This window comes from Serratia sp. H1w, from assembly GCF_000633355.1.
Classification (GTDB): Bacteria; Pseudomonadota; Gammaproteobacteria; order Enterobacterales; family Enterobacteriaceae; genus Chania.
This window is the reverse complement of sequence record NZ_AYMQ01000077.1, coordinates 1-57671: the sequence shown is the minus strand read 5'-3', so window position 1 is coordinate 57671 and position 57671 is coordinate 1. Positions and strand designations below refer to the sequence as shown.

Genomic DNA, 57671 nt, shown 5'->3' with positions numbered 1-57671 from the left:
CGCTGTTTGCCTGGTACGGCTTCGGCACCACCGGTGCCATCGTGTTGACCCTGCTGCTGTGTACGTTAGTCGGCCTGTTCAATGCCTTTTTGATCGTGGTGCTGAAGATCCCCGATATGTTGGCCACGCTCGCCAGCCTGTTCGTGATCCAGGGCGTAGCCATGACCTATAGCTACGGCGGCTCCATCACCCAGAATATGGTGTTACCGAATGGGGATATGGCCGAGGGTATGATCCCTGAAGTGTTCTCCACGTTGGGCCAGGTGCCGGTGATCGTGCTGATTATGCTGGCGGTAACGGTGATCATGCAGCTTTTCCTGTCGCTGACCAAGCATGGCCGCCGGATGTATGCCATCGGCGGTAACCCGGAGGCCGCCCGCCTTTCCGGTATCCGCACGGTACGTTACAGGGTTACTGCTTACGTACTTTCTTCGCTGCTGGCGGGCCTTGGCGGTATTCTGCTGGCGTCACGTATTGGCTCCTCGCAGGTCAATGCGGGCGGCGGTTACCTGATGGATGCGGTGGCGGCGGCCTATATCGGCTTCTCTTTAGCTGGCTCCGGCAAACCTAACGCACTGGGCACCTTGGTTGGCGCAATCATCCTGGGCGTGTTGCAAAACGGACTGGTGATGCTCTCAGTACCCTATTACGCAATGGATATCATTAAAGGACTGGTGCTGGCATTGGCACTGGCGATCACCTACATCCAGAAACGCTGATCACCCCGGCGCACCTCTAGGCTGTGCCGGGCAATACCCTTTCTTTTCCTCTGGTTTCAAGCCATTAGATAAATAAATATACAAATGATATGAGTTATCATTTGCATTTACATTCCTGTCAATTTCCTTACAATGGCCTGACGCTTTCTTCACGAAACGACCATTTCTCGTGGCGGCGTAACATATATTCATTTTAAATCAAATAATTAACAGGAAAACCTGTTGACCTCGGGACGGGAATATTTCTCTCATGGAAAAGCCAAGCTATAACACCTTGACTGCGTTAATCCTCGCATCACTCGCCAGCGGCAGCGTTCTGGCACAACCAGCGGATACCATGGTGGTCACCGCTTCCGGTTTCCAGCAAAGAATCCAAGACTCGCCAGCGACCATTTCGGTGATCCCTCGCCAACAACTGGAAACCAGAGCCTACCGCGACGTTACCGATGCGTTGAAAGACGTGCCGGGCGTAGTTGTCACCGGCGGTGGCAGCAGCAGCGATATCAGCATCCGGGGCATGTCCTCCAAATACACGCTGATCCTGATCGACGGTAAGCGCGTCGATACCCGTGGCACCCGCCCTAACAGCGATAATGCCGGTATCGAACAGGGTTGGTTGCCCCCATTGCAGGCGATTGAACGTATTGAAGTGGTGCGCGGGCCAATGTCTTCACTTTATGGTTCCGACGCCATGGGTGGGGTGATCAACATCATCACGCGCAAAACCTCCACCACTAAAGCCTGGACCGGCTCTCTGCAAGGCGATGCCACCATCCAGGAAGACCGGAACTCCGGCGATATCTACCAGACCAACGCCTACGCCGCTGGCCCGCTAATCGATGGACTGCTTGGCCTACGCGTGAATGGCCTGTTTTCCCACCGTGGGGAAGATCACTTCGTCAACGGCTTTAACGAACAGCGGATGCGCAGTGGCACGGCAGTCTTCAGCCTGACGCCGGACGAGCGGAACGATTTTGATTTTGAAATCGGCCGCTCCCTACAGGATCGCAACAGCACGCCGGGCAAGTCCGTGGCATCAGAAAACTGCCGCAAAGGCGTCTGTAAACCCAACTCCTCCAGCGACAACCTGTATACCCGTAATAACTACTCGATCACGCATAACGGTACTTACGACTTTGGTAACAGCACCAGCTACATTCAGCGCGAAGAAACCAATAATCCAGGGCGCGACATGAAGATGTACAACACCATCTTCAACACCCAGACCCAGTTTGATCTTGGCGACCACATGCTGAACCTCGGCGGGCAATACCGTTACGAGAAACTGAGTGACGGCGGCAACCAACTCGAAGCAGCAGATGGCCTGGATCAGTTGACCCGCTGGAGCTGGGCGCTGTTCGCCGAAGATGAATGGGCGCTGACCAACGACTTCAGCCTGACCACCGGCATCCGTATGGATCGCGATCAGAACTACGGTAGCCACTGGACACCACGCATGTACGGCGTATGGCACCTGACGGAGATGTGGACCGTGAAAGGCGGCGTGTCAGCGGGCTACCGCTCACCGGACCTGCGTCAATCCTCTGCCAACTGGGGCCAAATCACCGGCGGCGGTGTGAGCAATGGCATCATCGTGGGTAACCCAAATCTGAAGCCAGAGAAAAGCATCAGTGAAGAAGTTGGCATTCTGTGGGACAACCAGGAGGGGCTGAACGCAGGTATCACCCTGTATAACACCGATTTCAAAGACAAGATCACCGAAGTTCGTCGCTGCAACAGTTCAAGCGATCCGGCTTGCACCATCGGTGACACGACATATGATTTCGTCAGCGACCGCGTCAACGTGGATAAAGCCAATATGCGTGGTATCGAAGTGACCACCGGCTGGCAGATCACCGACGACTGGAAGCTGAGCACCAACTACACCTTTACCGAGTCAGAACAAAAGAGCGGCGAGTTCCAGGGCAAGGCGCTGAACCAGATGCCGAAGCACATGATCAATGGCGTGCTGGATTGGCAAGCTACTGAGGATCTGGGCCTGTGGTCACGCGTTAACTTCCGCAGCGAAACCTCGGAATACCTGAGCCGTACCTCTATGGCGGTCAGCACGCCATCCTATACCTTTGTTGATGCCGGGGTGAGTTATCAGGCACTTAAAAACCTGCAACTCAGCGGTGGGGTTTACAACATTCTGGATAAAACCGTGGATTACGAACACTACAACACCACGTTGGATGGCCGTCGTTACACCGTGGGTATGACTTACAACTTCTGATTACCGCCCCTCACCCTACCCCTCTCCCACAGGGAGAGGGGACCTACCGTGCCACAATTCGACTCCCACATCTGACCTTTGCATGGGCGCAGCATGCGGCGCCCCTACGCAACACCGCTCTGCTCTCTCGCACTGTGGGTGAGGGAAAAAATTGATAGCCCAATGACCGACCGGCATTATTGCCATCGTATTTTGAAGTTAGAGTTTAGCTGGGATTGTTTTTTGGAGGGGAGAAATAACGCGGCGGTTGCCCGCCGCGTTTAGTGCTAATGACTTACTTATTTGGGTTCCACTTCGGGAATTCCATTTCGCTGTACTTCACGACTTTAGTGCCGCGCGTCAGCTTGTAACCGAACCAGATAATCAGGAACAGTGGAATACCGATGTAAGTTGCCGTCACGCCGTACCAGTCAATGCGGTCCGCCAGGAAGGCCTGATAGTTCTGCCCCAGCGTGATGATCAAGCACAGCACGAAGGCAAACATTGGCCCCAACGGGAAGAAACCGGATTGATACGGCAGATCGTTCAGGTTATGCCCTTGCATCACATAGCCGCGACGGAAGCGGTAGTGGCTGATAGCGATCCCCAACCAGGCGATAAAGCCGGTCATACCCGAGGTATTCAGCAGCCACAGGTACACGGACTGGTTGCCGAACATCGAACTCAGGAAGCACAACGCCGCCACCACGGTGGTCGCATACAGCGCATTACGCGGTACACCGCCTTTCGACAGTTTGGCGAAAATACGTGGTGCCTTACCTTCCGAAGCCAACGTAAACAGCATACGGGTGGAGGCATACATCCCGGAGTTACCCGCAGACAGTACCGCCGTCAGGATCACCGCGTTCATCACCGCCGCCGCAGAGAGCAGGCCAGCATGTTCGAATACCAGCGTGAACGGGCTGACGCTGATGTCTTTCACGTCATTACGCAGCAGGCTTGGATCGGTATAAGGAATGATCAGGCTGATGATCAGGATCGCGAAGATATAGAACAACAGAATACGCCAGAACACCTGACGTACCGCACGTGGAATGTTCTTGCCTGGATCTTCCGACTCACCCGCAGCGATACCGATCAACTCAGTACCCTGGAACGAGAAGCCGACGATCATCGCCACGCCTATCATGGCCGAGAAGCCACCGGCAAACGGCGCATCGCCGATCGTCCAGTTATGCCAACCGGCGTTTTCACCGCCCTTCAGGATACCGAAAATCATCAGTACGCCGAGGCCGATAAAGATAATCACCGTGCTCACCTTGATCAGTGAGAACCAGTATTCCGCTTCACCGAAGCCTTTGACCGAGATGTAGTTAAGCAAGAACATCAGGCCCAGGAACAAGGCGCTCCAGATCCAGCCCGGCGTGTCCGGGAACCAGTAGTTCATCACCAGTTGCGATGCTACCAGATCGACCGCAATGGTCACCGCCCAGTTGTACCAGTAGTTCCAGCCCAGCGCGAAGCCAAAGCCTTCTTCAACATACTTGGCACCATAGGTCGAAAACGATCCTGAAACCGGCATAAACGCCGCCAGCTCACCCAGGCTGGTCATCAGGAAATACACCATCAGACCGATCAATGCGTAGGAGAGTAGTGCGCCACCTGGCCCTGCCTGGGAAACCGTTGCACCAGAGGCCACAAACAGGCCGGTACCAATGGAACCGCCAATGGCAATCATGGTTAAATGCCGCGCTTTCAGCTCGCGGCGTAATCCGGGTGCTTGCTGCCCCGCTGTTTTTATATCCTGCTGAGCCATTCTTACCCTATCTGCTCGTCAAAAATGAGGGCCGGATTGTAACAAATACCCGCCCGCGCACTAGTAACATTGCCCTGATATAAGATAGCTTCATAATCCGGGGACAATTATTAGCAACGGCCCTAATGGTTACTTTGTGTGATCTTGAGCGGACTTTGGCCCAACGCAGTAGCTCAGGAAACGCTGTAACGCATTGGAAATATGCTTTTGCCGATGGTGGATCAGGTATAGCGTACGCATCAACGGCGGCAGAGGGATACTTAGCTCCACCAACACCCCGCTGGCCAATTGCTCCTCCACTACGCGACGTGACAGGCAACTGATGCCGATGCCGTGACGTACCGCGTGCTTGATCGCTTCCGAGTTGCCTAACTCCATCACCAGTTGGAAGTTCGGCATATGTGCCAACAGCAGATGATCCAGCACCTCTCGCGTACCAGACCCCCGTTCCCGCAGGATCCAAGGGGCGCTGGCCAGTGTTGCCAGCGTCACCGGTTGCTGCGTCAACGGGTTATCCGGCGCAGCAAACACCACCAGCTCATCCTCCAGCCATGGCTGAGTGACCAGTTCCGGCATGTGGCATGGTCCTTCGATCAACCCCAGATCGACACGGAAATCGGCTACCGCAACAATCACCTCCTGGCTGTTTCCCACATTCAACTCCAGCGGAGTCGCAGGAAAATCCTGCCGATAGTGGGCAATCATCTCCGGCAGCATATAGTTGCCGATGGTGCTGCTGGCGGCGATACGCAGCGCCCCGCTGTCATGCAAAAACAGCTGTTCAATTTCCCCCGCCTGCTCCAACAGAGCCAGCGCTTTGGGGTACAACAAACGACCATGCTCGTTGATCACCAGGCGTTTGCCCACGCGATCGAACAGCAAGACTTTCAGTTGCCCTTCCAGATCGGCCAGCGCCGCGCTGACCGCCGATTGTGATAAAGCCAATACCACTGAGGCCTGAGTGGTTGATCCGCTTTTCAGTACCTCAGTAAAGACTTCCAGTTGGCGCAAAGTGATATGCATAGCAGCCTCGACATAAAGAGAATTGTTAGCCAAAAATCAGACCAAACCATTTAAATAAAAACACCAAAACATCAGCCACGGGGGCATCGGTAAGTTAACGTCCCTGCCTTATAAGATTATCACGTTTACGACACCTAGCCTGGTGCTCAAGATAATCGACAGACGCTAAACCACTTATATCGATAAGTTATAAATATATAATCAATTTCTCTTTTAGGTCGTCTGCTTTTATCATTGCGTTCAGGAATTTAGCAGAGGACAAAATCATCATGGCGAGTGACAGCACTCATACCTATCCCGAACAGCGCTTTCCCCTGTTTGGACTACCACGGCTGATACCAGGCTTACTGCTGACCGGCGCGCTGACCGCGTTTTCGGTCTGGGCGGGGGATGTTCCCTGGATTGCCGGGCTAGGATTAGGCGCCCTGACGTTGGCGATCCTGCTAGGCATTCTGGTCGGCAACACGCTGTATCCGTGGCTGCAACCTAGCTGCCATAGCGGCGTACAGTTGGCCAAACAACGACTGCTGCGCCTGGGGATCATCCTTTATGGCTTTCGTTTGACCTTCCAGCAAATTGCTGACGTGGGAGCCAGCGGTATCATTATCGATGCCCTCACTCTGAGCAGCACCTTTTTCCTGGCCTGCTGGTTGGGGAAAAAAGTGTTTGGCCTGGACAGCCAAACCACCATGTTGATCGGTGCTGGTAGCAGCATCTGTGGGGCCGCTGCCGTGATGGCCACCGAGCCGGTGCTGAAGGCCGACTCCAGCAAGGTGGCCGTAGCCGTCTCGACCGTGGTGGTATTTGGTACGCTGGCGATCTTTGCCTATCCATGGCTATACCAGTTGAATGAGCATTTCCAGTGGCTGCCATTCACACAGGAAACCTTCGGCATCTACGCGGGTTCAACAATCCATGAGGTAGCTCAGGTAGTGGCTGCTGGCCACGCTATCGGCCCGGATGCGGAAAACGCGGCAGTGATCGCCAAGATGATCCGCGTCATGATGTTGGCGCCGTTCCTGTTGTTGCTGTCTGGTTTCATCAGCCGTAAGGCAGGGAGCGGTAGCAAGAGCGAAAAATCGGCCATCACCATTCCATGGTTTGCCGTGTTGTTTATTGCCGTGGCCGGGCTGAACTCGTTCAACCTGATCCCGACTACGCTGGTGCAGCATCTGATCACCATCGATACCTGGATGCTGGCAATGGCGATGGCAGCGCTCGGCCTGACTACCCACATCAGCGCAGTGCGTCAGGCTGGCGTGAAGCCCATCCTACTGGCGACATTGTTGTTTGCCTGGCTGGTGATCGGCGGTGGCGCTATCAACCTGCTGGTGCAACACCTGCTGTAATCTAACCTTTCTTCTACTGCGGGCCTGGGTTTCCAGGCTCGCTTCATTTCACCGCCATTCAATCCTTCGCTTATCAATGCCATAATGGTGCCGATATCAGAGGAGAATGAAAATGAAGTTTGTCGGTGCACATGTCAGCGCTTCAGGTGGTGTGGATCAAGCCGTGATCCGCGCACACGAATTAGAGGCGACCGCATTCGCCCTGTTCACTAAAAACCAGCGTCAATGGAAAGCAGCCCCACTGCCAGCCGACGTGATAGATAAATTTAAAAGTGCCTGCGCACAGTACGGCTACGGCCCAGGGCAAATCCTGCCGCACGACAGCTATCTGATTAACCTTGGCCATCCGGTAACAGAGGCATTGGAGAAATCCCGCGAGGCGTTTCTTGATGAGATGCAACGCTGCGAACAACTGGGGCTGACGCTGCTGAACTTCCACCCAGGCAGCCACTTGATGCAGATCGATGAAGACAAGTGCCTGGCACGGATTGCCGAGTCGATTAACATCGTGCTGGATAAAACCCAGGGCGTTACCGCCGTGATCGAAAACACCGCCGGGCAAGGCAGCAATCTGGGGTTCAAGTTTGAACACCTGGCAGCCATCATCGACGGTGTGGAAGACAAGAGTCGCGTCGGCGTCTGCATTGATACCTGCCACGCTTTCGCCGCCGGTTACGATCTGCGTACCGAAGAAGATTGCCAAAAGACGTTTAAGGAACTGGGCGACGTAGTGGGCTTTAACTACCTGCGCGGTATGCATCTTAACGATGCCAAGAGCGAGTTTGGCAGCCGGGTTGACCGCCACCACAGTCTGGGCGAAGGCAATATCGGTAAGACCGTATTCAGCTATATCATGCGCGACGAGCGTTTTGATGGGATCCCGCTGATCCTGGAGACGGTGAATCCGGATATCTGGGCCGAGGAGATTGCCTGGCTGAAAGCGCAGCAATAGCTTGCTGTGGGGATAAAAAAAACCGGCATGGTTCAGATGCCGGTTTTTTTGTTTTGCGTAACCGTTAGGCCAGCGTGGCTACCGGCACTTCAGAGCGTTTGATGACCGCATAGGCCACACCCGCCAACAGCGTACCCGCAACAATCGCCAGCAGATACAGCAGTACCGGTGAGATTGCTCCAGGGATCAGCAGTACGAACAGACCACCGTGTGGTGCCATCAGTTTTGCACCGAAGGCCATCGACAGTGCGCCGGTCAAGGCACCACCGGCGATACAGCACGGCAGAACGCGCATTGGATCACGAGCCGCAAACGGGATTGCCCCTTCGGTGATAAAGCACAGCCCCAACACCAGTGCAGCCTTGCCCCCTTCCTGTTCGGATTTCTCGAACTTGCGGCGTGCCAGAATGGTCGCCAGCCCCATCGCCAGCGGTGGCACCATACCTGCCGCCATAATCGCCGCCATAGGTGCGTAGACCGAAGAACTCAACAGCGCCACGCCAAAGGCATAGGCCGCCTTATTCACCGGGCCGCCCATGTCGGTACACATCATCGCACCCAGAATAGCGCCCAGCAGTACCGCGTTAGCGGTGCCCAGCGATTGCAGCCAGTTGGTCAGGCCTTCCATGATTTTCGCGACGGGAGTACCCACCACGTAAATTATGATCAAACCGGTGATCAGGCTGGCAACCAGTGGAATAATCAGGATTGGCTTAAGCGCTTCCATACTCTGTGGCAGATGCAGCTTACTGCTGATGGCCTTGGCCACATAACCCGCCAGGAAACCGGCAATAATACCGCCGAGGAAACCGGCACCGGTGCTAACCGCCAACATCCCGCCGATCAGACCGGGCGTTAGGCCAGGACGATCCGCAATGGAGAACGCGATATAACCCGCCAGAACCGGCACCATCAGCGCGAAGGCCGAACCGCCACCGATCTGCATCAGCGCCGCAGCCAACGTCCCCTTCACTTCAAACGCCTTGATACCAAACACGAACGACAGCGCGATACACAGACCGCCCGCCACGACCATCGGCAGCATGTAAGACACGCCGGTCAGCAGGTGGCGATAAGGCCCGGCGCTCTCTTTCTTCTTGCCTGAGTTCGCGGTGCCACCGCTTTTTTGCGGCTGGAAGATCTCGGCTTCAACCTGCGCCTTATCCAGTTCCTGCACGGTTTTCTTCAGTGCCAAACCGGTCGAGGTACGGTACATCGGCTTACCGGCAAACTTGTCCAGATCCACTTCAATATCCGCCGCGACGATCACCAGATCGGCCGCCGCCACTTCTTCTGGCGTGATGGCATTCCCGGCACCTACGGAACCACGAGTTTCCACCTTCACCCACCAGCCACGCTTCTTGGCTTCGCTCTCGATGGCTTCGGCTGCCATAAAGGTATGCGCAACACCGGTCGGACAGGCAGTGACGGCAACAATACGTTTCGGACCGGCGGTTTTTACCAGGGTCACAGACTGCGCCGGAGCCTGATACGGTTTGGCTTGTGCCTGGGCCGCGGTCAGGAAGGCTTCGGGTTCACGCACCGCGTGTTCCACATCACCAATATAAACCTGTTTGCCGTTCAGCTCGGCGTCAGCAGGAGCGGAAGCACCCGCCACCACGACCAGTTCAGCCTCGCTGACCGAGTTAACCAGCGTCAGGCCGGTTTTGGCCGCAGCGGCCTCAAGTATGCGTTTCGCCAGGTGGCTACGAGCCTGTCCGAGCGAACTGTCTATCATCAGCAGCGTTTTCATTCTGCCTCCTGCGATTAATTAAAGGGTTTCAGATCGACACGCGCCATCATCGCGGCCAACTGCGGGCGATCGGTGATGCCAACGTTGCTCTGGCTAACGGCCAGAGCAGCCACGGCAGTCGCCAAGCGCAAGGTATGTTCACTGGATTCACGCATCAGCAGGCCGTAGATCAACCCGCCAACCATGGAATCACCGGCACCGACGGTACTGACCACTTCACAGGCTGGCGGTTTGGCGATCCAGGCACCAGAGGCGTTAACCCACAGCGCTCCTTCAGCACCCAGTGAAATCACCACATGGGCAATGCCCTGTTCACGCAGGGCGTGAGCGGCTTCAACCACATCGTCCAGCTTCGGCAACGGTTTGCCAGCCCAGATTTCCAGTTCGCGGCGGTTGGGTTTGACCAACCACGGAGAGGCTTTTAATCCGGCCACCAGCGCTTCACGGCTGCTGTCAAAAATGATGCACGGACACTGCGCACGCAGGCGGGTCATCCACTCGGTAAAGGCTTCCGGAGCAACACCGGCAGGCAAACTGCCGCTGACGGCAACCATGTCAAACTGACCCAGCCAGCTGAGGGAATCCGTCACAAAACGTTCCCAATCCTGCGGCGTTACTTCAAAACCGGAGAAGTTGAAGTCGGTCACTTCACCGTCTTTTTCCGTCAGCTTGACGTTGATACGCGTACGCCCAGGAACCACCTGGAAACGGTTGGCAATACCCAAATCGCTGAACAACAGCTGGAAACCATCCTGGTTGTCTTTACCAAGGAAACCGCCAACGGTGACATCGATACCTAAATCTTTCAGTACCTTGGCAACGTTGATCCCTTTACCTGCCGCATGTAGACCGGCGGTTCTTACCAGGTTAACCTCACCCCGTTCGATCTCCGGGCAAAAGCCCACCAGATCGTAAGCCGGGTTCAAGGTTATGGTCGCTACTCTTCTGCTCATGCTGCACCCTCGCCAAGACCTTCACTGATTGCTTCACCGATGGCTTTCAGCGCCGCTTCAGCATCGTCACCACTGGCGGTAAAGCGCAGGTGATGGCCTTTTTTCACACCCAGTGCCACCACCTTCATCAGGCTGCGACCGTTGGCCGGTTTACCGCTGCCGTCGAGATTGGTGACGGTAATGTCACTGGAAAACTGTTTGATCACGTTGACCAGCGCCGTGCCCGGGCGGGCATGCAGGCCATGTTCGTTACGCACTACATATTCCGCAGTCAGCACCGCGCTCTCTTCAGCAACTTCGCTGGTGAGTAATGCCAGCACGCCAACCGCATCGGCGTTCAGCAAACGTTCAGCTTTTTGGCTGACTAACAGATCGCTTAAGTAGTTCAGCACCGTCAGCGGTTGCTGATCGGCCACGGAGACGGTCAGCAACAGCGCGACCTTTTCACCTTCTTCTTCAAACGCCTGCGCCGGGCGGCTGACGGTAGCAGCGCTGATCAGGTTGCCTTCGGTGCTGTCACTCAACCAGATCCCCTGCCCCAGGTTCAGCGGCTTACGGGTGATCACATCGCTGACAAACTGGGCGTTGACCGCACCGATTTTTTGCAGACGGCCCGCGTTCAAAGCCTGTAACGTCATCAGGGAATCAGCAGCCACATCGAGGGAAATCAGTGAGGCATCAAACTTGAATTCAGCCGCCAGCTTCTCGCCCATCAGCAGGCTGCGCAGTTCTTCGGTTGACGTCGTTTTTGCCAGTTGTTCGGCAACGCTGTCATCACTGAGCACATGCGTGAGCTGACGCAGCAGCGCCAGGTGTTCATCGGAGCGTGCGGCAATGCCGATCACCACATAGGCCGTCTGGCCTTCGCCCCATTCGATGCCCTGTGGAAACTGGAATACCTGCACACCGGTATTCAGCACCAGATCGCGGGTATCGGTAGTCCCATGGGGAATGGCGATGCCGTTGCCGAGATAGGTCGATGTTTGCAGCTCACGCTGCAGCATGCCATCAACATAACCGGCGCTGACGCAGCCGGCAGAGGTGAGCGCTGCCGCTACCTGCCGGATGGCTTCCTGTTTGCCGCTAGCCGCAGCTCCCAGGTGAATATCTTGCTGTGACAACTGGAACATGGTTCTCCTCTCCTGCCGAATTGAATCGTTTCAGCCACGTTAAGAAAAAGGAGCGTTACCCATCGCCTAACCAAGCCATCGATAACGCTGAAACGTTTCAATGAGTGTGTAAGCTGCTATCACCGAAAGCAAGTTTTCTTAATCTTGACGTGATAGTTTTTTGAACTTACGCACACTTTTCTCGCTGTTACCCCTACGTACAGGAGAAAATGGCATACTGTGCTGAAACAAAGCTGAAGGAGAAAAACCAAAATGGTCGCAACCGGTATTGGGGTCATTATCGTTAATGCTGAAGGGCAAATCCTGCTGGGCAAACGCTGCGGGACCCACGCCCCTTTCTGGTCGATCCCGGGGGGCCATCTGGACGCCGGGGAAACCTTTGAGCAGTGCGCCCAGCGCGAAATCGCCGAAGAAACCGGCTTGCAGATAGCCACGCCGACCTTTATTGGCGTCAGCAATAATCTGCAAACCTGGCGCGCAGAGGGAAAGCATACGGTGTCGATCTGTATGCTGGTTCAGCATCCAGGAGGCGAAGCGGAGTTAAAAGAGCCGGAAAAATGTGCCGAATGGCGCTGGTGTTCCCCAAACGATCTGCCGCAACCCCATTTTGAGGCGAGCAGAACGGCAATCCACCTCTGGCTGAGCCAACAGGTGTATCTGCCTGTATTTTGACGTTATTCCTCTCTATATTTTCTCCTGTCCGTCAATAAATAGCGCTATATAAATCAAAATATAACGCTATTTTATTGCTCAATTACTCTATTTTTCACTGTAAATACCCCTAAGGTATTAGGTTTATTTGGCGAAAATATCTATACTTATTCGGATAATTCGGCCTGGTGTCGAACTTTTTTTGGCAAGATTTTCCTTGGTATTTCATAACTATAAGTGGGTTCAATATGAGCAAAAAACAAACTGGCTTTGAAAAGCGACGCCGGTGGGGATGGCTATGGATTTTGGTAATAGGGATTATTCTCGGTGCCGCACTGCTGGCGGGAACCGCGACCGTCTTCCACAAAACCAGTGATACCGCCTTCTGTGTTTCCTGCCACACCATGCAACAACCTCTGGCCGAATACCAAGGCAGCGTCCACTTCCAGAACTCTAAAGGTATCCGCGCCGAGTGCGCCGACTGCCACGTCCCTCATGAGCCACTCGATTACCTGTGGACCAAGATCCGCGCGGTGAAAGATATCTACGGCGAAATGACCGGCAAAATCGACACCCCAGAAAAATACGAAGCCCATAAGCTGGCCATGGCGCAATCGGTGTGGAAAACGCTGAAAGAAAACGATTCGGCAACCTGCCGTTCTTGCCATAGCTTCGACGCCATGGATATCACCGCCCAGCGTCCTGAAGCGCGTATTCAGCACCCGGTGGCCATCAAGCAGGGCGAAACCTGTATCGATTGCCATAAAGGTGTCGCGCATATCCTGCCGGATATGAGCGGTGCCGCACAGGCCGGTGCTGCCGAGCTGGCGAAAGCGGCAGCGGAAACGTCACCAACCGCAACTACGCTGTTCACCATCGCCACCGAACCGTTCTTCCTGAAAGCCGACGAGACCCATAACGCCGGTAACCTGATGCCTTCCACCGAAGTGCACGTGGTGAAGCAGGAAGGTGACAAGGTGCTGGTCGACGTCAGCGGCTGGCAACAGGATGGCGTCAGCGAAGTGTTCTACGCCGCGCAGGGTAAACGTATCCTCAGCGTATTGCTGGGCGAAGACGCGCGCAAACTGCTGAAAACCACCAGCACCATGACCGATGCCGAAACTGGCCTGGTCTGGCATCAGGTGTCACTGCAGGTCTGGTTGCCACGTAAGCAACTGATCGACGACCAGCAGAAAATCTGGCGTTATACCGCCGATATGATGTCCGCCAACTGTACCGGTTGCCACGGCTTGACCGCCCTCGATCGCTTCAACGCCAACCAGTGGATCGGCGTGATTAAAGGTATGGCTCCTCGCACCTCGTTGTCGCAGGAACAGCTGCGCGTTCTGACCCAATACGTTCAGAAACATGCCAGCGATATGCAACCTGCCCCAGCGGCCAAGAATTAAGGAGAAGCGAAATGAGCAAGTATCAACAACAACCTTTGGCCATGAGCCGCCGTCGTTTCCTGACCGGTGCCAGTGCTCTGGCTGCCGTACCGCTGTTTGCTGGCCTGTGGCCTAAATCGGCGTTGGCAGAAGCCATCAGCCAGGCATTGCCGCAGTTTGTGGCTCTGCGCCAGGCACAAAAAGGCATTCTGACCGGTGCACACTGGGGTGCATTTGAAGCCATTGTGCAAGACGGGAAAATGATCGGCGTTCAACCGGTTGAAGACGACCCTTACCCGAACGATCTGATCACCATGGCCCCTCATCAGGTCCATGCGGAAAACCGTATCAAGTACCCGATGGTGCGTAAAAGCTGGTTGGAAGGCGGCCCAGGCAGCCGCACCGAGCTGCGCGGCAACGATGAATGGGTGCGCGTCAGCTGGGATAAAGCGATCGATCTGGTCGGTAATGAAATCGTCCGCTTGCAGAAAGATCACGGCCCGCAGTCAATCTATGCCGGTTCTTACGGCTGGAAAAGCGTGGGTATGCTGCACAACAGCCGTACCCTGCTGCAACGCCTGATGAACCTGAGCGGTGGTTTCCTGGGTTATGCCGGTGACTATTCTACCGGTGCCGCACAGGTGATCATGTCACACGTGATGGGCTCAATGGAGGTTTACGAACAGCAGACCGCCTGGCCAAACGTGATCGACAACAGCCAACTGGTGATCCTGTGGGGCTGTAACCCGATGATCACGCTGAAAAACAGCTGGAACGTCCCCGACCACGTCGGCCAGACCGGCTTTGAGGCGCTGAAGAAGAAAGGCACCCGCATCATCAGCATCGATCCGGTGCACAACGACAGCGCCAAATATGTTGGCGCACAGTGGATCGCGCCACGTCCGTACACCGACAGCGCGATGCTGATCGGTATCGCCCACACTCTGCTGACCGAAAAGCTGCATAACCCGGACTTCCTGAAAACCTATACCGTAGGTTTTGACAAGTTCCAGGCCTATCTGCTGGGTGAAACCGACGGTACGCCGAAAACTGCCGAGTGGGCTGCCGATATCAGCGGTGTCGATGCTGAAGTGCTACGCCAGCTGGCACGCGATATAGCCAAGCAGCGCACCATGATCATGGGCGGCTGGGGGATCCAGCGTCAGCATCATGGTGAACAACAGCACTGGTTGCTGGTGACCGTGGCGGCAATGCTGGGCCAGATCGGCCTGCCAGGCGGCGGTTTTGGCTTCAGCTATCACTACTCTTCCGGCGGTAGCCCAACGGCCAAAGGCGGTATCCTCTCCGGTATTTCTGCCGGCAATGCGCCGAAGAACTCACCGACGCCAATCCCGGTGGCACGTATTGCCGAATGTTTGTCCAACCCAGGCAAGACGATTCACTTCAATGGGACCGATGTCACCTACCCAGACGTGAAAATGGTATATGTAGCCGGTGGTAACACCTTCCACCAGCATCAGGACACCAACAATCTGGTGAAAGCCTGGCAGCGGCCGGAAACCATCGTGGTCAACGAACCGTACTGGACGGCCACCGCCAAGCATGCCGATATCGTGCTGCCGGCCACCACCAGCTACGAACGTAACGATCTGGAGATGGGCGGCGACTATTCGCAGCTGTACGTCTTCCCGATGCACCAGTGCGTGCCACCACAGCATGAGTCACGCAGCGATTTCGACATTTTCGCCGCCCTGGCTGCCAAAATTGGCGTGCTAGATGCCTTTACCGAAGGCAAGGACGAGACACAGTGGCTGAAAGGCATGTACGACGACATGAAATTGCAGGCACGTGGCGCTCGCGTTGCCCTGCCGCCGTTTGACATGTTCTGGGAGTCGAACAACTACATTCGCTTCCCGATCCCGCAGGAAAACAAGCAATGGGTGCGTTTCGCCGATTATCGTGAAAACCCGCTGCTTAATCCGTTGGGTACTCCATCCGGCAAGATTGAGATCTATTCCGATGCCATCTCGAAGATGGAATACCTGGATTGCAAAGGCATCCCAACCTGGATGCCGCCGCATGAATGGTATCGTGGCCCAGAGGCAGCCAAATATCCACTGTCCTTGAATACCGCGCACCCAACCAACCGCTTGCACTCACAGCTCGACAACACGCCGCTGCGTAAAAAGTATGCGGTAGCCGATCGTGAAGCCATCCTGATCCATCCAGAAGATGCCAAAGCGCGTAACATCACCAACGGCGACTTGGTGCGGGCGTTTAACGACCGTGGGCAGATCCTGGTAGGTGCCATTGTCAGTGAAGATGTGCGCCCAGGCGCGGTGCGGATCAGCGAAGGTGCCTGGTACGATCCGGCCGATCCGGCAACGCCAGGGTCGATCTGTAAGAACGGCAACGTCAACTGCCTGACTTTCGATATCGGCTCATCCAGCCTGGCACAGGGCAACTGCGGCCAGATGGCGCAATTGGAAATTGAGAAATATCGGGGCGAAGTGCTGAAGAATACCGCGCACGACGTTCCTGCTGGCGCATAACCGCCAAGCCCAGCGCGGGGTGATGGTGACATCGCCCCGCTCTTTTCCTGCCGAAAGATAAAATCTAGTTACCCTTTCCTTGATTGAAACCGGTTTTTGTTTTTTTTAAACGAGCGTATTATTCGCGCGTCTCCTTTCTCTTTGGCTAGTTATTCACCTTTATGCGTACTTCAACTGCGGCAACGCGACGCTTGCCCGATTTAACTTCGTTGGCATTTCTGGTCGTGGCTTTTCTCACCGGGATTGCCGGTGCCTTACAGACCCCCACGCTGAGTCTGTTCCTTTCCACCGAAGTGAACGTGCGGCCAACGATGGTCGGGTTGTTCTTTACTGGCAGCGCGGTGATCGGCATTTTGGTCAGCCAGTTTCTTGCTAGCCGCTCAGATAAAAGGGGCGATCGCAAATCGCTGATCTTTCTCTGCTGCATGCTAGGCGCATTGTCCTGCGCGCTGTTCGCCTGGAACCGTAACTATTACCTGCTGCTGTTCGTCGGCGTGCTGTTGAGCAGCTTCGGCTCCACCGCCAACCCGCAGATGTTTGCCCTGGCACGGGAACATGCCGAGCACACCGGGCGGGAAACGGTGATGTTCAGCTCTATCTTGCGTGCTCAGGTGTCACTGGCCTGGGTGATTGGCCCACCGATCGCCTTTGCGCTGGCATTGGGGTTTGGTTTTAAGGTGATGTACCTGGCCGCCGCCGCTGCCTTTATTCTTTGCGGAGCGCTGGTATGGAAAATGTTGCCCTCCATGCCAAAAGTGCAGAGCACCGGCGGAGCTGCGCTGGAAGCCCCACGCCAGAACCGCCGCGATACTTTATTGCTGTTTATGGCCTGTACATTCATGTGGACGGCCAACAGCATGTATTTGATCAATATGCCGTTGTATATGGTGCGGGAACTGCACCTGCCGGAAAAGCTGGCGGGGATACTGATGGGGACCGCTGCCGGGCTGGAAATCCCGACCATGTTGCTGGCAGGCATGGTGGCCCAACGCTTTGGCAAGCGTTTCCTGATGCGTTGTGCGGTGATTGCCGGGGTGCTGTTCTATGCCGGGTTGCTGTTTATTACCGGAACCTGGCAACTGATCGCCCTGCAACTGCTGAACGCGGTGTTTATCGGCGTGCTGGCGGGGATTGGTATGCTCTATTTCCAGGATCTGATGCCAGGGCAAGCCGGTGCCGCCACCACGCTATTTACCAATACCACCCGCGTTGGCTGGATCATTGCCGGTTCGATCGCCGGCATCGTGGCTGAAATGTGGAGCTATCACGCGGTATTTTACTTCGCGCTGGCGATGGTGCTAGGTGCCGTGCTGTGCATGTGGCGACTGAAGGACGTTCAAGGCGCAGTATCCACCTCCAGCTTGGCCAGGTAGATCAGCGCCTCGTCACGGCGGTCGTGACACATCTCACGGCTGGCCTGGAGGCTGCCGCAGACTTTGGGGCGTAGCGGCGAATGAAACAGCCCGCAGCGTAGTTGCTGGTCCAGATGGATGCAACGGGTATTGGCCGGTTTGCCGTTAGGCATACCAGGGATCGAGCTGGAAATCGAAGGTGCGATACAGCAGGCACCACAGTCGGGACGGCAGTCCATCTACGATTCTCTTGGCGGGGCTGATTATGTGGCGAGACAATAGCAGAACGCCGCATTAAGTTATACTCATTCACAAATCTTACCAATGGTGCTAGAGTTTATTTTTCATGGAGTGGCAAGCTTAGAACTATCAATGGAGTGATTTCATGTCAGATAAAAATTTCAACCCGAGTTGGGAAGGCTACATGGGGGACTTCCTGAAGGGCAATGTCGGGATCAACCAGCTAAAGCCCCAGCATGAGTTTCTTGACTCCATCGGGCTGGAAAAAGCCTTAAGCGATAATACGCAATACCACGTCGTCCTCACGATTGCTGAGGCAAAAAGTATCCTTGAAGACATCGACTCTCGCCGCCCTAAAAATCCAGGTACGGGCCGCGGAGAAGCATTCGCCAGGGGCTTTGAGCAACAAAGTACCAGCCGTGGCGATGCGTTCTCCAGAGGCCTTGAGCCGAAAAATGTCATATCCTCCGTATTTAAAGTTACCGATCCTGTTTCCACTTATGCAGGAAATATCAATGACATGCGCGGATTATATGATGTTATTAGTGAATTCAAAAGGTTCGGAATAACTGCCACAGTGTTCACAGGAGCAAATGGAGTAAACCTTATCCATATATCAGGCTATGCAGGGCTTAGACGAACTATCACTGGTACACGGTATGCCGCCAATCATCCACAAATGTTAGCGATGGGTATTGGGCAACAAGGTATTACTGCTGGAATAATGAGAGGCGTGAGGTTCTGCATCGTCTTTTCTTTAGGCTATAGAATTATAGAAAGCATCTTTAAAGACGATTATACTTTGGCAGACTTTATAGGAAATATAACTATGGACATGGCTAAGTTAGCCATTACCACGGTTGCGTCTTATGCACTAGGTGTATTTTTAACTGCAACAGCAGCTGTAGGTGGTAGCATTATTGCTGTTGCCGCAATAGTTTTTTTGTTGGCTTTTTTATTGTTGCCGGTTTAGATGCCATCGATAAACATTATGGAATAAGCAACAAATTAATAGCGTTATTGAAAGAAGGGATAAAGGTAAAACCAAGAACCCCGGAAGCAAACTTTCAATACATTCTTAATGGGTTAAGAAGATGAGTGTGAGCAATCGATTTTGGAAAGTATTAGGGGCAACAGCGTTGCTGATTACATTCATTTGCTTATCGTTATTGATTTACAGCTACGTCACCTCATTGATATTAATGAAGGATGAAATAACATTTTCAGCTTCTATATTTGTTTGCTTTTTTGCATCACCAATAATACTTTATACTTTTTCTTGCTCCGTTTTTTTCTTTATTTACGACAGGCAGCCAAAACATAACATTTTAATCAGTAAATATTTAATCATGCTAGCGTTAACTTCATTATTTTTTAGTGTGCCTGTATCCTTGTATGTGGGCTACAAACTTAAACACGATGGTTATTTAACGTGCGATAAAATTTCTTGGATGTCGCCAATAACGTATGTAAAAGATTTATCACTTTGCAAATAACATTTACCATTACATAGAGGGATTTATGGCCAATTTGATTTATGCAAGCATTAATGGTATTAAACAGGGCTTGATATCCGCTGGTTGCTCGACTCTTGACTCCATCGGTAATAGATGTCAAAAAGGACATGAGGATCAAGTTTACATTCTTGCTTTCGATCATAATATATCCAGAATGCAAAATGTCTCCCACCAACCAGTCAGAATAACCAAGCCGATTGATAAGTCATCGCCTTTGCTTGGCATGGCGATATCAAACAATGAAAAACTACAAATTGTATTGTATATGTACCGTGTCAATCCGGCCGGGACTTTAGAAGTGTTTTATACCATCAAGCTTAAAGATGCCTATATCTCAGACATAACCCAGCACTGCCCAAATGCGCTGACACAAAATGATGGTCAACCCTACGAGATCATTTCATTATCTTATAAAAGCATTGATTGGCAGCATAATATTTCCGGCACCTCGGGTTATAGCATTTGGGACGAGCAAGTTTATTGATTTAGTGAGTAACCGCCAGATTTTATGGCGGTTGTTTATTGAACATTTTAACGTTAAGACACTTATGAATAATAAATATACTAAATTAGTGCTAGCAACGGCGCTCTTAATATTCTTTTCATTTGTAACCCTATTGGTCTGCCAGTATATGCTAGCGTTAGTATTCATGGCGGATGAAATAACTTTCTCCGCTTCCGTTGTTATAGGTTTACTCACCTGTCCACTGCTATTATATGCAATGGTTAGCGGTATATATTATTTTATATTTAATAAACGCCCAAAATACGACAAAGGCGTTACTCGATATTTAGTTTATCTAATGTTTATCTCACTTGTTATCAGTTTACCTATTTCTTTTTATGTTGACTATAAGTTGAAGAATGCCGGTTATTTAACGTGCGACAGGATATCATGGCAGTCACCAACCACTTACGTAAAAGATTTATCACTTTGTCGATGAGTTGCATTCCCATGGTGATCATCCCCTGCCATACATCACAATAGATAAAGTGATGCTCCTAACCGCTGAATACTGCACCAACCCAGCAAAATCTTCGCTTTACATGCACACATCACGCATGTACCATTGAGCTAGTACAAAAGAACTCAAGGCCAACGGCCATTCAGGAGCAATCATGTCTGCGGACACCATCCAGAAGCTTTCCCGCCCTTGCGTACTCGGTGGCGCGATGATCATTGCCGGCACCGCTGTAGGTGCAGGTATGTTCTCCATCCCTATCGTGACTTCTGGCGTGTGGTTCAGCGGCTCCGTGGCACTGCTGATTTATACCTGGTTCTGTATGCTGATCTCCGGGTTGATGATCCTGGAAGCCACTATGAATTATCCGGCAGGTGCCAGCTTCCACACCGTGGTCAAAGATCTGCTTGGCAAGGGCTGGAATACCCTTAACGGCCTGTCGATCACCTTCGTCCTCTATATTCTGACCTATGCCTATATCTCGGCGGGCGGTTCGATCATTGCCCATACGCTGGAAGGCGTCTTCGGAGCCAACCAAACCCTGTCCGGGTTGGTATTTGCCATTATCGTGGCCTTTATCGTCTGGTTATCCACCCGCGCCGTTGACCGCCTGAGCACCATTCTGATTGGCGGTATGGTGATCACCTTTGTGTTGTCCGTCGGCGATATGTTTACCCACGTGCAGCCTGCCGTATTGTTCAACCAAGGCGATAGCGACGCTAATTACCTGCCATATGCGCTGGCAGCACTGCCCTACCTGCTGACATCGTTCGGCTACCACGGCAACGTGCCTGGCCTGGTGAAGTATTATCAAAAAGACAGCGGTGCCGTGGTGCGCAGCCTGGTGTATGGCACCCTGCTGGCATTGGCGATCTATATCCTGTGGCAGTATGTGATCCAGGGCAATATTGCCCGTGACGCCTTCAAGCAGGTGATCGCCGAAGGAGGAAATATTGGCAGCCTGCTCAAACAGATGGGTAACGTTTCCAGTAGCCATGCGGTGGGCCAACTGCTGAACGCCTTCTCTTATATGGCGCTGGCCAGTTCGTTCCTGGGGGTGTCACTGGGGCTGTTCGATTTCCTCGCTGACTTCTTCAAGTTCAAGGATAACCAGGCAGGCCGTACCAAATCGGCATTGGTTACCTTTGTACCGCCAACCGTAGCCGCGTTACTGTTCCCGAACGGTTTCCTGTACGCCATCGGCTTTGCTGGCCTGGCTGCCACCATTTGGGCAGTGATCGTCCCTGCCATGATGGCACGTGCCAGCCGCCGCCGTTTCCCACAGGCAGGCTATCGTGCACCCGGCGGCCAAGGCATGATCCTGTTCATCATCCTGTTTGGGGCGATCAACGCCGTAGCCCACGTGCTGACGTTGTTAGATCTGCTGCCAGTGTTTAAATAATCGCCAGAACCACACGGTCGCAGCATGCAGCGACCCTACGCGATTGTCCTGTTTACAATGTCATCAGTATCAGGGCGGCCATGACCGCCCTTTTCCCCAGTCTTTTTACGCGTGGCTATTGCCTGAAAAGCACGGCGCGAGTAACTTGTCGCAACTTCCTAAAATCTATTTTGACAGGGTAATCCAATGGCAAGAGCGAACGAAATCAAGCGCGGTATGGCGATCAATTACAACGGCAAACTGCTGCTGGTGAAGGACATCGATGTCCAGAGTCCAAGCGCCCGTGGTGCCAGCACGCTGTATAAAATGCGCTTCTCCGATGTCCGTACCGGGCTGAAGGTAGAAGAACGTTTTAAAGGTGATGATATTCTGGACACCATCAGCCTGTCCCGCCGCAAGGTCAACTTCTCTTATATTGACGGCGAAGAGTATGTGTTCATGGACGATGAAGACTACACCCCGTATATCTTCAAGAAAGATCAGATCGAAGATGAGCTGCTGTTCATCCCTGAGGCGGGCCTGCCAGGTATGCAAGTGCTGACGCTGGATGGTCAGGTACTGGCGTTGGAACTGCCACAGACCGTGGATATGGAAATTGTGGAAACTGCACCGGGCATCAAGGGCGCTTCTGCCAGTGCGCGTAACAAACCGGCCACCATGGCGACCGGCCTGACCATTCTGGTCCCTGAGTATCTGAGCAGCGGTGACAAAATCCGCATTCATATTGCAGAACGCCGCTATATGAGCCGCGCAGACTAGTCAACGGTAGGGGGCGCAACCTGATTGCGCCCTGCTTTGCTAGAGTAACTCAGGGAAAAACCGCCGCTTCAACGCCAGCTCGACCCCACGTACCTCCGCCAAACCTTTCAAACGACCGATGGCCGAATAGCCCGGATTGGTTTTCTTTTTCAGATCGTCCAGCATCTGGTGCCCATGATCGGGCCGCATTGGGATTGGCCGCCGATCGCCTGCCTTATGACGGCGCTGTTCTTCGGTCAGGATCGCTTCGACCACCGCCACCATATCCACGTCGCCTTGCAAATGCGCCCCTTCGTGGAAGGTTTTTGGGTTTTCCTCCCGGCAGGTGGCACGCAGGTGGGTAAAGTGAATACGATCGCCGAAGGTTTCAATCATCCGCACCAGATCGTTATCCGCACGTACGCCGTAAGAACCGGTACACATGGTGAAGCCGTTATAGATGCTATCTACCGTCTCTTTCAGCCACTGCATATCTTCGATGGTGGAAACAATGCGTGGCAAGCCAAGGATCGGGCGCGGTGGATCATCTGGATGCACCGCCAGCCTGACACCCACCTCTTCGGCTACCGGTACGATAGCACGCAGGAAGACGGCCATATTCTCACGCAGTTGCGCCTTATTGATATGATCGTATTCCGCCAGCCGGGCACGGAACTGATCGAGCGTATAACCCTCTTCCGCCCCTGGCAGCCCGGCAATGATGTTGCCAGTCAGTTTGGCAATATCCGCTGCGCTCATGGCGTTAAAATAGCTTTGCGCCTGTGCCTGCTCTTCGGCGGTATAATCTTTTTCCGCCCCGTTGCGGCACAGGATATGCAGATCGAAGGCCGCAAAGGCAATCTGATCAAAGCGTAATGCCTTGGAACCGTCCGGCAGCAGGTATTCCAGATCGGTGCGCGTCCAGTCGAGGATTGGCATAAAGTTGTAGCAAACGGTATCAATACCACAGGCAGCCAGGTTGCGCAGCGATTGTTGATAGTTGGCGATGTGGCGTTGATAGTTGCCGCTATGGGTTTTAATTTCCTCGTGCACCGGAATACTTTCCACCACCGACCACACCAGCCCTTTTTCCGCCAACAGAGCCTGACGCGCCTTGATCTGTTCAACTGGCCACACTTCGCCATTCGGAATTTGGTGCAACGCGGTCACTACGCCAGTAGCTCCTGCCTGCCGCACATCATCCAGAGAAACCGGATCGTTCGGCCCATACCAACGCCATGTTTGTTCCATTGATTTATCCTTGTAAAAGTCGCTCTTTCATCGTTGAAGATGCATCGGTGGTGAGGTAGATCGCAAAATCAAACCAATTCTGTTATACCACATTGCAGTAGATATCATTCACCTTTAACCTTACTGATTAGCGGCATGCTGTCAAAACAGAAACGTCGATTGATTGATCCAACTCACGATTCTGGCCTATTTTGGACAGACCAATTTTATTCACCTCTCTACCGCCTTAGCCAGGCGGTGGTTAACAGATACGCGAGAGCCGGGCATTCACCTGCGCCAACTGGTCTGATAGCTTTAAGCAAGCTAGCAACCAAACCTTGTTCTCGTTACGGAGCCTTTAATGAAAACTATCGCCAACACACCGTTGCCCGCCAAGACACAGCAGCCCCAATACGATCGCCAAAGCCTGCGCAGCCGAATCGTTCACCTGGGGTTTGGTGCTTTTCACCGCGCACATCAGGCATTGCTGACCGACCGAGTGCTCAACCGTAACGGCGGCGACTGGGGGATCTGCGAGATCAGCCTGTTCGGCGGCGATAAGCTGTTCCAGACCCTGCGCGCTCAGGATCATCTCTATACCGTGTTGGAAAAGGGTGCCGCAGGTAATCAGGCCATCGTGGTAGGAGCCGTTCACGAAAGCGTGCACCGTAAGCTGGAAGGCATCGACGCCGTGCTGGAGAAGTTGGCCGAACCGCAGGTGGCGATCGTCTCAATGACCATTACGGAGAAAGGTTACTGCATTGAACCTGGAAGCGGCCTGTTGGATCTGCAGCACGATGCAATCAAAGCCGATCTGGCTAACCCCGCCCAACCCACTACGGTGCCGGGGATCCTGGTGGAGGCGCTGCGCCGCCGCCGCGAACGTAACCTGCCCGCCTTTAGCGTATTGTCCTGCGACAATATTCCAGAGAACGGCCACGTGGTACGCAATGCGGTGACCGGGTTGGCTAAAGCACGCGATCCGCAACTGGCCGAATGGATCGCTCAACAGGTCACCTTCCCTTGCACCATGGTCGATCGCATCGTTCCGGCCGCAACGCCAGAAACGCTGGATGAAATTGCCACCGCTCTGGGAGGCGTGCGCGATGAATGCGCCATCGCCTGCGAACCCTTTATCCAATGGGTGGTGGAAGATAATTTTGTCGCGGGCCGCCCACAATGGGAGGATGTCGGTGTACAACTGGTGGACGATGTTCTGCCGTTCGAGCAGATGAAACTGCGGATGCTCAACGGCAGCCACTCTTTCCTGGCCTATCTCGGCTATCTGGCGGGTTACCAGTACATTTTTGACTGCATGGCTGATGAGAACTATCGTCAGGCTGCACGCCATTTGATGCTGAACGAACAGGCTCCGACGTTGCAAGTCGCAGGCATCGATCTGGCTGCCTACGCCGAGCAGTTGATCGAGCGTTTCAGCAACCCTGCACTGCAACACCGCACCTGGCAGATCGCCATGGATGGCACGCAAAAGCTGCCTCAGCGCCTGCTGGAGTCGATCCGCTGGCACCGGCAACAGGGTGGCAGCCATACGGGGCTGGCACTTGGCGTCGCAGGCTGGATGCGTTATGTCGGCGGGGTAGATGATGCCGGGCAACCGATTGATATTCGTGACCCAATGCTGGCCACGTTGCAACAGGTCGTCAGCACCTCGCAAGACGGTGAACCCCGAGTCGCTGCCTTGCTGGCATTGAAAAGCGTGTTTGGCGAGCAACTGCCAACAGATGTAGCCTTTGTGTCAGAGGTCACACGAGCCTATCTGTCATTGCGCGATCGGGGAGCTTGCCAGACGGTAAAGGATTGGGTTAGCACTCAGTTAGGCTAATCGGTAGAAACCGTCATGCCAAAACTTCTCGGGCATGACGGTCTGAAAGACGCGGTAAATGAATTAACGGTATTCCAGGGTTAAAATGCCCAGTTTTTTCTGCTCGTCGAGCCACTTGATTTCGCTCTTACCGAGCTTTCTTGGCAATTCTTTGCTGCTGCCATCCCAATTCGCCAATGAATGTTGGCTGGTGTAGTTTTTTCCGTCACGATAGCATTGTGTTTTCGCCGTTGAGTCGGCCACTTCGACGGAGCAAGGGCCTTCTACAATTGAACCGTAAAAGTTGATCACACCACCAGTAGCTGCATTAGCCACGCCAGCAGCCAGCCATGAAAACAACATCCCTGCGATCAAAAACAACCGTAAACTTTTCATGTTCACCTCACTTGTTATTAAGCCAATTCAAACCTGAATAAAGTTGTTGGATTAAGCGCAAGTTAGAGAAGTTTTAGTCATTAATCATTGAGTTAGCTAGACACCACCCTCTCCGGCGACGAGTAATTTATTGCCGCAAAAAACAGATTTCAAGTCGGAAAAATCTCAATTTAAAACCTGGCAACGGTTTGCCATGCGTAATCTTGGTCAACACTTAAACCATCAAAAGTGTGGTGGCAGGGTGGCGAAACGAGGTGCAAAATCTGGCTAGATGTCATGCCGAGACCCACTCGGCATGACCTTGGGACTTAACGATAAACTACCGTCATAATTGCGAGTTTTTTCTGCTGGTCTACCCACCTCATTTCGGTGGTGCCGATATTCAGCGGAAGTTCTTTACTGCTGGCATCAAAACTTGCCAACTTTTGCGTGCCCGTATAGTTTTGTCCGTTACGATAACATTGGGTATTCGCCGTTGAGTTACTCACATTTACCGTACAAGGACCTTCGACAATGGAACCCACAAAGTTGATAACACCTGTGGAACCCGCATGACTTGCTGCCATCCATGAAAACAACGCTCCTGCGATCAAAAATAACCGTAAGCTATTCATGGCAACCTCACTTTTGTTAAGCCAACTTAAACATAGGTCATTTTGTTAGGAATAATCGCAAAGATAGGGTGTTTTTTTTATGGTTAATCGGTGTATTAAGGTCGTGGAAACAATACGGTACGGCACAATTGACATTGCTAACCTCTGGTTATGACTAGGAAAACTCCCAACCAAAAGGCAAAATAAAAACGTTAAGAAAAAGTGAAAAAAAAGTGACTTTCATTAGTAAATTTTCGTTCCAGAACATCGGCAGATAAAGCTAACCATACCTTTAATGAGGATATAAAATTGACAAAAACCAACCTGATCACCGGTTTTCTGGGAAGCGGAAAAACCACCACCATTCGGCATCTGCTGGCCAATAAACCGGAAAATGAACGTTGGGCCGTGTTGGTCAATGAGTTTGGCGAGATCGGTATCGACGGTGCCCTGCTGGCCGACAGCGGCGCAGTGTTAAAAGAGATCCCCGGGGGCTGTATGTGCTGCGTTAACGGGCTACCAATGCAGGTTGGCTTGAATATGTTGCTGCAACAGGCCAAGCCCGACCGGCTGTTGATTGAACCCACCGGTTTAGGCCACCCAAAGCAGATCCTGGCGCTGTTGACCCAGGAAACTTATGGCGGATGGATCGATTTACAGGCGACGATCTGCGTACTGGACCCGCGTCAACTCAGCGAGCCTCGCTACACTGAAAATGAAAATTTCCGCGATCAATTGGCCGCAGCAGACATCATCATCGCCAATAAAATGGATACCTGGCAACCGCAAGATGCGCAGGCACTTGAAGACTGGCAACAGCAGCATGGCCATCAGCGCCCAGTCTTTTCTATCGAACAGGGACGCATGGATAGCAAGCTGCTGGAGCAGCCACGCACCAATTGCACAGAATTACCGGACGCACAGCATCATCATAGCCACGCCAAGACCCGCGGACTGGCTGCGCTGCGTTTGCCGGAAAACTCCCGCTGGCGCCGAGCCCTGAATCAAGGCCAGGAATATACCAGCTGCGGCTGGATTTTTGATGGGGAAACGGTCTTTGATACCGTCGGTATGATGGAGTGGATCCGGCTGGCACCGGTTGACCGGGCCAAGGCGGTAGTGCGCATTGCCGAAGGCAGTCTGCTGATCAACCGCCAAGGGCAGGATCTCAGTATTGAAACTCGCCCTACCGCCCCACTCGACAGCCGTATCGAACTGATCCACAGCGGCGAAGCCGACTGGAATGCGTTGCAATCGGCTTTGTTTAACATTCGTTTAAGTTAATGCTTTTACCGTTGGCATTGTTTTTTAAATTTTCACAGGTTAGCCATGACACGCCGTAATTTACCCTTCATCCTCATGCTCAACGTCTTGGGCATCGTGCTATTTTTTTCCTGGTATTTACCCAAGGATCACTGGTTCTGGTTCAAGATTGATTCAGCAATCTTTTTCTTCTTCAACCAACATCTGGCCAGCGATGCCTGGTTTCTGAAAATGGTCGCCATCACCAACAATCGCATCTTTGACGTTATTTCGCTGCTCGCCATGGGGTTGTTGTACCTTTACTTCTACCTTAAGCAGGATGCCTTCGGCCGCCGCCGTCTGATCATCACCGGCGTTGTGATGTTGTTAACCGGGGTGGTGCTCAATCAGTTTGGTCACCTGCTACCGGTGAAAAATGCCAGCCCCACCCTGACCTTTGAGAATATCAATCGGGTCAGCGAACTGACCGGCATCCCCACCAAAGACGCCTCCAGCGACAGCTTCCCTGGCGATCATGGCATGATGCTGATGATTTTCTCCTGCTTTATGCTGCGCTACTTTAACCGTACGGCGTTTGCCATCGCGCTGCTGATTACCGTGGTCTTCTGCCTGCCGCGCATCATGATTGGCGCACACTGGTTTACCGATATTGCGGTCGGCTCGCTGTCGGTGGTGCTGGTTGGCACCAGTTGGTGGCTGATGACCCCCGCCAGCGATATCGTTATCCGCTGGCTGAACTGCCGGTTACCCGGCAACTATCGGCCAACGCAGCCATAAGTGTTGATTATGATAGCCGGGGGGCCAGCGCTTCCCGGTTATTTGAACCCCGCAATCTGTTTACTCAACAACCACACCGTTAACATGCCTACCCCATTAATTAACGCCAATCCAACATAATCGATCAATCGCGTTTTTTTATATGAAGATTTACATTATGTTACATCACAATTTCATATAAAGAATGTCGGAAAAAGGCTCGCAATCCTCACCTCATTCCGGTACTCTCGGATGCGTTTGTGCCTGGTTTAGCTTGGCTCATTGGTAAAATTCCGAAAACTGTGCGTTCCTGCACATTTCTGATGCTAACTGATTGTCCTTCCTGCCGGTGCCAACTAGTCTCGTTCCGTTTGGTATTTTTCAGATAACGACTTGCGTCGTTAAGGACTTCAAGGGAAAACAATTACAATGGTCAAATCTCAACCTTTTCTGAGATATTTTTTGCGGGTATTACCTGCAATTGCGGCAGCCTTGGTGCTCTCCGCCTGTAGCTCAACAAATACTTCGAAGTTAGATAGATCACAAACTGAGATGCATGCAGTTAATGACAAAAACGGTCTTTTACTGCAAGCCTCTCAGGATGAATTCGAAGCGATGGTACGTAACGTTGACGTCAAGTCAAAAATTATGGACCAGTATGCTGATTGGAAAGGCGTGCGTTACCGTTTAGGTGGTGAAAGCAAGCGCGGCATTGATTGCTCAGCGTTTGTGCAGCGGACATTCCGCGAACAGTTTGGTATGGATCTGCCCCGCTCAACCTATGAGCAAGAAGATATGGGCAAGCAAATCCAGCGCGCTAAATTGCGCCCAGGTGATTTAGTGCTGTTCCGCGCCGGCTCTACTGGCCGCCACGTCGGTATCTATCTGGGTAATGACAAATTCGTGCATGCCTCTACCAGTAGTGGTGTGACAATTTCTAGCCTATCGGATAACTATTGGGATAAACGTTATCGTGAAGGCCGCCGGTTACTGGGTAAAAGTTCCAGCTAACGGCGTAGTATCTGAATCTGGTCCTGAAAGCCAAACCAACGAGACGAAAAACGCTGCCCCAGGGCAGCGTTTTTTTTCGCGGTCATGCAGCTAGTTGTAGAGAGAAACAGGCGTATGCCACGCTTTTCGATCGTCACCGGGCAAGGAACCACGCAACGGTTGAAAAAGTAGCCTATTATCGTCAAGTGACAATCCATTTTGTAACGCGCTTTTTACGCTGTGTCTAAACAGCCAACCCTGGTTCAAGCCGAACGAATAATGACGCAGGCAGGATCGGTGGGATATATTATTAACCCACACTATAACAAGAATATTTTTACGCTGTGCTCAGGGGGCATGTTATGGGATTGAAGGGGGCATTCGCGCGCCACGCGACCAACACACGTCGTAGCCTGACTAAAAGTATTATTGTGGCCGTGTCTTTCTTTATCGTTTTTACCTCTGTGACGCTATTTTTCATCGATCACCAACGCTCGCAATATCAACACCAGCTCGAAGCCCGCACACAAAAATTTGCCGTTAATTATCTCGACCATCTGCAAGAAATCATGCAGCAGATCATGCCGCTTACCGGCAAACCCTGCGAAAAAGCGCTCGCCGATCTGACCTACCGTGCCGCCTTCGCCACCGGCGTACGCACCTTTGTGCTGGTAAAGGATAACTTTGCCTACTGCTCTTCGGCGACCGGAAATATGATGCTGGGAACATCCCAACTTTACCCCAACATCGACTGGCATAAGCCACTGGATATGGACTTGCAGCAAGGTACGCCAATGGTACCGGAAAAGCCGGCGGTGGCCGTGTGGCTTCGCCAGCCTGGGCCAAACAACACTGGGGTATTGGCCACGTTGGATCTCACCCTGACCCCCTACCTGTTGCTCAACTCTCGCGATAGCAATGCGCCCGGATTTGCCATCGTGATAGGTGATCAGGCCGCAACCACCTTCAGCCCGAACCTGACGCCGGTAGCGCAATTACCCAAAAACCAGTCCAGCCAGATGTCACTGCCAAACTACCCCTTGAGCCTGATCTTCTATCATCAGTCTCTGACGGCCAATGATATCCGTTTCACCGTGCTGGGCAGCCTGGTGCTATCCCTGATGGTAGGCGCACTGTATTACTACATGCAGATACTGCGGCAAAGCCCTGAGCGCGCCCTGATCAGGGGCATCAAGCGCAATGAGTTCTTTGTTGAATACCAACCGGTGTTTCACACTGCCTCCAACTCCATAGCCGGACTGGAAGCATTGATCCGCTGGCAGCATCCCAGCGAGGGACGTATTCCGCCCGATTTATTTATTCCCTACGCCGAAAGCGAAGGATTGATCGTGGCATTGACCCGCCACCTGTTCCGTATGATCGAGGCAGATATCCCGCAACTGACGCAAGCTCTGCCACGGGGTGCCAAACTGGGCATTAACCTCGCCCCATCTCACCTTAATGCGCCTTCGTTCCATGACGATATCACCGAGCTGCTGGCCAATATGCCAACCGACCATTTCATGGTGGTGTTTGAAATCACCGAGCGCGGCATGGTGGAGGAACAAAACGCCTTGGAAGAGTTTGACTGGCTGCACCGCCAGGGCGTTGAGATCGCAGTGGATGACTTCGGTACCGGCCACAGTGCCCTGATCTATCTCCAACGCTTTACGCTGGATTACCTGAAAATCGACCGGGGTTTCGTCAACACTATCGGCCAGGATACGGCGACGGCTCCCGTCCTGGATGCCGTGATTTCCCTGGCGAAAAAACTACAAATGCTGACCGTGGCTGAAGGAGTGGAAACCGCCGAACAGGTGAGTTTCCTGCAAGAACGCGACGTTAATTTTATGCAGGGCTATTATTTCAGTAAGCCACTGGCTATTGAGGCGTTTGTCGCCTTTTGCCAGAATAATGCCGTTTTTGATCATCAGGCCGTAGTTAATCCCTGATATTTAAACTTCTTTACTCAGAACACCGGCCTGAAATGGTATGCTGCGGGCTGGATAAATTGACCACACAGCAGGAGCTTACCGTAGAGATGTCCGTGCGCATTTTTGCTGCCTTGGTGCTTTCGGCACTCAGTTTTAGCATGCAGGCCGAAACCCTTAATGAAAGCTACGCTTTCGCCACGCTCGGTGAGCCGAAATACTCCACCGACTTTAGCCATTTTGACTACGTGAACCCGGCGGCCCCCAAGGGTGGCGACGTTCGGCTGGCAGCCATCGGCACCTATGATAACTTTAACCGTTTTGCCTCACGCGGCGTTCCCGGTGAGAGAACCGGGGAACTCTACGATACGCTATTCACCAGTTCGGACGATGAACCTTCCAGCTACTACCCACTGATTGCAGAATCGGCTCGCTACCCAGCAGATATGCGTTGGATGGAGCTGGATATCAATCCACGTGCTCGTTTCCAGGATGGCAGCCCGATCACCGCCGCCGACGTGGCCTTTACCTTCAATAAATTTATGACCGAGGGCGTGCCACAATACCGTTCTTATTACAAAGGGGTGAGCGTCAAAGCCCTCTCGCGCCTGACCGTACGCATTGAACTACCCGCACCAGATAAAGAAAAAATGCTCAGCCTGCTGAGCACCAGAGTATTACCCCAAAGCTTCTGGAAAGATCACAAGCTCAACGAACCGCTAAGCACGCCTCCCCTCGGCAGTGGCCCGTATAAAGTCAGCAGCTATCGTTTGGGTCAGTACATTACCTATGAGCGCGTACGTGACTACTGGGCCGCCAACCTGCCGGTGAATCGAGGGCGCTATAACTTCGATACGCTGCGTTACGACTATTACCTGGACGATAAGGTAGCGCTGGAAGCCTTTAAGGCCGGGGCCTACGATTTCCGCATAGAAGGTTCACCAAAAAGCTGGGCCACCCAGTATCAGGGCGGTAACTTCGCGCGCAACTTTATCATCAAGCAGGATGAAACCAATCAGGCGGCACAGAATGCCCGCTGGTTGGCATTTAATATCCAGCGCCCGATTTTCGCTGACCGTCGGGTGCGGGAAGCCATTACGCTGGCCTTTGACTTCGACTGGATGAACAAAGCGCTGTATTACGATGCCTACCAACGTGCCAACAGCTATTTCCAGAATACCGAATACGCCGCCACCGGCTACCCAGACGCCGCAGAACTGGCCTGGCTGGCACCGCTGAAAGGCAAAGTGCCAGCAGAAGTATTTACCTCGATCTATCAGCCCCCAACATCAGACGGCAGCGGTAATGACCGCGCGAACCTGCTGAAAGCCACCGAGCTACTGAAGCAAGCTGGCTGGGAAGTAAAAAACCAGCAGTTGGTTAACAGCAAAACCGGTAAACCCTTTACCTTTGAGCTAATGCTGTTAAGCGGTAGCAATTTCCAATATGTGTTGCCCTTCCAGCACAACCTGAAGCGGTTGGGCATCGATATGCAGATCCGGGAGATTGACGTCAGCCAATTCACCCGCCGTATGCGCGAACGTGACTTTTATATGATGCCGAAGGTCTATGCCGCCATGCCGTTCCCCAGCGCCGATCTGCAGATTGTCTGGGGCTCAGAATACCTGGACTCCAGCTACAACAGCCCTGGCGTTAGCGATCCGGCTGTCGATGCATTGATAGCACAGATCATGGAACATCAAGGTGATGAGAAGGCGCTGCTATCCCTTGGCCGAGCGCTGGACCGGGTGCTGACCTGGAACATGTATATGCTGCCGATGTGGTACTCCAATCACGACCGTTACGCCTATTGGGACAAATTCTCTTCGCCAGCAGTGCGCCCAACCTATGCCATTGGGTTTGATAACTGGTGGTTCGACGTCAACAAAGCGGCACGCTTGCCCGCGCAACGGCAATAAGGAGTCTGTAGGTGGCCGCTTATCTGATCCGCAGATTACTGCTGGTGATCCCTACCCTGTGGGCGATCATCACGATTAACTTTTTCATCGTGCAAATCGCGCCGGGCGGGCCGGTCGATCAGGCCATTGCCACCATTGAGATGGGGCAAAGCAGTGGCTTTGGCGGCGGTGGCGCAGGTGAAGGCTTAGGGCATATGAAAGCTGGCGCTGGCAACGTGGGCGAAGGGCAATACCGTGGCTCACGCGGCCTGGATCCCGAAGTGATCGCCGAGATCACCAAACGCTACGGTTTCGACAAGCCGCTGCACGAGCGTTATTTCACCATGCTGTGGAATTATATGCGTCTCGACTTTGGTGACAGCCTGTTCCGTGGCGCTTCGGTGATGCAACTGATCGGCCAAAGCCTGCCCGTTTCCGCAACCCTGGGATTATGGAGCACGCTGATCATCTACCTGGTGTCGATCCCGCTGGGGATCCGCAAGGCCATCCACAACGGCAGCGCCTTTGACACCTGGAGCAGCACGCTGATTATCATCGGCTATGCCATTCCGGCATTCCTGTTCGCCATCCTGATGATCGTGCTGTTCGCCGGTGGCAGCTATCTGGATTGGTTCCCGCTACGCGGGCTGGTGTCCAGCAACTTCGATACGTTGCCGTGGTACGGTAAAATCACCGATTATCTCTGGCATATTACCCTACCGGTGCTGGCAACGGTGATCGGTGGCTTTGCCACCCTGACCATGCTGACCAAAAACTCGTTTCTGGATGAGATCCGTAAACAATACGTGGTCACTGCCCGCGCCAAAGGGCTGGACGAGAAGAAAATCCTTTACCGCCACGTGTTCCGCAACGCCATGCTGCTGGTGATCGCCGGTTTCCCGGCCACCTTTATCAGCATGTTTTTCACCGGCTCGCTGCTGATCGAAGTGATGTTCTCGCTTAACGGCCTTGGGCTGCTGGGCTACGACGCCACGCTGCAACGCGACTATCCAGTGATGTTCGGCACACTCTATATATTTACCCTGATCGGCCTGCTGCTGAATATCATCAGCGATATCACCTATACCCTGGTCGATCCGCGCATTGATTTCGAGGCCCGTCAATGAGCCGCTTAAGCCCCATCAATCAGGCCCGCTGGGCACGTTTTCGCAGCAACCGCCGTGGTTACTGGTCGCTATGGATTTTCCTGGTGGCCTTTGTGCTCAGCCTGGCCGCCAACCTGATCGCCAACGACAGGCCACTGCTGGTGCGCTATGAAGGCCGCCTGTATGTGCCCTTTATGGTCAACTACAGTGAAACGACCTTCGGCGGGGAATTGAATACCACCACCGATTTTCAGGATCCCTTTGTCATCAAGCAGATTGAGCAGCACGGCTGGGCCGTCTGGGCGCCGATCCGTTTCAGCTACAACACCATCAATTTCGCTACCAAGGTGCCCTTCCCATCGCCGCCGTCGAGCCAGAACTGGCTTGGCACCGACAGCAACGGCAGCGATGTGTTGGCGCGGGTGCTGTATGGTTTCCGTATTTCGATGCTGTTTGGGCTGGCGCTAACGCTGTGTTCCAGCGTGATTGGTATCTGCGCAGGAGCGACGCAAGGTTATTACGGCGGTCGCTTCGATCTTTGGGGGCAACGACTGATCGAGGTCTGGTCGGGGATGCCTACGCTGTTTCTGATCATCCTGCTGTCCAGCATCATCCAACCCAATTTCTGGTGGTTGCTAGGTATCACCATCCTGTTTGGCTGGATGAGCCTGGTGGGCGTGGTACGAGCCGAATTCCTGCGTACCCGCAATTACGATTACATTCGGGCGGCCAGAGCGATGGGCGTACCGGATCGGGTAATTATGTATCGCCATATGCTGCCTAACGCCATGGTGGCGACGCTGACCTTCCTGCCGTTTATTCTGTGTGGCTCGATCACTACCCTCACCTCTCTGGACTTCCTCGGCTTCGGCTTGCCGATCGGGTCGCCTTCGTTGGGCGAACTGCTCTTGCAGGGCAAAAACAACCTGCAAGCGCCTTGGTTGGGCATCACCGCCTTCCTGGTGCTGGCAGTGCTGCTCTCACTGTTAATCTTTATCGGCGAAGCGGTGCGCGACGCCTTCGACCCTAGCAAGGCGCATTAATATGACCACTCCTCTGCTCGCAATTCAGGATCTCAGCATCGCCTTCCGCCAGGGGGGCAGCTTGAATCAGGTGGTCAACGGCGTCTCGTTGCAGGTTGAACAAGGGGAAACGCTGGCCTTGGTGGGTGAATCCGGCTCGGGTAAAAGCGTGACCGCTCTGTCCGTGTTACGGCTGCTGCCTTCTCCTCCGGTGGTGTATCCCGGTGGGGATATCCTGTTTAACGGCAATTCGCTGTTACACGCATCGGAAGCCGAACTGCGCAAGGTGCGTGGCAACCAGATCTCGATGATTTTCCAGGAACCCATGGTGTCGCTCAATCCCTTGCACACCATTGAAAAACAACTGGCCGAAGTGCTGATGCTCCACCGGGGCATGCGCCGCGATAGCGCCCGCGCCGAAATCATTCAGTGCCTGGATCGGGTCGGTATACGCAATGCCAAGGGACGTCTGAAAGATTATCCTCATCAACTCTCCGGCGGAGAACGTCAGCGTGTGATGATCGCCATGGCGGTGCTGACCAAACCTAAACTATTGATTGCCGACGAACCAACCACCGCACTGGACGTGACCATTCAAGCGCAGATCCTGCTGCTGCTGAAAGAGTTAAAGCAGGAACTGGGCATGGGCTTGCTGTTTATCACCCACAACCTGAATATCGTGCGCCGGTTGGCGGATAACGTAACGGTGATGCGCCAAGGAATATGTGTGGAGCAGAATAGCCGCGACGGCCTGTTTAGCGCCCCACAACACGCCTATACCCGCCAGTTGCTGGCTGCGGAGAGTCTGGGTGAGCCTCTGCCACTACCGGTCAGCGATAAGCCCATGCCGCTGCTGAAAGTGGAAAATCTACAAGTCAGTTTCCCGATCAAGCGTGGCCTGTTACGGCGCGTTGTCGATCAGAACTACGCACTGAAAGATCTGAGCTTTGAAATACAGCCAGGGGAAAGTGTGGGTTTGGTGGGGGAATCGGGTTCAGGCAAGAGCACGACCGGCCTGGCGTTACTGCGTTTGTTAAGCTCGCAAGGCACCATCTGGTTTGAAGGCCAGCCGCTGCATCAGTTCAATAACCAGCAGATGTTGCCTTACCGCAGCCGGATGCAGATCGTGTTTCAGGACCCCTATTCCGCGCTGAACCCACGCCTGAACGTACTGCAAATCATCGCCGAAGGATTGGAGGTCCACCAGCAGCTGACCGCAGAGCAACGCGAACAGCGGGTGATTGCAGCGTTGGAAGAAGTCGGCCTGGATCCGGCCCTGCGCTATCGTTACCCTACGGAGTTTTCCGGCGGACAGCGTCAGCGTATCGCCATTGCCCGCGCGCTGATCCTGCAACCGCAACTATTGATCCTGGACGAACCGACATCATCGTTGGATAAATCGGTACAAGCGCAGATCCTGACGCTGCTGAAATCGCTACAGCGCCGCCACCAGTTGGCCTATCTGTTTATCAGCCACGATTTGCAGGTGGTGCGATCGCTGTGCCATCAGGTGATCGTACTGCGCCAGGGCGAAGTCGTGGAACAGGGGGATTGCCAGACGATTTTCAACGCACCTGCTGCTGCCTACACGCAGCAGTTATTGCAGTTGGTTGATTAACGGCATCATTCAGAAGGGGTACTGCGCGCTGAGTTGCTCGGCAATCGCAGCACCCACGTTTTTTAAGCGGCACATGGCAGCACTCTCATCGCATTGATGAACGAACAGGCAAGGCTCACCTTCCCATTCGACGATGGAGCAGTTGACCTGGATCTCTTGCAGAGACAGGTTGAGTTGCTGCATGACCCGCCAGGCTTCGCGCCCGTCATGGCTGAGCAGCTTCAGGCCGATCAGATCGTTATCTTCGTCTATGCCGCTGAGCGGAATCGGTTCAACCTTGCTGCCGGTAAAACCTGATAGCCAACGATAACTTTGCGGCAAGCGATGCACTACCGAAAGCTGGAAACTATCCACATGAAATCCCTAGTATGAAAAGATGAAACACTTTTTACATCACAGGATGACTTAGTTATAGCCGGGATCACCCGACTTTGCCGCCCACAAATGTTATTTTTAAGTAAAATCTGCAACAAACAATTAACCGCATCCTGCGCTTGCTGATATCACTCACTTTTTCTCCACCGTAAAAGTTTCTCACACGGCGTTTTGCTACTCAGCTCGCATTTTTGCGTTATATGTAACCCTTTCCAGCCGCGATCTCAACATTTTTTTCTTGCAATGCAGTTACTTTAAAATCGGTTTAATTTTACATTGTACAAACATATCGCCCCAATACCCAATGCAGAGTAAATCAATAATATATTGATTTAAAACAACATTAACTCAATTAACCATTCAGAAAATTCCCTATCAGCCAGCGGGTTGCACCTCTGGCTACCGGGGAAAAAATCGCCGTCATATTTAACAAAAAAACTACAGTTCGTTTGGCTGACGTTTAGTTAGTCTGCATATATTTAGCAACAAACTTAAGCTTGCAAGAGGGGAAAGCGGAGTCTAGCTCTGACCCCTCTCCCATAGTGAGAGGGAGCCAGTTCAGCGTCATGGATAGGTTATGTGACACTGCGCCCGTGCCAAGATCAGATGCAGGAGTCAATTGGAAGTACATTCGGTCCCCTCTCCTTTTGGGAGAGGGTTAGGCTGAGAGGGGAATTCAGACAGGATTATTGCGTGGACGGCTGGCATAGACATAGAACAACACCGCAACGATGCTGCACAACGCCATCGATGAAACCATCGGCCACGCACTTTTGCCAGGAGCCAGAGACAGTATTGCCCCGACCATCGCGCCAATGCTGAAGCGCAACGTTCCGGCCAGCGAAGAAGCCGTGCCCGCCATATGAGGGAAATCGTCCAGGATCACCGCCATCGCGTTCGAGGAGATCATGGCGATACAACCGAGGTAAACCGCAACCCCCAGCACCAATGCCCAGAAACCCAACCCGCTGGCGGTGACGGCCAGCAACCACACGCCCATCGTCAATTGTACAAACAACCCAAGGCGGAACATCTTCACCGCCCCCAGGCGACGCACGTTGCGGCTGTTAATCAGGGTCGTCAGGAACAGAAACACGATGTTCAGCGCAAAGTAATAGCCAAAATGCTGCGGTGAAACGTTATTCAGCTCGATGTAGACGAACGGCCCGGCGCTGAGGAAAGAAAACATCCCGGCAAACGAGAAGGCACTGGCCAGCATATAGCTCAGCACGCGCTTGTGGCGGAACAGCGAGCCGAAATTCCTCAGCGTAGTGCGCAAATGGAATTTTTGCCGCCGCTCCTTGGGCAACGTCTCCTTGATAAAGAACGCCACCAGCACCGACCCCAACAGCGCAGCCGCCCCCATCGTCCAGAAAATGGCATGCCAACTGAACCAGAGCAGCAGCACACCACCGATCATCGGCGCCAGCAACGGCGCAATGGTCATCACCAGGATCACGAACGACATCATGCGCGAGAACTCGTCCTTGGTGAACATGTCACGCATCAGGGCGTTGATCACCACGCTTGCCGCCGCTGCGGCCAGCCCATGCAGGAAGCGCAGGTTGATCAATTGCTCCACCGATTGGGCCATCGCACAGGCCCCACCCGCGATAGCAAAAATCAGCGTGCCCCACAGGATCACCGGCTTGCGGCCAATGCTGTCGGACATCGGGCCATAGAACAGTTGGCCAACGGCAAAGCCCAGCATGTAGGCACTGAGCGTCATTTGCACACGGCCCGACTCCACGCCGAACTCCTGGGCGATTATCGGCATGCTGGGCAAGTACATGTCGATCGCCAACGGCATCAACATGGACAGCAGGCCCAGAATAAAGATCAACCCGAGGTGGGAGGTCCGGTTCTGTTGCACGTTCAACGACTCCTTGGTCGGTCGCAATAATTAATCCAGCAGGTGCGGTGCGCCTACGCTGGCAATCTCTTCTTCGGTCAACGGGCGGTATTCACCTGGGGCCAAATCATCATCCAGCACAATGACGCCAATACGTTCACGGTGCAATTCGATGACCCGGTTACCCACGGCGGCAAACATGCGCTTCACCTGATGGTAACGCCCTTCGCTGATGGTGAGACGTACCAGGGTAGCTTCGATTTGTTCCAACTTCGCAGGCTTGGTCAGATCTTTTTCGTTATGCAGCTGCACCCCTTGCTCAAACTGCTGAGCGGTATCGGCGGCCAACGGATGTTCCAAGGTCACCAGATAGGTTTTCTCACACTGATGGCGCGGTGAGGTGATGCGGTGCGACCACTGGCCGTCATCGGTCATCAGTACCAGGCCGGTGGTATCGATATCCAGGCGCCCTGCCGCGTGTAGTTTGTACGCAACGGGTTCTTCCAGGAAATAGAGCACGGTCGGATGATCCGGATCGTCGGTAGAACATACGTAGCCCTGTGGCTTGTTGAGCATAAAGTAACGTGGCCCATTCAGCTGTGACAACACGTTGCCATCAAACCGCACTTCCTGTTCCGGAGTCAGCTTGAGCGACCCGCTTTTGACCACTTCACCGTCGATGGTGACACGTTTTGCACGGAGTTCACGCGCTACCAGCGCACGGCTGATACCCAACTGCTGAGATAAAAACTTGTCCAGTCGCATTGAATCTGCTTTGCCTGTCGTTGTTAAGATCACATTGATCTGATTGCTGAATATGACGCCCCGTTGCCGCATCAGGTGCAAAGAACAGGGTCGAAGAGGATGTTCGCGTAGGGAAGCCGCTTAGTATAGCGATGGAAACGGTGCCATAACAGGGGTAATTTCCATGCTTCTCGCACTGCGTAGCCACAGAGGGCATAATAATAGAAATTTTTCCGCCGTCTGAGGAGCAAAATGTCACAATTTCAGTGGAATGTCACAGCCCACTTCAGCGAGCGATACTAACCCATGGCTTTTACCCTACGCCCCTATCAGGTTGAGGCCGTTGACGCCACCATCAAGCATTTCCGTCAGCATCCCGAACCGGCCCTGATCGTGCTGCCAACCGGTGCGGGCAAAAGCCTGGTGATTGCCGAGCTGGCGAAGCGCGCCCGTGGCCGGGTGTTAGTGCTGGCCCACGTCAAGGAACTGGTGGCGCAAAACCACAGCAAATACTGCGCTTACGGCCTGGAAGCCGACATCTTCGCCGCCGGGCTACAGCAAAAAGAGAGCCGCGGCAAAGTGGTGTTTGGCAGCGTGCAATCGGTGGCGCGCAATCTCCCGCTGTTCGACGGCGCATTTTCATTGCTGATCGTCGATGAATGCCACCGCATCAGCGATGATGACGACAGCCAATATCAGCAGATTATTCAACATCTGCAAAAAACCAACCCGCAACTGCGCCTGCTTGGCCTGACTGCGACCCCTTACCGGCTGGGCAAAGGCTGGATTTATCAATATCACTACCACGGCATCACCCGCGGCGACGGCAACAGCCTGTTCCGCGACTGCATTTATGAACTGCCGTTGCGCTATATGATCAAACACGGTTTTCTGGTGCCGCCAGAACGGCTGGATATGCCGATCGTGCAGTACGATTTCAGCCGCCTGGAGGCCAGGAGCAACGGCCTGTTCAGCGAAGTCGATCTCAACCGTGAACTGAAGCAGCAAAACCGCATTACGCCGCACATCATCAGCCAGATCGTCGAATACGCTGAAACCCGCAAAGGCGTGATGATTTTTGCCTCAACGGTGGAGCACGCCCGCGAAGTTTATGGCCTGCTGCCAAGTGGAGAAGCGGCGCTGGTGAGTGCTGAAACGCCGCCAGGTGAACGTGACGCGCTGATCGAAGCCTTTAAGCAACAGCAGTTGCGCTACCTGGTTAACGTAGCGGTACTGACAACCGGCTTCGATGCGCCCCATGTCGATCTGATCGCGATTTTACGGCCTACCGAGTCCGTCAGCCTGTATCAGCAAATCGTTGGGCGCGGTTTACGCCTGGCGCCGGGCAAGACCGACTGCCTGATCCTGGACTACGCCGGCAATCCCCACGATTTGTTCACGCCGGAAGTGGGCGTCAGCAAACCTCATTCAGACAGCCAACCGGTGCAGGTATTTTGCCCCGCCTGCGGCTTTGCCAACCTGTTTTGGGGTAAATGCACCGAGAACGGCGACATCATCGAGCACTACGGCCGCCGTTGTCAGGGCTGGCTGGAGGATGACGAGGGGCATCGCGAGCAGTGTGACTATCGCTTCCGTTTCAAATGCTGCCCGCACTGCGGCGCGGAGAACGATATTGCGGCACGTCGCTGCCATCAATGCCAGGAAGTATTGGTCGATCCGGATGACATGCTGAAGGCGGCGCTGAAGCTGAAAGACGCGCTGGTATTACGCTGCGGTGGAATGGAGCTGCAAAGCGGTAAGGACGATAAAGGCGAGTGGCTGAAGGCCACCTATTATGACGAAGATGGCACCAGCACCAGCGAACGTTTTCGCCTGCATACGCCCGCGCAACGCAAGGCCTTCGAGATGCTGTTCCTACGCCCTCACCAACGGGCACCAGGCATCCCCTTCGGTTGGCAAAACGCGGCAGACGTGCTGGCTCAGCAGGCGCTATTGCGCCATCCAGACTTCGTCGTCGCCCGCAAACGCGGCCAGTTCTGGCAGATACGCGAAAAAGTTTTTGATTATCAGGGCCGCTTTCGCCGTGCCAATGAGTTGTATTAGGCCTGCGCGGCAGGTTTTGATTGCCCACGGAGCGGCTTTCCGTTAAAATGCCGCCCGCTTTACCTGGGTTCGCCCAGTGTGAAAGCAGGTTATCGAGCCTGTTACTGGGTCGCCTGTAGCAGGGTAAATTTTCTTTCAAGAGAAAAAACAATGTTCACTATCAACGTACAAGTACGTAAAGACCAGGGTAAGGGTGCGAGCCGCCGCCTGCGTGCAGCAAACAAATTCCCAGCTATCATCTATGGTGGCGAAGAAGCTGCGATTGCTATCGAACTAGACCATGATTCTGTCAAGAACATGGAAGTTAAACCAGAATTCTACAGCGAAGCAGTAACTCTGGTTGTCGACGGTAAAGAAACCAAAGTTAAGGTTCAGGCTGTACAGCGTCACCCGTTCAAGCCAAAATTGGCTCACATCGACTTCGTTCGCGTTTAATCGCCACGTTATCGATTTTCGGGACGCCGAAGTGAAAAACGCCGCAATTGCGGCGTTTTTTATTGGTTGCGATTCGGCAACAGCTTATTTACCGCCCGTACGACGTTGCAGTTGATCGCGCAGGTTCGGTGGCGTACCTCTGATCGTCAGGGTATCAGTGGCCGCATCCCAGAAAATACGCTCACCCAACAGCATCGCATCAAAGTTCAGGCTGATACCGCCACCGCTGCCGGCAAATTTGGTCAGTTGGCGTAACGTGCCGCGATCGGCCGGGAAGCTATCCTCCAGCTCGTAGCCCTGTTCGCTGGAAAACTGCAGGAAATCCTTCTCGCCCACTGGAGCGATCTCTTTCGACAGTTCCTGCAACTCGATCTCTTCCCCCGCCTGCAACTGCTCATTGCAGTAGGTGTAAACCTGCTGGCGAACGTTCTGGCGTTCGTGCTTGCCTAATTGGGCATCGGCACAGTAATCATCCACCGCCTGTAACAGTCCACGGTTTTGCGCCTTGGTATCCAGCCCTTCCGATGCCGCCAGGAAGTCCATAAAGAAATCGGAAACCTTGCGCCCTACCCGCCCTTTAAGGAACGTCAGGTAACGGGTCGATTCTGGGTTGGTTTCCCATTCGGTCAGATCGATACGTGCCACAATGTCCGCGTGGTTGATATCCAGATAGTGGGTGGTACGGATATCCAGCTCTTCATTGACGCGCGTGCTGTTGCAGCTGTTCAGCACGGTAATCAGCAAGTATTCCACCGCCAGATAGCGGTAATGAGCGAACAGCACGACGCCACCATCGGCAAACGGGTATTTGGCCAGCTCGTCACGCAGACGACCCGTAGCGGCACGGCTAAATGCGAGGAAGTCTTCATCACCCTTACGACAGTTACGCAACGCATCCGCCAGTTCGCTCTGCTCGTTGAACAGGCCGTAAGCCTTGCTCTTGGCGCTGTATACGCGATGCAGTTCTGCCATCATCTCTTCCACCGCCGCATTGGTGGTAAGAAGGGAATCGCGCAGCACCACTTCCAGCGTCTGCTCATCGCGTTTTACCAACTGGTGCAGTGCTATCTGCTCGATATCCACACTCATGATCATTCCTCCTGTTCTTTGAGCGCGTATTCAAGCACTGAAGAAGCCGAAAGACAACGGGCATGGCAATCCCTTAACGATCTTCACGCTATAAAAGAGCGGAAAATCACGGCTCTATACGGTAAGATATGGGACTTTGTCGAGCTTTGAGCACAATCTTTATGCCACAATCATCTCGTTACAGTGACGAACACGTTGAACAACTGCTCTCTGAGCTGGTCAATGTTTTAGAAAAACACCATACTCCCACCGATCTCTCTTTGATGGTGTTGGGCAACATGGTAACCAATTTGATCAACACCAGTATCGCTCCCGCCCAGCGGAAGACACTGGCCAGATCCTTTGCTGAAGCCCTACAGGCTTCTATCCGTGAAGATAAAGCGCATTAATAATTACTTATGGTGACAAACCGTCAGCGTTATCGTGAAAAAGTCTCCCAGATGATTGGTTGGGGGCACTGGTTCGCCTTATTTAATATTCTGCTCAGTATCGGGTTGGGCAGCCGCTACCTGTTTGTTACCGACTGGCCGTCCTCTTTGTTGGGGCGCGTCTATGCGCTGGTCAGCCTGCTCGGGCAGTTCAGCTTTATTGTCTTTGCCGCCTACCTGCTGATCATCTTCCCGCTCACCTTTGTGGTGATGTCGCAGCGCCTGCTGCGATTTATTTCCGCGACGTTGGCCACCGCCGGGCTGACGTTGCTGCTGGTCGACAGCGAAGTCTTTACCCACTTCCACCTGCACCTTAATCCGGTGGTGTGGGAGCTGGTCGTCAACCCGGACCAGAGCGAGCTGGCGCGCGACTGGCAGCTGGTGTTTATCGCCGTGCCGGTGATATTCCTGGTCGAAATGCTGTTTGCCACCTGGAGTTGGCAGAAGCTACGCAGCCTGAACCGGCGCAATTTCGGCAAGCCGCTGGCGGTGCTGTTCATCTGTTCGTTCTTTGCTTCGCATCTGATTTATATCTGGGCGGACGCCAATTTCTATCGGCCGATCACCATGCAGCGCGCCAATCTTCCACTCTCTTACCCGATGACCGCGCGTAAGTTCCTGGAAAAACACGGCCTGCTCGATCCACAGGAATATGAACGCCGTCTGATGCAACAGGGCAATCCAGAAGCGGCAGCCGTTGAATACCCGCTCAACAGTCTGAACTACAGCGATAAAGGCAGCGGCTATAACCTGCTGATGATCGTCGTGAACGGTGTTCGTACTCAGGATATGTTGCAAGACATGCCGGGTCTCAGCCGTTTTGCCGAGGAAAACATCCGCTTCAGCGATCATTACAGCTCCGGCAATCACGCCGATACCGGTTTGTTTGGCCTGTTCTACGGCATTTCGCCTACCTATCTGGATGGGATCCTGGCCGGGCGCAAACCCGCCGCGTTGATTAGCGCGCTGAGCGATCAAGGCTATCAGTTCGGCCTGTTCTCTTCAGACGGTTTCAACGCCACGCTTTACCGCCAGGCGCTATTGACCGATTTCTCGCTACCGCCGGAACCCTTCGTGCAGAGCGACGCCACCACCACTCAACAGTGGCAGAATTGGTTGGCCACCCAGAGCGGCAATAGCCCTTGGTTCTCCTATATCAATTTCAGCGGAGCCAAATTGCCTGAGGGCGATAATAATAAGCTTTCGCCGGAGGCCTTCACCCAACGCTATCGTAGCGGTGCTAAAGACGTCGATGCGCAGATCGAGCAGGTGCTGGCCACGCTGAAAGAGAAAGGCATGCTGGATAAAACCGTGGTGGTGATCACCGCCGAGCACGGTATCGAGTTCAACGATACGGGCAAAGGCCACTGGGGTGCGGGTACCAGCTTTAACCGTAGCCAGTTGCAGGTTCCGTTGGTCATTCACTGGCCGGGCACACCAGCACAAACCATCAACAAGCTGACCAATCACAACGATGTGATGCGTACGCTGATGCAACGTCTGCTGCATGTGAAAACACCGGCTAACGACTACTCGCAGGGCGAAGATTTGTTTGCCGCACAGCGTAAGAACAATTGGCTCGCCACCGGTACCGGCAGCCAGTTGGTGATCACCACGCCAACCCAGACGCTGACGTTGGATGGCAACGGCAACTATCGTGCCTACGATCAGGATGATAACGAACTTAAGGACGAGAAACCCCAGTTGGCCTTGCTGTTGCAGGTGCTGACCGATGTAAAACGCTTTATTGCCAACTAACTGCTTAAATCTGAAGCAATCGGCAAGGTAGCTGCTTGAATTTGCATCTGAAATGGGTAGTATAGGGTTCTGCGTCGGCATGTAGCGCAGCCTGGTAGCGCACCGTCATGGGGTGTCGGGGGTCGGAGGTTCGAATCCTCTCATGCCGACCAATATTCGATAGAGAAACCAACCATTTATGGTTGGTTTTTTTATGCCTGAAGTTTGGCAATCATATCGCCGGCCAAAAACCCCGTAGCAATGATTAGCCAACAAACTCAACTCTGTGGGCATGCAACCAGATACAGATCGTGGACAGGCATACTCGCATCAAAACCACGCACTCTTTCTGGATCATCAATAGCCGGATCGGCAAGTTGCTTAGCTATATCATCGACACTGACATCTTCGACATATAAAGTCGCATCGGTCATTTTATTGCAGTTAAAATACGTGCCCATTAACACCATTTTCCCTGGCGTCGTGTAGCTCTCCTGCTTATTGACCAGTGCAACCACACCATCCGCTCGCTTAGCTGCAACAACATAGCTTTCTTCAGAGCGATCAAAAACATAGGCGTCATTTTGTGGGTAATCCGTCCAAAGATTGGATTTTTCAGCAAACAGTTCTTCCAGTTTCACCAGCGGCTTTAGTGCATTTTTTTTATCCGCGTCTTGTGCCAGTGCTGAAGTCACCACGCCAATGTAACCAACCGATAACGCACCTAACAAGAGTAGTGATTTTTTCACGGTTTTAATTCCATTTTGAAAAAGTTTAAATAGGGCAGATTAAATAATAACCTTATGACATGTAAAAAGAAGTATTGAACAACCAAGCATCTTTGCACGCAATTATGATGGGTGTATTCAAACAGACGTGCATAGATCAGTACGCATAATAAATACCAATGGTTCATACCTTGACAAATAGTGTGTGGCAATGATTGAGCACACACTCACCAGCATAGGCCACGCTAAAATTTTCCGCCTGCCCTCTTGCACTTACCCCGTCCCTTCGGTCAGAATAACTGTATACATAAACAGTAACGTTAGGGTTGGGCTATGTTCGTTGAATTGGTGTTTGATAAGCGCAATGTCGCAGGGATCCCGGGTGCCGATGAAATCATCAAGGCCGAGCTGACCAAGCGGGTGCATCGCATCTTCCCGGATGCCGAGGTGAAGGTAAAACCGATGCAGGCCAACGGCCTCAACTCGGACGCCAGCAAAAGTGACCGCGAGAAGCTAAACCGTATGCTGGAAGAGATGTTCGAAGAGTCTGACCAATGGCTGGCCACCGATATATAAAAGGCCAAGGCGCAGTACATACGCTGCGCCGCAGCGTAAATGCCCAAAGACAAAAAACCCCAGCATTTCTACTGGGGTTTCTTATATGGTGCCGGCTACCGGAATCGAACTGGTGACCTACTGATTACAAGTCAGTTGCTCTACCTACTGAGCTAAGCCGGCGAAATCTGTCGGAACAGGTACTGTTTCCGTGGAGCGCAATATAATACAGCCAACCGGGAACAATCAAGCGTAATCAACAGATTATTTATCCCGTTGATTAAAAAACAGCTTATGTGCCGACTTTCTCATCAATGGCTTGTTCTTCAAGGCTTAACACCTGACCAATAAAGTCCACAAACAGCTCCAAAGCCGTGCTCCGCTGCCGCCCCAGAGGCAATTGCAGCTGTAAGGTACGCTGGCTGAGCTGCTCAACAGCAAAAGATTTGAGGATCAGGCCTTGCGGCTGTAACAGCGGCATTGCGGTAAATTGGCTACAGATGGTGACCGCCAGCGGAGAGCCCTGTAAAAAATAGTACAACGTGGAGAAATTATCGCAGGTCAGCACTGGCTCAATAAAGGTGCCGTTCATCTGACAAGAGATATCAAACAGCTGGCGTACCGTGGAACTCGGTTCAGGTAAACACACCGGATACTGACAAAGATCGGTCAGAACCACCTGCCTGTCGGCTAATGGGTGATCCTTTCTCATCAACAGCAAGACCGGCGCTGGCCATGAAGCCGCTACCTCAACCCCCCGCTCTGGGTGCAAGCTAAACTGCAACACCATGTCACATTCACCATTGCGTACCAACCGCGCCAGGGTTTTAGTATCTGCCACCGTCAGCGTGAAGGTGACGGCTGGATGCAAGGCACGAAAATTCGCCATCAATTGGGGCATCAGCATAAAAGCGACCCCGTTGCTGCAAGCGATACGCAACGCGGTACGCCGTACGGCCTTCAATCCTTTGATCTCGGCCACCGCCTGCTCAATATTCAACAGGCTCTTACGGATGTGATTTTCAAAAATCTGTCCGGCCTCGGTCAGCACCATCCCCCGCGCGTGGCGTTCAAATAATGGTGTCCCAATCTGCGTTTCCAAACGCTGTATCTGTCGGCTGATCGCCGATACCGCCACAAATAGTTGTTCGCTGGCCGCGCTGAGTGAACCACAGCTGGCGACCACCAGAAAAAAGCGAACTTCGCTGCTCAACATACGGTGCCTCTCCTTGGTGCATTGCTTCGCATCAGAGCAAATAAGCATTGCTTTTAAAGCAAGGCTTGTTTGTTAAATGGACAATTGTGACAAACCCCGATTTTAGCTTAGATAACCAACACAACAAGTAAAACAACACAATGCAAACACAACGGGGAAAATACTCATGACGGGTGAACAGGCCGTCGCTTTGGCGACAGCGTATTTTGACAGTGGCGAATTCCGCCGAATATTGGCACGCCGTATAGCTCTGGCCACGGAAAGCCAACGGCATGAGGACGATGCCGCCATTTTGCTTTACCTCGAGCAAGAAATCATGCCGCCGCTACGAGCGCTGGGTTTCGAACTACAGCTGTTCGATAACCCGGAAGCGACCAACCGCCCATTTCTGATTGCCGTGCGTATTGAAGATCCTTCATTACCCACCCTGCTGAGCTATGGCCACGGCGATGTGGTCTTCGGTGACGACGAAAACTGGCGTCCTGGTCTTTCGCCCTGGGAGCTGAGCGAAGAAGGCGACCGTTGGTATGGCCGTGGCAGCGCGGATAACAAGGGGCAGCACAGTATCAATCTGGCGGCGCTGGAGCAGGTATTCCAGGCACGCGGTGGCAAGCTGGGGTTCAACTGCAAGCTGATATTCGAAATGGGTGAAGAGATCAGTTCCCCAGGGCTGGCGGCCATCTGCCAGCAGCACCGTGAATTACTGCAAGCCGACCTGTTTATCGCCTCCGATGGCCCACGGCTTAACGCCACACAGCTTACGCTGTTCCTCGGCTCACGCGGCTGTATCAATTTCCGTCTTAGTATCCACGCCAGGGATAACGCCTACCACTCGGGAAACTGGGGAGGACTGCTCAGCAACCCCGGAACCCAACTGGCTAACGCTATCACCTCACTGGTCAATCAACATGGGCAACTGCAAGTTGCAGCACTGAAACCCGCGCCTCTGGACGACAATCTGCGATCCATCTTGCGCGAACTCAGCGTGGGTGGCCAAACGGGTGATCCAGAGATCGATGAAAACTGGGGGGAAGCCGGTCTGACCCCAAGTGAGCGGTTGTATGGCTGGAATACGCTTGAAGTGCTCGCTTACCAAACCGGTAATCCAGCCCGGCCAATGAACGCCATCCCTGGCAACGCAACGGCGGTGTGCCAGTTGCGCTTTGTGGTAGGCACCGACTGGCAAAATCTGGTCAGCCATATCCAACAACATCTGCAACTGCACGGTTTTGGCAATGTCGAGGTGGAGTGGCTGCACGGCTCACCGGCCACCAGGCTCAACCCACAGGATCCGCTGGTTCCTTGGGCGCTGGAGATCCTGCAACAAACCAGCGGCAAAAAACCCGCTTTGCTGCCCAACCTGGGCGGTTCGCTGCCAAATGACGTTTTCGCCGATACTCTAGGATTACCAACGCTGTGGATCCCCCATTCCTACCCGGCATGTGGTCAACACGGGGTTAATGAACATATGCTGAAATCCATCGCCCGCGAAGGGTTGCAGATCATGACTCGCCTGTTCTAGGAACTAGGAGAAGAAAGTGCCAACTCCATCCTGGCACAACGCCAGGCAGGAGATAACTCATGAGTGCGATAACCCAACAGGACAGCATAGCGGCCAAGCCCAATTTGTATAAGACGCTGTTCGCCACCTGCATCGGCAACGCGCTGGAATGGTTCGATATCGCGGTTTATGGCTTTTTCGCCAGCTATATCGCCCATGCTTTCTTCCCAACGGAAGATCCGGCCGTTTCGTTGCTGCTGACCTTCGGCAGCTTTGGCGTCTCATTCTTGATCCGCCCATTGGGTGCCGTGGTGCTCGGAGCCTACGCCGATCGCGTCGGCCGCAAAAAAGCCTTATTAATGTCCATCAGCCTGATGCTACTCGGTGGCGCGATTATCACCTTTATGCCCTCCTACGCCACCATTGGGCTGGCGGCTCCGTTGATGATCCTGGTTGCCCGGTTGATTCAGGGGTTTTCCGCCGGAGGAGAATTTGGCAGTTCAACCGCTTTTCTGGTCGAACACTTCCCGGAGCGCAAGGCGTTTATCGCCAGTTGGCAGTTCGCCACGCAGGGAGCCAGCACGCTGATGGCCTCGGCTTTCGGGTTAGGCATGACTCAATGGCTGACTGAAACACAAATCCAGGACTGGGGATGGCGTATTCCGTTTGCTTTCGGGTTGCTGATTGGCCCGGTAGGTCTGTATATCCGCCGTCATGTCCATGAGCCAGCCAGTTTTGTGCAGCAACAGAAGCCCACAGCACCGCTGAAGATGTTGGTCGGTAAGCAGAAAAACCTGCTATTGCTGGCTATCGGGCTGATGGTGATTTCCACCGCCATCAATTACATGCTCAATTATGTGCCCACCTATGCCACCAAAAACCTGAACCTGTCAGGATCTGCCGCGTTTAGCGCCACCCTGCTGGCCGGCGTGATTTTAACGGTCGTGACGCCGATAATGGGATTGTGGGCGGAAAAAGTTGGCCGACTGCCGCTAATGTGGGGCTCGCTGCTGCTGTTGCTGCTGACGATTTACCCGGCATTCCTGCTGGTAGTGAACCACACCTCGCCCATGATGCTGATGTTGATGGTTGGTTGGCTGGCCTTGTTGAAATCCATCTACTTCTCGACGGTGCCTTCGGTGATGGCCGATCTGTTCCCGATGGCCACCCGCGCCAGCGGTATGGCGATCAGTTACAACGTGGCCGTCACGGTATTCGGTGGCTTTGCACCGCTGATTTGTACCTTGCTGATCACCGCGACCGGGACCAGCCTCGCACCAAGCTATTACCTGATGATGATGGCATTGCTTAGTGGCTGGGCATTGTTAGGCAGCAAAAAGCATTTGCGAAACCACTGATGATCCAAGCAACCCTACGTTAAAAACCGGTTAGAGCAATCTCAGGCCATCAAACGATGGCCTCTTCATTTCGAGCCAACGCGAGAAAGGCACACGCGGCACCGTTAGTTTCCCCGGTTCGGCTAACCAGCATCAGGTTAGCGGCCAGCTCAGGCTCATCCAGGACACGGTATACCAATCCTGGGATAGGTACCTGCGCCAAGGGTTCAGGAATCAAGGCAACCCCCAACCCAGCCGCAGCTAATGCCAATACGCTCAGAGTGCTGGCAGTGCGATGGGCAATATTGGGTTGATGACCCAGCATTTGGATGAGCATGTTGAGCAGATGCTCATCAGCATCATGTGCGTCGTAGAAAATCAGGGGTTCTGTCGCCAGCATGGCAACTTTCAGCCGCGATTGTGTGGCTAAAGGATGGTCGTCTGACATCGCCACTCGCCTTTCCCAATAGCCAATCTGCTCAGCGACCAGAGCCGGAGCGTGTAGTTTTTGATGGTCGGGCGTATAGCCAATATCCAACTGTCCAGCCAGGATAGCGTCCGCTTGTAACTGCGGAGGGAGCTCCTGCACGATCAATTCAACATCCGGATAAGCTCGATGGAAAGCGCGCAGATCGCGCATCAGCTTGCCGCTAAACACCGCATTACCGGCAAACCCCACCCGCACGCAGCCCATTTCGCCGCGTAGGGAACGTTGTACGATAAATTTGGCATGTTCGGCCTGAGCAAGGGTATTACGTGCCTGAGTGAGCAGTAGGTTACCCGCTTCGGTCAGTTCTACACGGCGACTGGTTCGCACAAACAGCGGCCCTCCCAACTCCTCCTCCAACGCACGGATTTGCATACTCAGCGCTGGCTGTACGATATTCAGCCGCTCAGCGGCGCGACCAAAATGCTTCTCTTCTGCCACGGCCAGAAAATACCTTAGGTGACGCAGCTCCATTTCAACCTCATTAATCAATTATAATGATTGATCAGTCATATCAATGCATTGGATTTTATCAACCATAGAGAGGATGCTCAATCCCATCAGCACTGTCAGGTGCCTTTCTCTCAAGGAATCAACCATGCAACATCATATTGAAGATCGTCTCCAGATAACCGACCTTATGACCGGTTGGATCCACCGCGATTTGGGGCAATGGGAAGCTTTGCGTCAGCTATTTCATCCCGACGGCACCATTGAAGTGACCTGGTTTGAGGGCCTGGCCCGCGACTTTATTGATGGATCGATGAGAATGGGCTCGTCAGATGCCAGAACCAAACATCTGATTGGTACCCCAGTGGTAAGTTTCAACCAGGATGCCACCAAGGCAATCGTCGAAACCAATGCGGTGATCGTCGGCGAGAATGTCAAGCTGAATGTCGGCTGTGAGGGCCATAATCGCTTCTACGATCGGGTAGAGAAGCGGGACGGCATCTGGAAGCTGTTGCACCGCCAAAGTATCTACGATATGGCAACCTTCACCTTCCCGATGGGGTTGGTGGAAATCGATAGCGCCGTAGTTGCCAAGTACCCGCGTGAATATGCGGCGCTGGCCTACATGCTGGAAAAAAGTGGCTTCCCCGTCAAACGCGTTTTTGCCACCCGAGGCAGCAGATTGGAAATAGAAATGAAGGCCGCGGGCCTTGCCTGGCTGCAAGCCTGAATATTCTCTTTATCTGCTCCAAAATCACCACAAACAAAAAACCCCAAGCTCTTGCGAGCTTGGGGTCAGTATTTGGCGGAAGGACAGTCCGCTTCTCAACTGCACAAATCAAGGCAATGCCGCCTAAAATTTAAATATTAAACAATCAGTTATATTTATTTCCTATCAAAGCAGCACAACCACCCCTAACCTAAATCAACCATTGATGGCATACTCAATGGCATACTGACATCTCAAGGACTTCGCAGATGGCACTACTCACCGATACCAAAGCCCGGAACATTAAACCGGATGATAAGCCCTTATCGCACGGTGGCATCACCGGCCTGACGTTACACCCCTCCACCAGTAAAGGTCACGGTAAATGGGTTTTGCGTTATGTTAGCCCAGCAACCAAAAAGCGACGTAATGCTGGGTTAGGTAGCTATCCCGAAGTTAGTATTGCCGAAGCAGGCAGACAAGCGCATGCCATGCGTGAGCAACTTACTAACGGGATTGATCCGTTAGAGGCCAAGAAATCAGAGTCCAACAAACCAGTTATTCCAACATTCAAAATCGCCTCCCGCCAGGTACATACTGATCTACTTCCCGGCTGGAAAAACGACAAACATGGGAAACAGTGGATAGCAACTCTAGAGCAACACGCCTTCCCCTCTATCGGCTCGCTGCCGTTGGATACCATAACGCCTGCGCACATGGCTGAAGTTTTACGCCCTATCTGGTTATCGATTCCAGAAACAGCCAGTCGAGTTAAGCAGCGCTTGCATGCTGTTATGGCTTGGGGGTGGGCGCATGGTCATTGCGTGGCAAACCCTGTCGATGTTGTCACTCATCTTTTGCCTCAACAACCTAGTAAAGCGATTCGAACAGAGCATCAACCCGCAATGCCTTGGCGAGATATCCCGAACTTTGTCGCTGTGCATCTACGCAATGCCAGACGTTTTGATTTAACCCGTTCGCTATTAGAGTTGCTCATCCTGACAGCGTGTCGTTCGGGTGAGGTAAGGGGAATTCAGTGGTCAGAAATTGATTTCAAAGCTGCGGTATGGACTATCTCTGCCGAACGCATGAAAGCAGGTATCATTCATCGGGTTCCGTTGGTACCAAGAGCCATTGAGATCCTGGAGGGTATGCAAGGATTACATGACGAGTTGGTGTTCCCTTCCCCCCGCAACCAATCATTACTGTCCGATATGGTGTTAACTTCTTTCTTGCGCCGCGTCGAAGCACACAGTGATACGCCTGGACGTGTGGCAACTGCCCACGGTTTCCGCTCTAGCTTCAGAGATTGGTGCAGTGAGAAAGGCTATCCTAGAGATCTAGCTGAAAGAGCCCTAGCTCATACGGTGCAAAACAAGGTTGAAGCAGCGTATCATCGTACTGATTTGTTGGAGCAACGTCGGCCAATGATGGAAGATTGGGCTGGTTTTGTCATTAAGCAAGCGAATGGAAGTTGATTATATCAAATATAAAACATGCGCCCCCTACCAGATTAGCAAATTATCCCTACACCACACCTTAAGCGAAAAGTCAATCAACAATGATAGAATATATTAACAGTGCTAGTGATGCTACTGACGCTGTTAACTTCAGCCAACTTATAATTGCGCTTAATTAGATTAGCTCAGGCCTGAACTGACTGTGTTTCCGTGGATAAAACACAATCTTATCTGACAGTCGGCTTTGAGCTGTGAGTTCAACGGGTCGAAGCAGCTCTATCCTTAAACGAAGGGGCACGCTCCATATGCCCCTGTCATGATGGCTCAGCCCGTGGCGACTAGAGCTTCCTTAGCTAAGCGTTGCATGTTTAACGATCGGGTGCTCAGACCGGCCCTGGCGAACCGATAGCGCATATACGAGGAGATATCATCCTCGTGCGAGGAAACGATCAACTGGCGATTGCTGAACTCGCACCGAAGAAGATCAGTTAAAGAGGCGATATTCACCTCATCCAGTGACTGGGACGGATCATCGATCAGGATCAGCGGTACATTTGAGTAAACTCTATTCAGCGCGAGGAAAAATCCTAGGCTGAGCGCCGACACCTGCCCAGAACTCATCGACAGAATCGCATCATATTCAGACTTCTCGGCTGTAAGAAACCTGAGCTCTTTACCATCTTTGCTTTCAATAAACAGACCCAAACCACGCTGATAGTTTTGGATAAGCCTTCCGCTATAAATATGGAAAATCAGCTCAATTTCAGAAATCGTTTGTTCCGAGTAGCGGCGTTCTGTTTTCTCCAAAGTAGCCTTTAGGCGAGTAACCTTACCTTTAGCAATCTGTGCTGCCTTGGTTTCACGTTGAATGACCTGTAGTTCATCAAGGCACTGCTTGAGCCTTCCGCTCTGGGCCTCGTTTGCTTTAGCTGCGATATATAGCTCTTTGTCTTTCAACTTCTGAAGCTCAACGATATAAAAGTCCTGCAGCTCTTTGAAGGCAAATGTGGTGACATTTCTCCAATCTTGCGGCAGAGGTTCTGTCTCAGCTGCTTTCTGGCTTCTGATGAAAGCTATCAGAGTCTGAGTTCGAGTGTCTACCTCTTCATCATTTTCGGAGAACGAATGGTTTAGTTGTACCCCTAAGTCTTGAAGCCGAGAGGCGAGTTGGTTAATCGCTGGCAACCGAGCTTTATCACGGAGCAAGGAACTGTGTAGGGCACTGTTATAGCCAACGGATAGCTGCGTTACCCGGCCTTGTATCTGAGCGTCAATTTGAGCCAGATCTGTAGCCATCAGCCCAGTGAGATTTATCAAGGTCTGGCCATCAGCGTTTAGTACGTCATTGATCTGCGTAGATCGGAGCTCAATCTTTTGCAGCATAGCGTCATGGGATTGCCAGTCCGCCCCACACAGTGGGCAATGCCAATCATTAGGATAAAGTTTAGCGTGCTCAGTCACCAGCTCTGTTTTTAGACGATTCAGCTCGGCTACAGCGTTGTTATTAGAGCTGCTCTTTTTCTGAAGCGAATCACGAGTAACTATTTGTTCAAGGAACCATTCCAAACGCCCTTGGGGCCATCCAGTAAGGCTCTTGGCCTCATCGGCCTTGATGACTGTTGCGCCACGTTTGATAATCCCTCCACGTTTGAACAACTCGTTCAATTCTTTTTTGGCGGCATCGAGGCCATCCAGCTTGTTCAAATCATTGCCAAAACGCGCCAGGATTTTTATGGAGTCCTTGTTAAGTTCTATAAAATTTTCAATCGAGTCATTTTTATCTCTGATCTGTATTGCATTTTTTAGTAGAGCCAGTCTTTGAAGGCTCTGGATATTCTCAAGGTATTCTCTATGAATTTCCTCAGAGTAGATGGGGAAGGGGCTCTCTTTATCCCAGCCAGGTTGTAGCTCTGCAGTGGAAATTTTTTTATATTCAATTTCTCCTAGGCCAGATTTAATCATTCCCTTGAGTAAGCCAGCCTCAGTTTCTAACTTTAATAAATCTGCAGCACGCTTAGGATCGCCAATGAACTTTGTAAGCCGCAAAGCGATAGCCTTACAGCTATCAGTTTCGGCTTTTACATCACTAATATTGAAAAGGTTGTTTAACGCCTCTTTACGTTTGTCTACTCGCGTGTGCAGGAGCTGGTTTTGGCCCTGCTCCAAATAATTCAAATAAGAAAAGTTTTCTTTGAAATTTTCGCCAAAAAGCTCCTCAATGAAGTTTTCGTTGCGAAAGTTTTCTGCAAAATAATCGCTTGAAGAGAATTCAGGTAGCTCGTAAAGCTTAAGGTGGATAAATTGGTCTGCTCGATTGTTTGATTTTTCGTCAAAGTTTGCTGCGGGAGTATGCCTTGCTAGAGTAAGCTTGCGTGAACCATTGATAAACTCTATTTTAATAGTTAAATCTTTATTGCCAGAACGATTATTCCAAAGGAGATTGTCATCATAATTCGTTTTTTTACCCATCATTAACGTGGTGAATAGGTGACAAATTCGTTTTATACTGCCAGTAAGCAATAACTCAATAGCATCGAATATACTCGTTTTTCCGAATCCGTTTGGACCATCCAATGTCAAAAGTGATGAGTCACCGAAATCCAGATGAATTTTTTTGAAAGCTTTAAAGCTTGAAACCTCAATTTTTGAAATTTTCCAGTTCATCGCTAATAAGTTCCTTGGTCAAGTCTTCTGTATTTAATTGGTCATGTTTTTGTATCGATTCATACGTCTTGGTAAGGTCGGATTCTGCTACAGCATCTTCAATTTGTAGACGGAGTGGTACTAACTCCACTTTGTTGATATTAATTGCCAAAAAAGGCAGCTTAATGAAAATTTTTGCAGCTGCACTGTACATAGTGGCCGCTGTGGGTTCATTTTTGTAAGTATCGAATTGTTTTTTGTCTGAGATCAATTCGTTTAGCTTGGCGAAGTTCAGCCCCTTAATTGCTTCAACTTCGGTGTCGCTATAGTAAAGCACGTATTTTTTGTAGAAATGGGGATCTTCTTCGATTTCAAAAATCTGTTCTTCGTAGTTTTTGAATTCGGCAAGCTTGTCGAGGTGATGAATGCAGATTAAATCGCAGTTCTTTTTAAATGCTGGATCAGCTGTGAATGCCACCGGCGCGGACTGGTTGATAGTAGCGTTGATATCGCCTGGCTTCATCAAATTATCTAACTTATGCAAAACTGCAAATCGGATCGCCGTACCGCTCTCTCGAACATATACCCAATAAACCTCAAGA

General features: G+C 52.7%; 49 protein-coding genes, 2 tRNA genes and 1 pseudogene (1 of these 52 running past the window's edge). 33 read left to right on the top strand and 19 right to left on the bottom strand.

Features of this window, described 5'->3' with window-relative positions; genetic code table 11:
* Together U869_RS0118380 and U869_RS0118375 are read left to right on the top strand one after the other, a co-directional pair.
* A protein-coding gene (locus U869_RS0118380) for an ABC transporter permease (RefSeq protein WP_025120626.1) crosses the window boundary here: on the top strand, positions 1-719 show its 3' portion. 277 nt of this gene lie to the left of the window's left edge; only the last 719 of its 996 coding nucleotides appear in the window; its start codon lies off the left edge, out of view; its stop codon occupies positions 717-719.
* Positions 720-969: 250 nt separating this feature from the next.
* The gene (locus tag U869_RS0118375) at positions 970-2955 is read left to right on the top strand and encodes a ligand-gated channel protein (protein ID WP_025120625.1); all 1986 of its coding nucleotides are present in this window, start codon (positions 970-972) and stop codon (positions 2953-2955) included.
* Between the two features lie 274 nt (positions 2956-3229).
* Here the strand turns inward: U869_RS0118375 and U869_RS0118370 are convergent, their stop codons facing one another.
* Positions 3230-4711, bottom strand: coding sequence for an amino acid permease (locus U869_RS0118370; RefSeq protein ID WP_025120624.1), 1482 nt, complete (start codon positions 4709-4711; stop codon positions 3230-3232).
* A 129-nt stretch (positions 4712-4840) separates the two neighbouring features.
* The gene (yieE, locus tag U869_RS0118365) at positions 4841-5734 is read right to left on the bottom strand and encodes a DNA-binding transcriptional regulator YeiE (RefSeq protein WP_025120623.1); all 894 of its coding nucleotides are present in this window, start codon (positions 5732-5734) and stop codon (positions 4841-4843) included.
* Positions 5735-6003: 269 nt separating this feature from the next.
* On the opposite strand from yieE, the gene U869_RS0118360 reads away from it, so the two are divergent.
* Complete coding sequence (locus tag U869_RS0118360) at positions 6004-7083, top strand: YeiH family protein (RefSeq protein WP_025120622.1); 1080 nt, start codon at positions 6004-6006, stop codon at positions 7081-7083.
* 112 nt (positions 7084-7195) lie between these two features.
* Positions 7196-8035: a deoxyribonuclease IV gene (gene nfo, locus U869_RS0118355; RefSeq protein WP_025120621.1), complete on the top strand. Its 840-nt coding sequence runs from the start codon at positions 7196-7198 to the stop codon at positions 8033-8035.
* Between the two features lie 64 nt (positions 8036-8099).
* Here nfo and fruA read toward each other — a convergent pair whose 3' ends face one another.
* The 3 genes from fruA to fruB are packed head-to-tail and all read right to left on the bottom strand — an operon-like array spanning position 8100 to position 11871.
* Positions 8100-9788, bottom strand: coding sequence for a PTS fructose transporter subunit IIBC (fruA, locus tag U869_RS0118350; protein ID WP_025120620.1), 1689 nt, complete (start codon positions 9786-9788; stop codon positions 8100-8102).
* A gap of 14 nt (positions 9789-9802) precedes the next feature.
* Positions 9803-10741 (bottom strand): 1-phosphofructokinase, encoded by a 939-nt coding sequence (gene fruK / locus U869_RS0118345; RefSeq protein WP_025120619.1) that lies wholly within the window; start codon positions 10739-10741, stop codon positions 9803-9805.
* Positions 10738-11871: a fused PTS fructose transporter subunit IIA/HPr protein gene (fruB, locus tag U869_RS0118340; RefSeq protein ID WP_025120618.1), complete on the bottom strand. Its 1134-nt coding sequence runs from the start codon at positions 11869-11871 to the stop codon at positions 10738-10740. The genes fruK and fruB overlap by 4 nt, the downstream gene beginning before the upstream one ends.
* Before the next feature lie 252 nt (positions 11872-12123).
* Here fruB and U869_RS0118335 point away from each other — a divergent pair, with 252 nt between their 5' ends.
* From U869_RS0118335 to setB, 4 genes are all read left to right on the top strand, one after another.
* Positions 12124-12543 carry an NUDIX hydrolase gene (locus tag U869_RS0118335; RefSeq protein WP_025120617.1) on the top strand — a complete coding sequence of 140 codons (420 nt, stop codon included), beginning with the start codon at positions 12124-12126 and terminating at the stop codon, positions 12541-12543.
* 227 nt (positions 12544-12770) lie between these two features.
* Entirely contained in the window at positions 12771-13931 is a 1161-nt protein-coding gene (locus tag U869_RS0118330) for a NapC/NirT family cytochrome c (protein WP_025120616.1), read from the top strand.
* 11 nt (positions 13932-13942) lie between these two features.
* The gene (torA, locus tag U869_RS0118325) at positions 13943-16423 is read left to right on the top strand and encodes a trimethylamine-N-oxide reductase TorA (protein ID WP_025120615.1); all 2481 of its coding nucleotides are present in this window, start codon (positions 13943-13945) and stop codon (positions 16421-16423) included.
* Between the two features lie 161 nt (positions 16424-16584).
* On the top strand, positions 16585-17796 hold the full coding sequence (gene setB / locus U869_RS0118320) for a sugar efflux transporter SetB (protein ID WP_025120614.1): 1212 nt from the start codon (positions 16585-16587) through the stop codon (positions 17794-17796).
* On the opposite strand, the gene U869_RS0118315 is transcribed toward setB, so the two are convergent.
* Complete coding sequence (locus U869_RS0118315) at positions 17760-18014, bottom strand: YkgJ family cysteine cluster protein (RefSeq protein ID WP_025120613.1); 255 nt, start codon at positions 18012-18014, stop codon at positions 17760-17762. The genes setB and U869_RS0118315 overlap by 37 nt on opposite strands.
* 521 nt (positions 18015-18535) lie before the next feature.
* On the opposite strand from U869_RS0118315, the pseudogene U869_RS32885 reads away from it, so the two are divergent.
* The 6 genes and pseudogenes from U869_RS32885 to yeiP all read left to right on the top strand — a co-directional run bounded on the left by U869_RS32885 (position 18536) and on the right by yeiP (position 22655).
* Positions 18536-19113: pseudogene (locus U869_RS32885) on the top strand (hypothetical protein).
* Positions 19110-19511: a DUF1240 domain-containing protein gene (locus tag U869_RS30885; RefSeq protein WP_115650703.1), complete on the top strand. Its 402-nt coding sequence runs from the start codon at positions 19110-19112 to the stop codon at positions 19509-19511. Before U869_RS32885 ends, U869_RS30885 begins: the two are co-directional and overlap by 4 nt.
* Before the next feature lie 25 nt (positions 19512-19536).
* A complete protein-coding gene (locus U869_RS0118305; RefSeq protein ID WP_025120612.1) occupies positions 19537-20016 on the top strand; it encodes an Hcp family type VI secretion system effector in 480 nt (159 codons plus the stop codon).
* Positions 19907-20476 (top strand): DUF1240 domain-containing protein, encoded by a 570-nt coding sequence (locus U869_RS32880; RefSeq protein ID WP_369795064.1) that lies wholly within the window; start codon positions 19907-19909, stop codon positions 20474-20476. Before U869_RS0118305 ends, U869_RS32880 begins: the two co-directional genes overlap by 110 nt.
* Before the next feature lie 175 nt (positions 20477-20651).
* Positions 20652-21896, top strand: a complete 1245-nt coding sequence (gene mtr, locus U869_RS0118300) for a tryptophan permease (RefSeq protein WP_025120611.1) — start codon at positions 20652-20654, stop codon at positions 21894-21896.
* A 186-nt stretch (positions 21897-22082) separates the two neighbouring features.
* On the top strand, positions 22083-22655 hold the full coding sequence (gene yeiP, locus U869_RS0118295; RefSeq protein ID WP_021805861.1) for an elongation factor P-like protein YeiP: 573 nt from the start codon (positions 22083-22085) through the stop codon (positions 22653-22655).
* Positions 22656-22694: 39 nt separating this feature from the next.
* On the opposite strand, the gene uxuA is transcribed toward yeiP, so the two are convergent.
* On the bottom strand, positions 22695-23885 hold the full coding sequence (gene uxuA / locus U869_RS0118290) for a mannonate dehydratase (protein WP_025120610.1): 1191 nt from the start codon (positions 23883-23885) through the stop codon (positions 22695-22697).
* A 340-nt stretch (positions 23886-24225) separates the two neighbouring features.
* On the opposite strand from uxuA, the gene U869_RS0118285 reads away from it, so the two are divergent.
* Positions 24226-25707 (top strand): mannitol dehydrogenase family protein, encoded by a 1482-nt coding sequence (locus U869_RS0118285; protein ID WP_025120609.1) that lies wholly within the window; start codon positions 24226-24228, stop codon positions 25705-25707.
* 63 nt (positions 25708-25770) lie between these two features.
* Here U869_RS0118285 and U869_RS0118280 read toward each other — a convergent pair whose 3' ends face one another.
* Both U869_RS0118280 and U869_RS0118275 read right to left on the bottom strand, forming a co-directional pair.
* Positions 25771-26082, bottom strand: coding sequence for a type 1 fimbrial protein (locus U869_RS0118280; protein WP_025120608.1), 312 nt, complete (start codon positions 26080-26082; stop codon positions 25771-25773).
* Between the two features lie 308 nt (positions 26083-26390).
* Complete coding sequence (locus U869_RS0118275) at positions 26391-26696, bottom strand: hypothetical protein (RefSeq protein WP_025120607.1); 306 nt, start codon at positions 26694-26696, stop codon at positions 26391-26393.
* A 288-nt stretch (positions 26697-26984) separates the two neighbouring features.
* Between U869_RS0118275 and U869_RS0118270 the strand changes: the two genes are divergently transcribed.
* From U869_RS0118270 to yejF, 8 genes are all read left to right on the top strand, one after another.
* A complete protein-coding gene (locus tag U869_RS0118270; RefSeq protein ID WP_025120606.1) occupies positions 26985-27959 on the top strand; it encodes a GTP-binding protein in 975 nt (324 codons plus the stop codon).
* A gap of 45 nt (positions 27960-28004) precedes the next feature.
* On the top strand, positions 28005-28715 hold the full coding sequence (locus U869_RS0118265; protein WP_025120605.1) for a phosphatase PAP2 family protein: 711 nt from the start codon (positions 28005-28007) through the stop codon (positions 28713-28715).
* 408 nt (positions 28716-29123) lie between these two features.
* Positions 29124-29705: a bifunctional murein DD-endopeptidase/murein LD-carboxypeptidase gene (gene mepS / locus U869_RS0118260; protein ID WP_024528047.1), complete on the top strand. Its 582-nt coding sequence runs from the start codon at positions 29124-29126 to the stop codon at positions 29703-29705.
* A gap of 341 nt (positions 29706-30046) precedes the next feature.
* Positions 30047-31636 (top strand): cyclic di-GMP phosphodiesterase, encoded by a 1590-nt coding sequence (locus U869_RS0118255; protein WP_025120604.1) that lies wholly within the window; start codon positions 30047-30049, stop codon positions 31634-31636.
* An 89-nt stretch (positions 31637-31725) separates the two neighbouring features.
* The gene (locus tag U869_RS0118250; protein WP_025120603.1) at positions 31726-33534 is read left to right on the top strand and encodes an extracellular solute-binding protein; all 1809 of its coding nucleotides are present in this window, start codon (positions 31726-31728) and stop codon (positions 33532-33534) included.
* 11 nt (positions 33535-33545) lie between these two features.
* Positions 33546-34640 (top strand): microcin C ABC transporter permease YejB, encoded by a 1095-nt coding sequence (locus U869_RS0118245; protein ID WP_025120602.1) that lies wholly within the window; start codon positions 33546-33548, stop codon positions 34638-34640.
* Positions 34637-35662 (top strand): ABC transporter permease, encoded by a 1026-nt coding sequence (locus U869_RS0118240; protein WP_025120601.1) that lies wholly within the window; start codon positions 34637-34639, stop codon positions 35660-35662. Before U869_RS0118245 ends, U869_RS0118240 begins: the two co-directional genes overlap by 4 nt.
* A gap of 1 nt (position 35663) precedes the next feature.
* Positions 35664-37259: a microcin C ABC transporter ATP-binding protein YejF gene (yejF, locus tag U869_RS0118235; protein WP_025120600.1), complete on the top strand. Its 1596-nt coding sequence runs from the start codon at positions 35664-35666 to the stop codon at positions 37257-37259.
* A gap of 9 nt (positions 37260-37268) precedes the next feature.
* On the opposite strand, the gene U869_RS0118230 is transcribed toward yejF, so the two are convergent.
* The 3 genes from U869_RS0118230 to rsuA form a co-directional block, all read right to left on the bottom strand.
* On the bottom strand, positions 37269-37613 hold the full coding sequence (locus tag U869_RS0118230; protein ID WP_021805874.1) for a YejG family protein: 345 nt from the start codon (positions 37611-37613) through the stop codon (positions 37269-37271).
* Between the two features lie 697 nt (positions 37614-38310).
* Positions 38311-39507, bottom strand: coding sequence for a Bcr/CflA family multidrug efflux MFS transporter (locus tag U869_RS0118220; RefSeq protein WP_025120599.1), 1197 nt, complete (start codon positions 39505-39507; stop codon positions 38311-38313).
* A gap of 30 nt (positions 39508-39537) precedes the next feature.
* Positions 39538-40251 carry a 16S rRNA pseudouridine(516) synthase RsuA gene (gene rsuA / locus U869_RS0118215; RefSeq protein WP_025120598.1) on the bottom strand — a complete coding sequence of 238 codons (714 nt, stop codon included), beginning with the start codon at positions 40249-40251 and terminating at the stop codon, positions 39538-39540.
* A 285-nt stretch (positions 40252-40536) separates the two neighbouring features.
* On the opposite strand from rsuA, the gene U869_RS0118210 reads away from it, so the two are divergent.
* Complete coding sequence (locus tag U869_RS0118210) at positions 40537-42294, top strand: DEAD/DEAH box helicase (protein ID WP_025120597.1); 1758 nt, start codon at positions 40537-40539, stop codon at positions 42292-42294.
* Between the two features lie 150 nt (positions 42295-42444).
* Positions 42445-42729, top strand: coding sequence for a 50S ribosomal protein L25 (gene rplY, locus U869_RS0118205; RefSeq protein ID WP_025120596.1), 285 nt, complete (start codon positions 42445-42447; stop codon positions 42727-42729).
* Between the two features lie 84 nt (positions 42730-42813).
* On the opposite strand, the gene yejK is transcribed toward rplY, so the two are convergent.
* Positions 42814-43818 carry a nucleoid-associated protein YejK gene (gene yejK / locus U869_RS0118200; RefSeq protein ID WP_025120595.1) on the bottom strand — a complete coding sequence of 335 codons (1005 nt, stop codon included), beginning with the start codon at positions 43816-43818 and terminating at the stop codon, positions 42814-42816.
* Positions 43819-43979: 161 nt separating this feature from the next.
* Between yejK and U869_RS0118195 the strand changes: the two genes are divergently transcribed.
* The 3 genes from U869_RS0118195 to U869_RS0118185 all read left to right on the top strand — a co-directional run bounded on the left by U869_RS0118195 (position 43980) and on the right by U869_RS0118185 (position 46156).
* Positions 43980-44207: a YejL family protein gene (locus tag U869_RS0118195; RefSeq protein ID WP_021805879.1), complete on the top strand. Its 228-nt coding sequence runs from the start codon at positions 43980-43982 to the stop codon at positions 44205-44207.
* 9 nt (positions 44208-44216) lie between these two features.
* Complete coding sequence (gene yejM, locus U869_RS0118190; protein ID WP_025120594.1) at positions 44217-46004, top strand: LPS biosynthesis-modulating metalloenzyme YejM; 1788 nt, start codon at positions 44217-44219, stop codon at positions 46002-46004.
* Between the two features lie 75 nt (positions 46005-46079).
* Positions 46080-46156, top strand: a tRNA-Pro gene (locus tag U869_RS0118185).
* Between the two features lie 105 nt (positions 46157-46261).
* On the opposite strand, the gene U869_RS0118180 is transcribed toward U869_RS0118185, so the two are convergent.
* Complete coding sequence (locus U869_RS0118180; RefSeq protein WP_025120593.1) at positions 46262-46732, bottom strand: hypothetical protein; 471 nt, start codon at positions 46730-46732, stop codon at positions 46262-46264.
* 312 nt (positions 46733-47044) lie between these two features.
* On the opposite strand from U869_RS0118180, the gene U869_RS0118175 reads away from it, so the two are divergent.
* Entirely contained in the window at positions 47045-47287 is a 243-nt protein-coding gene (locus U869_RS0118175; protein WP_021178442.1) for a DinI family protein, read from the top strand.
* 86 nt (positions 47288-47373) lie between these two features.
* On the opposite strand, the gene U869_RS0118170 is transcribed toward U869_RS0118175, so the two are convergent.
* Positions 47374-47449, bottom strand: a tRNA-Thr gene (locus U869_RS0118170).
* Between the two features lie 109 nt (positions 47450-47558).
* Complete coding sequence (locus tag U869_RS0118165) at positions 47559-48482, bottom strand: LysR family transcriptional regulator (RefSeq protein WP_025120592.1); 924 nt, start codon at positions 48480-48482, stop codon at positions 47559-47561.
* Positions 48483-48648: 166 nt separating this feature from the next.
* Between U869_RS0118165 and U869_RS0118160 the strand changes: the two genes are divergently transcribed.
* Both U869_RS0118160 and U869_RS0118155 read left to right on the top strand, forming a co-directional pair.
* Positions 48649-50004, top strand: coding sequence for a M20 family metallopeptidase (locus tag U869_RS0118160; RefSeq protein WP_029987487.1), 1356 nt, complete (start codon positions 48649-48651; stop codon positions 50002-50004).
* 59 nt (positions 50005-50063) lie between these two features.
* Positions 50064-51341, top strand: coding sequence for an MFS transporter (locus tag U869_RS0118155; RefSeq protein ID WP_025120591.1), 1278 nt, complete (start codon positions 50064-50066; stop codon positions 51339-51341).
* A gap of 49 nt (positions 51342-51390) precedes the next feature.
* Here U869_RS0118155 and U869_RS0118150 read toward each other — a convergent pair whose 3' ends face one another.
* Complete coding sequence (locus tag U869_RS0118150; protein WP_025120590.1) at positions 51391-52281, bottom strand: LysR substrate-binding domain-containing protein; 891 nt, start codon at positions 52279-52281, stop codon at positions 51391-51393.
* 124 nt (positions 52282-52405) lie between these two features.
* Between U869_RS0118150 and U869_RS0118145 the strand changes: the two genes are divergently transcribed.
* The gene (locus U869_RS0118145) at positions 52406-52987 is read left to right on the top strand and encodes a nuclear transport factor 2 family protein (RefSeq protein ID WP_025120589.1); all 582 of its coding nucleotides are present in this window, start codon (positions 52406-52408) and stop codon (positions 52985-52987) included.
* Positions 52988-53235: 248 nt separating this feature from the next.
* Positions 53236-54444 (top strand): integrase arm-type DNA-binding domain-containing protein, encoded by a 1209-nt coding sequence (locus U869_RS0118140; protein WP_025120588.1) that lies wholly within the window; start codon positions 53236-53238, stop codon positions 54442-54444.
* Between the two features lie 306 nt (positions 54445-54750).
* Here U869_RS0118140 and U869_RS0118135 read toward each other — a convergent pair whose 3' ends face one another.
* Positions 54751-57090, bottom strand: coding sequence for an AAA family ATPase (locus U869_RS0118135; RefSeq protein WP_025120587.1), 2340 nt, complete (start codon positions 57088-57090; stop codon positions 54751-54753).
* Positions 57065-57671: ABC-three component system middle component 1 (locus tag U869_RS0118130; protein ID WP_025120586.1), on the bottom strand; the 607-nt coding region annotated here is incomplete at its 5' end. The genes U869_RS0118135 and U869_RS0118130, both read right to left, overlap by 26 nt.

Excerpts from the sequence above, each read along its gene's own strand:
- U869_RS0118375 (WP_025120625.1), top strand. The coding sequence starts at position 970 with ATGGAAAAGCCAAGCTATAACACCTTGACTGCGTTAATCCTCGCATCA.
- U869_RS0118370 (WP_025120624.1), bottom strand. The coding sequence starts at position 4,711 with ATGGCTCAGCAGGATATAAAAACAGCGGGGCAGCAAGCACCCGGATTA.
- yieE (WP_025120623.1), bottom strand. The coding sequence starts at position 5,734 with ATGCATATCACTTTGCGCCAACTGGAAGTCTTTACTGAGGTACTGAAA.
- U869_RS0118360 (WP_025120622.1), top strand. The coding sequence starts at position 6,004 with ATGGCGAGTGACAGCACTCATACCTATCCCGAACAGCGCTTTCCCCTG.
- nfo (WP_025120621.1), top strand. The coding sequence starts at position 7,196 with ATGAAGTTTGTCGGTGCACATGTCAGCGCTTCAGGTGGTGTGGATCAA.
- fruA (WP_025120620.1), bottom strand. The coding sequence starts at position 9,788 with ATGAAAACGCTGCTGATGATAGACAGTTCGCTCGGACAGGCTCGTAGC.
- fruK (WP_025120619.1), bottom strand. The coding sequence starts at position 10,741 with ATGAGCAGAAGAGTAGCGACCATAACCTTGAACCCGGCTTACGATCTG.
- fruB (WP_025120618.1), bottom strand. The coding sequence starts at position 11,871 with ATGTTCCAGTTGTCACAGCAAGATATTCACCTGGGAGCTGCGGCTAGC.
- U869_RS0118335 (WP_025120617.1), top strand. The coding sequence starts at position 12,124 with ATGGTCGCAACCGGTATTGGGGTCATTATCGTTAATGCTGAAGGGCAA.
- U869_RS0118330 (WP_025120616.1), top strand. The coding sequence starts at position 12,771 with ATGAGCAAAAAACAAACTGGCTTTGAAAAGCGACGCCGGTGGGGATGG.
- torA (WP_025120615.1), top strand. The coding sequence starts at position 13,943 with ATGAGCAAGTATCAACAACAACCTTTGGCCATGAGCCGCCGTCGTTTC.
- setB (WP_025120614.1), top strand. The coding sequence starts at position 16,585 with ATGCGTACTTCAACTGCGGCAACGCGACGCTTGCCCGATTTAACTTCG.
- U869_RS0118315 (WP_025120613.1), bottom strand. The coding sequence starts at position 18,014 with ATGGACTGCCGTCCCGACTGTGGTGCCTGCTGTATCGCACCTTCGATT.
- U869_RS30885 (WP_115650703.1), top strand. The coding sequence starts at position 19,110 with ATGAGTGTGAGCAATCGATTTTGGAAAGTATTAGGGGCAACAGCGTTG.
- U869_RS0118305 (WP_025120612.1), top strand. The coding sequence starts at position 19,537 with ATGGCCAATTTGATTTATGCAAGCATTAATGGTATTAAACAGGGCTTG.
- U869_RS32880 (WP_369795064.1), top strand. The coding sequence starts at position 19,907 with ATGATGGTCAACCCTACGAGATCATTTCATTATCTTATAAAAGCATTG.
- mtr (WP_025120611.1), top strand. The coding sequence starts at position 20,652 with ATGTCTGCGGACACCATCCAGAAGCTTTCCCGCCCTTGCGTACTCGGT.
- yeiP (WP_021805861.1), top strand. The coding sequence starts at position 22,083 with ATGGCAAGAGCGAACGAAATCAAGCGCGGTATGGCGATCAATTACAAC.
- uxuA (WP_025120610.1), bottom strand. The coding sequence starts at position 23,885 with ATGGAACAAACATGGCGTTGGTATGGGCCGAACGATCCGGTTTCTCTG.
- U869_RS0118285 (WP_025120609.1), top strand. The coding sequence starts at position 24,226 with ATGAAAACTATCGCCAACACACCGTTGCCCGCCAAGACACAGCAGCCC.
- U869_RS0118280 (WP_025120608.1), bottom strand. The coding sequence starts at position 26,082 with ATGAAAAGTTTACGGTTGTTTTTGATCGCAGGGATGTTGTTTTCATGG.
- U869_RS0118275 (WP_025120607.1), bottom strand. The coding sequence starts at position 26,696 with ATGAATAGCTTACGGTTATTTTTGATCGCAGGAGCGTTGTTTTCATGG.
- U869_RS0118265 (WP_025120605.1), top strand. The coding sequence starts at position 28,005 with ATGACACGCCGTAATTTACCCTTCATCCTCATGCTCAACGTCTTGGGC.
- mepS (WP_024528047.1), top strand. The coding sequence starts at position 29,124 with ATGGTCAAATCTCAACCTTTTCTGAGATATTTTTTGCGGGTATTACCT.
- U869_RS0118255 (WP_025120604.1), top strand. The coding sequence starts at position 30,047 with ATGGGATTGAAGGGGGCATTCGCGCGCCACGCGACCAACACACGTCGT.
- U869_RS0118250 (WP_025120603.1), top strand. The coding sequence starts at position 31,726 with ATGTCCGTGCGCATTTTTGCTGCCTTGGTGCTTTCGGCACTCAGTTTT.
- U869_RS0118240 (WP_025120601.1), top strand. The coding sequence starts at position 34,637 with ATGAGCCGCTTAAGCCCCATCAATCAGGCCCGCTGGGCACGTTTTCGC.
- yejF (WP_025120600.1), top strand. The coding sequence starts at position 35,664 with ATGACCACTCCTCTGCTCGCAATTCAGGATCTCAGCATCGCCTTCCGC.
- rsuA (WP_025120598.1), bottom strand. The coding sequence starts at position 40,251 with ATGCGACTGGACAAGTTTTTATCTCAGCAGTTGGGTATCAGCCGTGCG.
- U869_RS0118210 (WP_025120597.1), top strand. The coding sequence starts at position 40,537 with ATGGCTTTTACCCTACGCCCCTATCAGGTTGAGGCCGTTGACGCCACC.
- rplY (WP_025120596.1), top strand. The coding sequence starts at position 42,445 with ATGTTCACTATCAACGTACAAGTACGTAAAGACCAGGGTAAGGGTGCG.
- yejK (WP_025120595.1), bottom strand. The coding sequence starts at position 43,818 with ATGAGTGTGGATATCGAGCAGATAGCACTGCACCAGTTGGTAAAACGC.
- U869_RS0118195 (WP_021805879.1), top strand. The coding sequence starts at position 43,980 with ATGCCACAATCATCTCGTTACAGTGACGAACACGTTGAACAACTGCTC.
- yejM (WP_025120594.1), top strand. The coding sequence starts at position 44,217 with ATGGTGACAAACCGTCAGCGTTATCGTGAAAAAGTCTCCCAGATGATT.
- U869_RS0118175 (WP_021178442.1), top strand. The coding sequence starts at position 47,045 with ATGTTCGTTGAATTGGTGTTTGATAAGCGCAATGTCGCAGGGATCCCG.
- U869_RS0118165 (WP_025120592.1), bottom strand. The coding sequence starts at position 48,482 with ATGTTGAGCAGCGAAGTTCGCTTTTTTCTGGTGGTCGCCAGCTGTGGT.
- U869_RS0118160 (WP_029987487.1), top strand. The coding sequence starts at position 48,649 with ATGACGGGTGAACAGGCCGTCGCTTTGGCGACAGCGTATTTTGACAGT.
- U869_RS0118155 (WP_025120591.1), top strand. The coding sequence starts at position 50,064 with ATGAGTGCGATAACCCAACAGGACAGCATAGCGGCCAAGCCCAATTTG.
- U869_RS0118150 (WP_025120590.1), bottom strand. The coding sequence starts at position 52,281 with ATGGAGCTGCGTCACCTAAGGTATTTTCTGGCCGTGGCAGAAGAGAAG.
- U869_RS0118145 (WP_025120589.1), top strand. The coding sequence starts at position 52,406 with ATGCAACATCATATTGAAGATCGTCTCCAGATAACCGACCTTATGACC.
- U869_RS0118140 (WP_025120588.1), top strand. The coding sequence starts at position 53,236 with ATGGCACTACTCACCGATACCAAAGCCCGGAACATTAAACCGGATGAT.
- U869_RS0118135 (WP_025120587.1), bottom strand. The coding sequence starts at position 57,090 with ATGAACTGGAAAATTTCAAAAATTGAGGTTTCAAGCTTTAAAGCTTTC.